The sequence below is a fragment of the Paenibacillus sp. VCA1 genome, from assembly GCF_031583795.1.
In the GTDB taxonomy this organism is placed as follows: Bacteria; Bacillota; Bacilli; order Paenibacillales; family Paenibacillaceae; genus Paenibacillus_AQ; species Paenibacillus_AQ albilobatus.
Genome location: NZ_JAVLSX010000004.1, coordinates 518471 through 571000 on the forward strand (window position 1 = coordinate 518471; position 52530 = coordinate 571000).

The 52530-nt window shown below is 51.5% G+C and carries 51 protein-coding genes (1 of these 51 running past the window's edge); 39 read left to right on the plus strand and 12 right to left on the minus strand.

The window, feature by feature from the left end; translation table 11 throughout:
- From RJP21_RS11605 to RJP21_RS11680, 16 genes are all read left to right on the plus strand, one after another.
- On the plus strand, positions 1 to 1336 hold the 3' portion of the coding sequence (locus RJP21_RS11605) for an MBOAT family O-acyltransferase (protein WP_310859398.1). Its footprint begins 71 nt before the window's first position; the window shows 1336 of its 1407 coding nt (coding positions 72–1407); its start codon lies beyond the left edge, outside the window; the stop codon is at positions 1334 to 1336.
- Between the two features lie 11 nt (positions 1337 to 1347).
- Positions 1348 to 2487, plus strand: coding sequence for a DHHW family protein (locus RJP21_RS11610; protein WP_310859399.1), 1140 nt, complete (start codon positions 1348 to 1350; stop codon positions 2485 to 2487).
- Positions 2488 to 2493: 6 nt separating this feature from the next.
- Positions 2494 to 2988: a DUF4358 domain-containing protein gene (locus RJP21_RS11615; protein ID WP_310859400.1), complete on the plus strand. Its 495-nt coding sequence runs from the start codon at positions 2494 to 2496 to the stop codon at positions 2986 to 2988.
- A 221-nt stretch (positions 2989 to 3209) separates the two neighbouring features.
- Entirely contained in the window at positions 3210 to 3983 is a 774-nt protein-coding gene (locus tag RJP21_RS11620) for an RNA polymerase sigma factor (protein WP_310859401.1), read from the plus strand.
- A 94-nt stretch (positions 3984 to 4077) separates the two neighbouring features.
- Entirely contained in the window at positions 4078 to 4893 is an 816-nt protein-coding gene (locus RJP21_RS11625; RefSeq protein ID WP_310859402.1) for a VOC family protein, read from the plus strand.
- Positions 4886 to 5701, plus strand: coding sequence for a VOC family protein (locus RJP21_RS11630; RefSeq protein ID WP_310859403.1), 816 nt, complete (start codon positions 4886 to 4888; stop codon positions 5699 to 5701). The genes RJP21_RS11625 and RJP21_RS11630 overlap by 8 nt, the downstream gene beginning before the upstream one ends.
- 3 nt (positions 5702 to 5704) lie before the next feature.
- Positions 5705 to 6490 (plus strand): VOC family protein, encoded by a 786-nt coding sequence (locus tag RJP21_RS11635; protein ID WP_310859404.1) that lies wholly within the window; start codon positions 5705 to 5707, stop codon positions 6488 to 6490.
- Positions 6487 to 7968, plus strand: coding sequence for an effector binding domain-containing protein (locus tag RJP21_RS11640; protein ID WP_310859405.1), 1482 nt, complete (start codon positions 6487 to 6489; stop codon positions 7966 to 7968). The genes RJP21_RS11635 and RJP21_RS11640 overlap by 4 nt, the downstream gene beginning before the upstream one ends.
- 27 nt (positions 7969 to 7995) lie before the next feature.
- Positions 7996 to 8400 (plus strand): VOC family protein, encoded by a 405-nt coding sequence (locus tag RJP21_RS11645; protein WP_310859406.1) that lies wholly within the window; start codon positions 7996 to 7998, stop codon positions 8398 to 8400.
- Positions 8401 to 8690: 290 nt separating this feature from the next.
- Positions 8691 to 9098: a DoxX family protein gene (locus RJP21_RS11650; RefSeq protein WP_310859407.1), complete on the plus strand. Its 408-nt coding sequence runs from the start codon at positions 8691 to 8693 to the stop codon at positions 9096 to 9098.
- Between the two features lie 22 nt (positions 9099 to 9120).
- Positions 9121 to 9975: a VOC family protein gene (locus RJP21_RS11655; RefSeq protein ID WP_310859408.1), complete on the plus strand. Its 855-nt coding sequence runs from the start codon at positions 9121 to 9123 to the stop codon at positions 9973 to 9975.
- A gap of 316 nt (positions 9976 to 10291) precedes the next feature.
- On the plus strand, positions 10292 to 11092 hold the full coding sequence (locus tag RJP21_RS11660) for a Nif3-like dinuclear metal center hexameric protein (protein WP_310859409.1): 801 nt from the start codon (positions 10292 to 10294) through the stop codon (positions 11090 to 11092).
- Between the two features lie 40 nt (positions 11093 to 11132).
- Positions 11133 to 11807, plus strand: a complete 675-nt coding sequence (locus RJP21_RS11665) for a GntR family transcriptional regulator (protein ID WP_310859410.1) — start codon at positions 11133 to 11135, stop codon at positions 11805 to 11807.
- A gap of 33 nt (positions 11808 to 11840) precedes the next feature.
- Positions 11841 to 13916, plus strand: a complete 2076-nt coding sequence (locus tag RJP21_RS11670) for an alpha-glucuronidase family glycosyl hydrolase (RefSeq protein ID WP_310859411.1) — start codon at positions 11841 to 11843, stop codon at positions 13914 to 13916.
- Between the two features lie 306 nt (positions 13917 to 14222).
- Positions 14223 to 16298, plus strand: coding sequence for a serine hydrolase domain-containing protein (locus tag RJP21_RS11675; protein WP_310859412.1), 2076 nt, complete (start codon positions 14223 to 14225; stop codon positions 16296 to 16298).
- A 182-nt stretch (positions 16299 to 16480) separates the two neighbouring features.
- Positions 16481 to 17317 (plus strand): hypothetical protein, encoded by an 837-nt coding sequence (locus tag RJP21_RS11680; protein WP_310859413.1) that lies wholly within the window; start codon positions 16481 to 16483, stop codon positions 17315 to 17317.
- A gap of 253 nt (positions 17318 to 17570) precedes the next feature.
- Here RJP21_RS11680 and RJP21_RS11685 read toward each other — a convergent pair whose 3' ends face one another.
- Positions 17571 to 17963, minus strand: a complete 393-nt coding sequence (locus tag RJP21_RS11685) for a hypothetical protein (protein WP_310859414.1) — start codon at positions 17961 to 17963, stop codon at positions 17571 to 17573.
- 323 nt (positions 17964 to 18286) lie between these two features.
- Between RJP21_RS11685 and RJP21_RS11690 the strand changes: the two genes are divergently transcribed.
- The gene (locus tag RJP21_RS11690; protein WP_310859415.1) at positions 18287 to 19225 is read left to right on the plus strand and encodes an NAD(P)-dependent oxidoreductase; all 939 of its coding nucleotides are present in this window, start codon (positions 18287 to 18289) and stop codon (positions 19223 to 19225) included.
- A gap of 63 nt (positions 19226 to 19288) precedes the next feature.
- On the opposite strand, the gene RJP21_RS11695 is transcribed toward RJP21_RS11690, so the two are convergent.
- Positions 19289 to 19705: a MerR family transcriptional regulator gene (locus RJP21_RS11695; RefSeq protein WP_310859416.1), complete on the minus strand. Its 417-nt coding sequence runs from the start codon at positions 19703 to 19705 to the stop codon at positions 19289 to 19291.
- 227 nt (positions 19706 to 19932) lie between these two features.
- On the opposite strand from RJP21_RS11695, the gene pepF reads away from it, so the two are divergent.
- Positions 19933 to 21732 carry an oligoendopeptidase F gene (pepF, locus tag RJP21_RS11700; RefSeq protein WP_310859417.1) on the plus strand — a complete coding sequence of 600 codons (1800 nt, stop codon included), beginning with the start codon at positions 19933 to 19935 and terminating at the stop codon, positions 21730 to 21732.
- Positions 21733 to 21801: 69 nt separating this feature from the next.
- On the opposite strand, the gene RJP21_RS11705 is transcribed toward pepF, so the two are convergent.
- Positions 21802 to 22560 carry a YheC/YheD family protein gene (locus RJP21_RS11705; RefSeq protein WP_310859418.1) on the minus strand — a complete coding sequence of 253 codons (759 nt, stop codon included), beginning with the start codon at positions 22558 to 22560 and terminating at the stop codon, positions 21802 to 21804.
- Positions 22561 to 22788: 228 nt separating this feature from the next.
- Between RJP21_RS11705 and RJP21_RS11710 the strand changes: the two genes are divergently transcribed.
- The 9 genes from RJP21_RS11710 (at position 22789) to RJP21_RS11750 (ending at position 30669) form a co-directional block, all read left to right on the plus strand.
- Positions 22789 to 23874 carry a glycosyltransferase family 4 protein gene (locus RJP21_RS11710; RefSeq protein ID WP_310859419.1) on the plus strand — a complete coding sequence of 362 codons (1086 nt, stop codon included), beginning with the start codon at positions 22789 to 22791 and terminating at the stop codon, positions 23872 to 23874.
- A 299-nt stretch (positions 23875 to 24173) separates the two neighbouring features.
- Entirely contained in the window at positions 24174 to 24590 is a 417-nt protein-coding gene (locus tag RJP21_RS11715) for an ankyrin repeat domain-containing protein (RefSeq protein WP_310859420.1), read from the plus strand.
- An 88-nt stretch (positions 24591 to 24678) separates the two neighbouring features.
- Positions 24679 to 25092 (plus strand): GNAT family N-acetyltransferase, encoded by a 414-nt coding sequence (locus tag RJP21_RS11720; RefSeq protein ID WP_310859421.1) that lies wholly within the window; start codon positions 24679 to 24681, stop codon positions 25090 to 25092.
- A gap of 169 nt (positions 25093 to 25261) precedes the next feature.
- Positions 25262 to 25750 (plus strand): cysteine hydrolase family protein, encoded by a 489-nt coding sequence (locus RJP21_RS11725; protein WP_310859422.1) that lies wholly within the window; start codon positions 25262 to 25264, stop codon positions 25748 to 25750.
- 174 nt (positions 25751 to 25924) lie between these two features.
- A complete protein-coding gene (locus RJP21_RS11730; protein WP_310859423.1) occupies positions 25925 to 26506 on the plus strand; it encodes a TetR/AcrR family transcriptional regulator in 582 nt (193 codons plus the stop codon).
- A 109-nt stretch (positions 26507 to 26615) separates the two neighbouring features.
- Positions 26616 to 28046 carry an MFS transporter gene (locus RJP21_RS11735; RefSeq protein ID WP_310859424.1) on the plus strand — a complete coding sequence of 477 codons (1431 nt, stop codon included), beginning with the start codon at positions 26616 to 26618 and terminating at the stop codon, positions 28044 to 28046.
- 38 nt (positions 28047 to 28084) lie between these two features.
- Complete coding sequence (locus RJP21_RS11740; RefSeq protein ID WP_310859425.1) at positions 28085 to 28945, plus strand: NmrA family NAD(P)-binding protein; 861 nt, start codon at positions 28085 to 28087, stop codon at positions 28943 to 28945.
- A gap of 119 nt (positions 28946 to 29064) precedes the next feature.
- Positions 29065 to 29622: a YdhK family protein gene (locus tag RJP21_RS11745; RefSeq protein ID WP_310859426.1), complete on the plus strand. Its 558-nt coding sequence runs from the start codon at positions 29065 to 29067 to the stop codon at positions 29620 to 29622.
- A 558-nt stretch (positions 29623 to 30180) separates the two neighbouring features.
- Positions 30181 to 30669, plus strand: a complete 489-nt coding sequence (locus RJP21_RS11750) for a hypothetical protein (RefSeq protein ID WP_310859427.1) — start codon at positions 30181 to 30183, stop codon at positions 30667 to 30669.
- A gap of 81 nt (positions 30670 to 30750) precedes the next feature.
- Here RJP21_RS11750 and RJP21_RS11755 read toward each other — a convergent pair whose 3' ends face one another.
- Positions 30751 to 32160 carry an amino acid permease gene (locus RJP21_RS11755; protein WP_310859428.1) on the minus strand — a complete coding sequence of 470 codons (1410 nt, stop codon included), beginning with the start codon at positions 32158 to 32160 and terminating at the stop codon, positions 30751 to 30753.
- A gap of 218 nt (positions 32161 to 32378) precedes the next feature.
- On the opposite strand from RJP21_RS11755, the gene RJP21_RS11760 reads away from it, so the two are divergent.
- The 3 genes from RJP21_RS11760 to RJP21_RS11770 all read left to right on the plus strand — a co-directional run bounded on the left by RJP21_RS11760 (position 32379) and on the right by RJP21_RS11770 (position 33534).
- Entirely contained in the window at positions 32379 to 32666 is a 288-nt protein-coding gene (locus RJP21_RS11760; RefSeq protein WP_160044938.1) for a GNAT family N-acetyltransferase, read from the plus strand.
- Between the two features lie 22 nt (positions 32667 to 32688).
- Positions 32689 to 32913 (plus strand): NAD-dependent epimerase/dehydratase family protein, encoded by a 225-nt coding sequence (locus tag RJP21_RS11765; protein WP_310859429.1) that lies wholly within the window; start codon positions 32689 to 32691, stop codon positions 32911 to 32913.
- Positions 32914 to 33282: 369 nt separating this feature from the next.
- Complete coding sequence (locus tag RJP21_RS11770; RefSeq protein ID WP_310859430.1) at positions 33283 to 33534, plus strand: hypothetical protein; 252 nt, start codon at positions 33283 to 33285, stop codon at positions 33532 to 33534.
- Between the two features lie 184 nt (positions 33535 to 33718).
- Here RJP21_RS11770 and pqqE read toward each other — a convergent pair whose 3' ends face one another.
- Genes pqqE through pqqA form a run of 5 tightly spaced genes read right to left on the minus strand, consistent with a single transcriptional unit; the run spans position 33719 to position 36958 of the window.
- A complete protein-coding gene (pqqE, locus tag RJP21_RS11775; RefSeq protein WP_310859431.1) occupies positions 33719 to 34873 on the minus strand; it encodes a pyrroloquinoline quinone biosynthesis protein PqqE in 1155 nt (384 codons plus the stop codon).
- A complete protein-coding gene (gene pqqD / locus RJP21_RS11780) occupies positions 34864 to 35142 on the minus strand; it encodes a pyrroloquinoline quinone biosynthesis peptide chaperone PqqD (protein WP_310859432.1) in 279 nt (92 codons plus the stop codon). Before pqqD ends, pqqE begins: the two co-directional genes overlap by 10 nt.
- A complete protein-coding gene (gene pqqC / locus RJP21_RS11785) occupies positions 35139 to 35849 on the minus strand; it encodes a pyrroloquinoline-quinone synthase PqqC (protein ID WP_310859433.1) in 711 nt (236 codons plus the stop codon). The genes pqqD and pqqC overlap by 4 nt, the downstream gene beginning before the upstream one ends.
- A 2-nt stretch (positions 35850 to 35851) precedes the next feature.
- The gene (gene pqqB, locus RJP21_RS11790) at positions 35852 to 36769 is read right to left on the minus strand and encodes a pyrroloquinoline quinone biosynthesis protein PqqB (protein WP_310859434.1); all 918 of its coding nucleotides are present in this window, start codon (positions 36767 to 36769) and stop codon (positions 35852 to 35854) included.
- Positions 36770 to 36823: 54 nt separating this feature from the next.
- Positions 36824 to 36958 carry a pyrroloquinoline quinone precursor peptide PqqA gene (gene pqqA / locus RJP21_RS31265; protein ID WP_397386206.1) on the minus strand — a complete coding sequence of 45 codons (135 nt, stop codon included), beginning with the start codon at positions 36956 to 36958 and terminating at the stop codon, positions 36824 to 36826.
- Positions 36959 to 37132: 174 nt separating this feature from the next.
- Here pqqA and RJP21_RS11795 point away from each other — a divergent pair, with 174 nt between their 5' ends.
- Positions 37133 to 37582: a WGxxGxxG family protein gene (locus RJP21_RS11795; protein WP_310859435.1), complete on the plus strand. Its 450-nt coding sequence runs from the start codon at positions 37133 to 37135 to the stop codon at positions 37580 to 37582.
- Between the two features lie 86 nt (positions 37583 to 37668).
- On the opposite strand, the gene RJP21_RS11800 is transcribed toward RJP21_RS11795, so the two are convergent.
- Positions 37669 to 38793 (minus strand): carboxypeptidase-like regulatory domain-containing protein, encoded by a 1125-nt coding sequence (locus RJP21_RS11800; RefSeq protein ID WP_310859436.1) that lies wholly within the window; start codon positions 38791 to 38793, stop codon positions 37669 to 37671.
- An 82-nt stretch (positions 38794 to 38875) separates the two neighbouring features.
- Positions 38876 to 40612, minus strand: coding sequence for a pyrroloquinoline quinone-dependent dehydrogenase (locus RJP21_RS11805; RefSeq protein ID WP_310859437.1), 1737 nt, complete (start codon positions 40610 to 40612; stop codon positions 38876 to 38878).
- 202 nt (positions 40613 to 40814) lie between these two features.
- Here RJP21_RS11805 and RJP21_RS11810 point away from each other — a divergent pair, with 202 nt between their 5' ends.
- From RJP21_RS11810 to RJP21_RS11840, 7 genes are all read left to right on the plus strand, one after another.
- The gene (locus RJP21_RS11810) at positions 40815 to 41153 is read left to right on the plus strand and encodes a TFIIB-type zinc ribbon-containing protein (RefSeq protein WP_310859438.1); all 339 of its coding nucleotides are present in this window, start codon (positions 40815 to 40817) and stop codon (positions 41151 to 41153) included.
- A gap of 219 nt (positions 41154 to 41372) precedes the next feature.
- Positions 41373 to 42500, plus strand: a complete 1128-nt coding sequence (locus tag RJP21_RS11815; RefSeq protein WP_310859439.1) for a glycoside hydrolase family 88 protein — start codon at positions 41373 to 41375, stop codon at positions 42498 to 42500.
- Positions 42501 to 42598: 98 nt separating this feature from the next.
- Positions 42599 to 44323, plus strand: a complete 1725-nt coding sequence (locus RJP21_RS11820) for a sensor histidine kinase (protein ID WP_310859440.1) — start codon at positions 42599 to 42601, stop codon at positions 44321 to 44323.
- Positions 44323 to 45918, plus strand: a complete 1596-nt coding sequence (locus tag RJP21_RS11825; RefSeq protein ID WP_310859441.1) for a response regulator transcription factor — start codon at positions 44323 to 44325, stop codon at positions 45916 to 45918. Before RJP21_RS11820 ends, RJP21_RS11825 begins: the two co-directional genes overlap by 1 nt.
- A gap of 220 nt (positions 45919 to 46138) precedes the next feature.
- Positions 46139 to 47050, plus strand: coding sequence for a carbohydrate ABC transporter permease (locus RJP21_RS11830; RefSeq protein ID WP_236575881.1), 912 nt, complete (start codon positions 46139 to 46141; stop codon positions 47048 to 47050).
- Between the two features lie 14 nt (positions 47051 to 47064).
- The gene (locus RJP21_RS11835; RefSeq protein ID WP_310859442.1) at positions 47065 to 47901 is read left to right on the plus strand and encodes a carbohydrate ABC transporter permease; all 837 of its coding nucleotides are present in this window, start codon (positions 47065 to 47067) and stop codon (positions 47899 to 47901) included.
- A gap of 135 nt (positions 47902 to 48036) precedes the next feature.
- A complete protein-coding gene (locus RJP21_RS11840) occupies positions 48037 to 49404 on the plus strand; it encodes an ABC transporter substrate-binding protein (RefSeq protein WP_310859443.1) in 1368 nt (455 codons plus the stop codon).
- 79 nt (positions 49405 to 49483) lie between these two features.
- Here the strand turns inward: RJP21_RS11840 and RJP21_RS11845 are convergent, their stop codons facing one another.
- A complete protein-coding gene (locus RJP21_RS11845; protein WP_310859444.1) occupies positions 49484 to 50812 on the minus strand; it encodes an NCS2 family permease in 1329 nt (442 codons plus the stop codon).
- A 283-nt stretch (positions 50813 to 51095) separates the two neighbouring features.
- Between RJP21_RS11845 and RJP21_RS11850 the strand changes: the two genes are divergently transcribed.
- Entirely contained in the window at positions 51096 to 52178 is a 1083-nt protein-coding gene (locus RJP21_RS11850) for a peptidylprolyl isomerase (protein ID WP_310859445.1), read from the plus strand.
- Positions 52179 to 52530 lie beyond the last annotated feature (352 nt).

Consider the following 52530-nt stretch of genomic DNA (forward strand, 5'->3'; position numbering starts at 1 on the left):
AAGGAAGCTGCGAAACGTCATCCTCCTTGTCGCTAGTTTGATATTTTATGCATGGGGCGAACCCGTATACATTTTGATCATGGTATTTTCGACGGTGTTTGATTACTTTAATGGTCTTTTGATCGATAAGTATAGACACCGAAAGGGAATCGCCAGGGCTGTCTTCCTAGGTTCGATGACGGGAAGCTTAGGCATTCTCGGGTTCTTCAAATATGCCGGATTTCTCGTGGACAACATCAACCAGCTGTTTCATTTGCATCTGCAAACGGCCGATCTGCCGCTGCCTGTAGGTATCTCCTTTTACACGTTCCAAACGATGTCGTATGTCGTTGACGTATATCTGAACAAGGTACCGGTACAGCGCAACATCGTTTCCTTCGGGGCTTACGTGACGATGTTTCCGCAGCTTGTGGCGGGTCCGATCGTCAAATACGGCGATATCGCGGGGCAGCTGGAGTCACGAAGAGTTACGTTTGAACGTTTTGGCGAAGGCGCGGAGCTGTTCATGAGAGGCCTGGCCAAAAAAGTGCTGCTGGCCAACAATATCGGGATGCTGTGGACAAGCGTCAAAGCGGAGCCGTTCGCCGAGCTTTCCGTCCTGTCCGCTTGGCTTGGCATCATTGCGTTTACCCTGCAGATTTATTTCGATTTCAGCGGGTATTCCGACATGGCTCGCGGCCTCGGCAAAATGTTCGGGTTCGATTTTATGGAAAACTTCCGTTATCCGTATATATCCGGGAGCGTGACGGAATTTTGGCGCAGATGGCATATATCGCTTGGCGCCTGGTTTCGGGAATATGTGTATATTCCGCTTGGCGGCAACCGGCAGGGGATGGCGAAGCAGCTTCGGAATGTGCTGGTCGTGTGGTTTTTGACCGGCTTATGGCATGGCGCCAGCTGGAATTTTATCGTCTGGGGATTGTATTTCGGTTTTTTCGTGATGATCGAAAAGCTGTTCCTGCTGCGGTGGCTTGAGCGCTTTCCCGCATGGATCCGCCATGTCTACACGCTTCTGATCGTCATCCTTGGCTGGGTGTTGTTCGAAATGGAGCATTTGGCTTCCGCCTGGCGTTTCATCGGCGTGATGTTCGGTGTTTACGGGAATGGATTTGCCGATCGGCAGGCTTCTTACGATCTTTCAGCAAATGCCGTATTGCTGGTCGTATTGGCGTTTTGCGCGACCCCTCTTCCGGGCAAGGTGTTGTCCTACGTGAAAAATAGATGGAAAATTGCCGGCGCCGTTGCCGTTCCGCTTCTATACGTTCTGTTCATGTTCCTGTCAACGGCCTATTTGGTCAATGAAACGTACAATCCGTTTTTATACTTTCGATTTTAAAGGAGGCGGACATGAACGGTTACGACAAACTTAACAAAACATTACCGGCTTTGCTGCTGCTATTTTTTACTGGCTTGATTGCCATTTTCAATATAGCGTCCCCGGATCGGGCCTTTTCGGAATCCGAGAACCGGATGCTTGTGCAGCTGCCGCATTTTTCGCTGAATGCACTGCTATCGGGGACGTTTACTTCCGACTTCGAAAAATACGTGTCCGACCAATTTGCTTTCAGGGACCTGTGGATCGGCGCGAAAACCGATACGGACCGCTTGCTGGGGAAAAAGGAAAGCAACGGCGTTTATCTTGGAAAAGACGGGTACTTGATTCAGAAGTTCGAACCGCCGGCGGAGGGAGATTTGGAGGCCAAGATGGAAGCCATCCATGCGTTTGACGACGCCACACCAGGCCTTCGCAAATACGCCATGATCGTTCCTACGGCAGCGGCCGTGCTTCAAGACAAGCTGCCGAAATACGCCGAAACCGGCACCGAAGAGGCTTATTTGGGGCAAATCCGGCAGAAGCTGCCTTCCGATATCCGCTTTGTCGATGTATTCCCCGCTTTATACGCCGAAAGGGAGCAGCCTATTTTTTATAAAACCGACCATCACTGGACGACCAAAGGCGCTTATGCAGCTTATCTGGAGCTCTGCAAGCAAATGGGACTAGAGCCGCAGCACGAAGAAGAGTTTCAGATCCGGCAAATCACCGGCGAATTTTACGGATCGCTGTATTCAAAGAGCGGCTTCAGGCATCTGCGTCCCGACGGCATTCGGCTGTACCTGCCCAAAGAGCAAGAAAAGTACACCGTAACGTATTTTGGCGAAGGGCGGACCTCGGATTCGCTGTATGCGATGGATCAGCTTCAGAAAAAAGACAAATATGCGGTGTTTTTGAACGGGAATCACGCGTTGATCCGGATCCAATCGGCCCATCCGAACGGGAAAAAGCTGCTGGTCGTCAAGGATTCGTACGCGAACAGCTTCATTCCGTTTTTGCTGGGGCATTTCGGCGAAATCGACGTCGTGGACCTGCGGTATTACGAGGACGACTTGACGGCGTTCGTGAAAGAGCAGGGGATTCAAGACATGCTGCTGTTATACAACGTGAACACGTTTTTCGAAGACCCATCCATTTTAAATTTATCGGAGTGATCATATATGAGAACATCGTGGAAAAGAACAAGGGCTTTGCTTGCCTCTATTTTGGCTGTTGTCGCCGCCATCGCCCTGTTGTCCGGATGCGGTGGCAAGGCGGATAAAAACGATGCCGCACCTTCCATCGAAGAGCTCGGAACTAAAATCGAGCAGGCGGCGGATTTGAAGGAAATGAAACAAAGGGACGGGGAGAAGCTGCAGAAGCTCTACAAAATCGATCCCGACAACCTGGACGGCTTCATCCTTTACACGTCAACATCGAATGTACGGGCGGACGAATTGGCGGTCATCAAGCTGAAGGACGCCCGGCAGACGGAACAAGTCCAAAAGAATATCGAGCAGCGGATCGCCGCGCAAAAAATAAAATTCAAAGATTACCGCCCGGAGGAATATTTTCTGGTGGAAAACCATGTGCTGAAGTCCAAAGGACCGTTCGTCTTCTTTGCCGTTTCCAAAGAGGCGAAGCAAATGGAACAGGCGTTTGACGGCGCGTTTTGATGGAAGATGCTGGTGGACATCATGCAAATAGCGCGTGCTTAGACGTTACAGCCTTTGATCTCCTGATTAGGGAAGATCAAGGGCGTTTTTTATTTGTAGCACCCGAGGCCGAGCGTTTGCACCCTCCTTTTTGAGGAAATGTATGGAAAATGGGAACAAATGTGTGGTAAAATCAAATCAATTTGAGAGAATGCTGCGTTTTTTATGGAGTTCATTATGAAATGATGGAGCCAAATGAGATGACGACACCCCTTTATTCTTCCTATTCAAGCGACCTCGCTCAACGTTTGACCGAGCTAAGACCCGATTTGCTGCGGTATTGCCGATCCTTGACAGGAATGGAGTGGGAAGCCGAGGACCTTGTGCAGGAGACGATGATCCGCGTCCTGAACCGCCATGGGAAAGCACCGCAGATTACTGCGAGTAAGGCCTACGTGTTCCGGATCGCCCGGAATCTTTGGATCGACTGCTGCCGCCTTCACCGGCGGCAAACATCCGTATCCTTCGAGGAACTCGAGCCCGCCGATGCGCCGGCCGCTCCCGCCGACTCGGACCCCTTGATTACGCGCGAGATGCTGGAAGAGCTGATGTATCGCTTGACCCCCAAACCGTTTGTCATCGTTTTGTTGTGCGACGTATTCGGCATGACCGCCAAAGAAGCGGGGTTCTGCATCAACATGGCGGAAGGATCGGTCCAGGTCGCCCTTTCAAGGGCGCGAAAGCGGCTGCGCCTTCTGGCGCTTCGCGAGCCGGAGAGAACCGCTGCCGGCGCCTATCCGATGCAACAAAGCCGGGAAGGGGCAACCGCCAAGCTGCTCGCCTCCGTTACCGATGCGTTCCGCCGCCATGATCCCAGGCTGATCTACGACGCTTATTTGCGCCTTTTTGAAAACGGTTGCCGGATCGAGGAAATCCGTTCCCGGGATGGGCGATACTTCTTTACGTTACATGACCCCGACGGCAATCTGCTGCTCATCGGCGAATCTTTTTTTTGAAATGTTTTTTATGAACGTGTATGGTTCAAATCCATTTAATCGTTATTACAACGAAACAGGCTAATTACGGTCGAGAGGAGAGAGGAGGTAATCCATGCCACCCGGGATGACAACGATACGGCACATCGATAGGGTGCTATTGCCGGTTCCGGACGTCAGGCTGGCGGCGGAGTGGTACGCGAGCGAAATCGAATTCCAAATCGCAAGGCGGGGCAGCAAAGAGATCGATCTCAAGATCCATGATGGCGAAACATGGCTGACGCTGACGGAGCCGGAGGAACGGGAACCGTTCCGGCCGCAGTTGCATCTGGATGCGGAGGGACATGTTCCATGCTTCAACTTGTATACGCATTGGGTTGATCTTCACGGGGAGTGGCTCAAGTCCAGGGGAATTCGCATAACGGATACGATGCGCACGCCATACATGAACGTTTGCGAAATGGCCGATCCTTTCGGCAATGTGGTCGGCATTTGCCATGAAAAGGAACATTCGCTTTTTTACACGCCCAGCCCCCGTCCGCTCCCGCCGATGTTCCATCGCATTCTTGCAGTGTTTCTCCCCGTTAAGGATCTTGAAGCTTCCATCCGTTGGTATTCCGACGTCCTGGGCTTTCAGCTGCATAACCATTGGGGACAAGGAGCCGATCTGAAGATCGGCGAAGGAGAAACGATCGTCACGATGATTTGCATGGACGAAGGGAAACATCGCCAAGCGCTGCAAGCCATGAACGGCAGAGCCATTTATTCGCTGCAGTCGTCCGATATCCGCGAAGCTTACCGGCAATTATGCGGAAAGGGTGTAGCAGCCGGCCTGTGCCGTGACCAGGATGGCATCCAATTGTTTTATGTTACATCCCCCGAAGGGTTAACGATCCGTATTTCGGAAAAGGAGATGATTTCAGTTGGTTAATCACGAAAACGTTTCTCATACGGCTGCCGATATTCCGCTCGTGAATCGGGTCGCCAGCGTGTTTGTGCACGTGACGGATTTGCGCCGATCGGCAGAATGGTACAGCCGCTTGCTGGGTCTGCCGATGATGGAGGAACGCTTGAACGGCGGTCCCGTCTATTGGTTTGATTTTCAAGGCACGCATATGATTCTAGATTCGGATGCGGTGAACCGGGAAAATCCGGATTGGAACGAAGGGATGATGCCTCGCATCATGTTCGAAGCGAAGAATATCGACGATGCCTTCCGGTATGTCCGGGAGAAGGGCGGACAACCGATTTGTGAGCCGGAAAGGCACGGATCGATGGCATTTTTCAACTTCCGGGATCCGGAGGGGAACACGCATATGGCTTGCTGGGTTGATCAGAGGGATGCCGATCAGGCATTTAAGGGGCAAAGTCCGATCCAGCCGCGCATCGGCGGCGTTTTTGTCGATGTGAAAAATATGCGGGAGGCCGCCCGCTGGTATTCCGATCTTCTGGGCGTGCCGTATGACGATGCCGCTGCGGAGCAAAGGATTTATTCCGTTCCTGCGGCATCCGGTGCCGCGCTGCTGCTTGACCATAACCGTTATTTGAACCAGGAATCGTTTACGGAAGTGCTTTATTTCGAAACCGGCGATTTTGACGCCGCACGGACCTTTGCCCGGAATCAAGGATTTCAGTTTGCAGGCGAACCCTGCTATTTCCCTGATCTGAGCGAATTCGCCCTACTTGATCCGGACGGCAATCGTATTGTCGTCGCGCAAATGAATGAAGGAGGACTGTAACCTATGCCCAGACAAATCAGCAGTTCTTTAACCGTATTATCCGTGTCCGATTTGGCTCGCTCAAGGCAATATTACCGGGAGGTTCTCGGCTTCGACGTGACGGATTGGTGGGCCGAGCGGGACGGTTTAACCGGACTGGCCCTCAAGCTTCATCAGGCCCCGGATCCATCCGCCGTACATCCGAACCCGCCCGAACCGGGGGCGGAGCTCGGAATCGATGTTTCCGCATATGTCGACACTTGGGCCGCGCTGGACAGCCTTTACGAAGAATTCAAGTCCAAGGGCGCGACCATCGCCAAAGAGCCTGTCGTTTATCCGGACGGCGGACCATGGAAGGAATTTGTGATCGCCGATCCGGACGGGTATCATTTGGCGTTCGGAGGGATTGACGGCAGCCGCGCCCACTGCAGCATCGAACCCCATGTCCAAGCGGCATTTTTGTGGGTACGGGACTTAAACCGCGCGGTGGAACGTTATTCGAAGCTGATGGGGCTGGAGGTCAGGGAACGGGACCGTTTCGATCACCTGCACGTGTTTCATATGGATAACGGGGCGGATCTTATTTTGGATTCCAACGGGATGGAGGGCGTACCGATTCCCGAGCGGGGGCCGGTCCTCTTTCAACTGGGCACCTATAATATCGATAAAGCCGCAAAAGAAGCGGAGGAAATCGGCTTCGAAATCGTTTATGGCATTCAACGCCTTCCACAGGTTTCGTTTTTTAACATTCGGGATGAGGACGGGAACATCGTGATGGTTTGCCAGCAGCATGCGGGGGTGACGCCGTGAACGTGGAAATTGTAGAAAGGCCGGCAATAAAAGCCGCGGTTCTGCGGATTCCAAGAGACGGAAACCTGGTTCGCGAAGCTTGGGCCAAAGTAACCGCTTGGCTCGACGGACATCCGGCGGTGGCGGAGCGGGAGCACGGTTACGTCTTCATCCCGGAGTGGCAGTGGGCGACGGAAGTGACGACGTTGTGGGTAGGCATGGCGGTGCATCATTTCGACGGGCTGCCTGCCGAGCTTGAGGCGATCACCATCCCGGCCAAGCGGTTTGCAAAAATGACCGTCCAGGGGGACCGCACCCAAATGGAGGCGGCTTACGACGCCCTTTTCAAATGGTTTGCGGAAGGGACCTATGCAAGGGATACGCGTGAAGGCTCCTTCGGATTTGAAATGAACCGTCTCAATCCGATGAACCCGTTTGACATTCCGGCGGACGAGATCGACAGCTTCGATTTCGACATTTTCGCGCCGATTTTGAGCGAATCGAAGCTTCTCGTCCCGGACCGATATCCCGGAATCATGAACGTCGAGGTCCGCAAGGGTAGGGATCGCCGGATCGTCGGAGCGGAGACGTTCATCGACCAAAAAACGACAAAAGCGGAGCGGGCCATTCCGGCGTTTTGGGAAAGCGTCATGCCGCGGCTGCGGGAGATTGCGGATGTTAAACAGCCTTTGGCAACGATCGGATTGTACAGGTACGACCCTCCATTTGGACCTCATCAGGATTTTCGTTATGTTGCCGGGGTGGAGGTCGAGGCGCAGTCGAAGGCTCCGCTGCCGGAAGGGATGACGGAAGTGACGGTCCCGGAAAACGACTTCGTCGTCGTTACCTATCGCGGGAAAGCAAGCGGGCTCGGTCAGGTTTGGGATTATTTCCACGGTTTTTGGTTTCCGCAGCAGGCGGAATACGATGCCGTGGACGATTTCGAATTCGAGCGGCATGACGAACGTTATCTTGGCGCGGATGACGAACGTTCCTTATTTGAGATGCATTTTCCGGTCCGCCGGCGGGCGAAGGATAAACGTCTTACGGACAAAATCGTCGTGGATGAAAAGGGAGGGCATGTCCTCCAAGATCTGCGGGGGGAAAGGGTCCGGATGGCAAGCTTTCAGAACGCCGATCTTCACGGCATCGACATGCGGAGCAGCCGCCTGAGGCATGTGAACTTCGTAGGGTCCGAATTGGAGCATATCTATTTTGCCGGCGTTCATGTCGACGAAATTCAGATGGGCGGAACGGTATTCGAGCATATTCGGCGGCCGGAGGCCATCCAAAGCCGATTGGATGAGGAGCCCGGCACCGATGGGTGGGTTAACGTGGAACCGGTCGTTTTCAGGGACAGCGATCTCAGCACGGCCAGGTTCGAAGGGTGCAACCTAAGTGATGTTAACATTAACAACTGCCGCCTTGACGGGATGACCATCGACGGGATTCCCGTGACGGCTCTTTTGGAGCATTATTTGAAGTCTGGCGCTAAATAAACGCGATGTGAAAGGGGCGAATGTATATTGGGAATTCAACAGATCGGCAGCGTTTTTATTCCGGTAAGCCGACTGGAGCGGTCTATCGCTTTTTACTCCGAAGGACTCGGACTGCTTTGTCGGGGAATTGAAGATTGGGGCGAGGGGAAACGCGGGGCGACACTATTTTTTAATCCGCACCCCGAGCATGCGGCCCTGCTGACTTTAGCCGAAACCGGCGAGCCGATCGCCGTATCGACTAGAAATCTTTTTAATTTTAAATGCAGCGACGCCAGGGGGCTTCATGTCATGTTGCAAACCCAGGGATACCGGGTTTCGGAACTAGAAACATGGGATTCTCCATGGAATAGACATGTCATGTTTGACGTTTTCGATCCAGACGGTCATTTGCTCAATCTCATCGAAATGATTCCGATCGAAGTTTTTAAATGAGGGACTTATGCCACCATTCAGTGTACAAATCGGACGATCGGCGTTTCGTAATGAAGTTGCAAAACGTCGAGCCGAATATATGCTGTAAAAATGAATGCCATGGGCGACATCCGAAGTTAACGGACTTCGGGATGTCGTCCTTTTTTTCCTTGAGTGTCCTTCGGTCATATATACTCGCAAACTACATTTGTTTCCTTGACATTGTTCGCTGATCAAAATATAATCACAAACATAAAGTAATTTACTTACAAAATTATTGTTTGAATTTCGATCAGGAGGATCCAGTAACCATGACAAGAAAACAGGATATCGGCGCATTGTTTTTGCGGGTATTTTTAGGCGCTGCCTTTTTTATTCACGGACTTGCCAAGTTTCAAGGGGGCATCGGCAATGCTGCGGGATTCTTTGAAAGCTTGGGCCTGCCCGGGTTTGCCGCGTATGTTGTGGCAACGATCGAGCTTGTGGGCGGACTTGCCGTCCTATTGGGACTTGGAACGCGGTTGGTCTCGTTTTTGTTTGCCGTCATTCTGGCCGGAGCCATTGTCAAGGTGAAATTTGCCGCAGGTTTTTTGGGAAACGATCAGATGCCGGGGTATGAAATTGATTTGGCTCTGCTGATCATGTCCGTTTATTTCGTCATCGCCGGCTCACCGCTGTTCGCGTTGGACCGTTTGTTTTTCCGCTCGAAAGCAAAATAAATCAACCCGGAGGTCTCCATTCATGACGACATTTCATAGCAAACCCAACATTTTTGTAGGCCACGTTCATTTAAAGGTTTCGGATTTGGCTCGATCGCTTGCTTTTTATCGGCATGTGATCGGATTTCGCGTGTTGGAGCAATCGGAACGGAAGGCGGTCATGACGGCGGATGGCAAAACCCCGATGTTGACGATCGAGCAGCCGGAACAAGTTATGCCGAAACAACCGCGCACGACGGGTTTATATCATTTTGCGATTCTGCTGCCGAAGCGTTCGGATTTGGCATGCGTACTGCAGCATTTTATTCAGCATAAGATCCCGCTCCAAGGGGCGTCCGACCATTTGGTCAGCGAAGCCCTCTATTTGGCGGATCCGGACGGAAACGGCATCGAAATTTATGCCGACCGACCGTCCTCGTCATGGGCTTGGGGGAACGGGGAAATCGTGATGGATACCGTTGCCCTGGATATTCGGAATCTATTGCAGGAAGGGGCCGGGCAGGAGTGGAAAGGGCTTCCCGAGGGTACGCTCATGGGGCATATCCATCTGCATGTCTCTTTCTTGCAAGATGCGGAAGCATTTTATATCCAGGGGTTGGGTTTTGAGGTCGTATGCCGGCTAAGCAACCAGGCGCTATTTATTTCGACAGGCCAATACCATCACCACATCGGATTCAACACATGGAACGGCGTAGGTGCCCCAGCGCCCGCGGAAAACAGCGTCGGGTTGACCTCCTTCGATATCGTTTATCCGACCGAGGCGGCAAGAACGGCTGCGGTACAACGGCTGAAGTCTATGGGAGTTTCCGTCCAAGAAGACCGGGGCGCATGGATAACGGAAGATCCGTCCAAGAACCGGATGAGGCTTGTCCTCTGAGCCGGGCATTCGCTTATGAGGCTGAAAAAATATGAACTTCTTTCAAACCCATCGTTAGGCAGGGGCCTGACGGTGGGTTTTTGCTTTTAGCCTAGCTTGGCAGCCATGTGCGGTACGGGATCAGACTCATTCGAACAACGCTTCGCTGAAGGACATCAAAAATATGTTTGCCAAAAAATAAAAGGATTGAATTCATGGAAAAGGTCCTTTACAATAAAACCCAATAAACTACCATACTAGTTATACTAGTATCCTAATGAAACTATCGGAGGAAAGTTGCACTCAATAACTACGTACGAATCAAGGAGGGGAAAACTTGGACATCACCGTACAGGACGTGATTGATCAACTTCCTGCGGCAGCGGGACGGCTTGAGCCTACGGTCGACCGCATCGTTGCAGGCAGCGGGCAAGCGGCCGTCCGCGGCATCGCCGTATCGTTCGTCGCTTCCTGCGAAGCCATTCGGGAAGCGGCGTCGCTGGGAGCCAATTTGTTCATTTCCCATGAAGGCGTATTTTACCGCCATCAGGAAGGCGGGAAGGGGGCGGATGGCCACAGCCGGGTAAAACAGGTGAAGGAGAGTTTCATCGAATCGGCAGGCATGACCATCTACCGTTATCATGATCATCCGCACCGGGTCAGCCCCGACCTGATCACCCGGGGGCTGCTGCGCGCACTGGATTGGGAGCGGTATGAGCACAAATACGTTGAGGCCGCGGCTGTGGTGACCCTGCCTGAAGCGCGTCGGGGCTGCGATATCGCCTTCCATGTCAAAAGCAGTCTTCATCTACCGTACCTACGCGCGGCAGGCAGCCTGGAATCCGCCTGTCAAACCATCGGTATCGCCGTAGGATACCGGGGAGGCAGTGAGATCGCCGTTCCTCTGTACGAGAAGGAACATGTCGATCTCCTGCTTGCAGGGGAAGGCCCCGAGTGGGAAACGCCCGAATACGTCCGGGACGCAGCCGCCCAAGGATGCGGCCGTTCGCTCCTTTTGCTCGGGCATGCAGCCAGCGAAGCGCCGGGGATGAAGCTGCTTTCGGAGATGATCGGAGAACGGTTTCCGGGCATACCGGTCCATTTCATCAACACCCCGACGCCGCTGCAAATCATGTAAAATAGGAATAAATGAAGCGATTGCAGAAAGAGGTTACCGTATGTCAACTGAGCAAAAGATTAAGGGATCGACCCGCGCGTATTCCTATAACTTGCTAAAGGAAAGGATTCTTCATCTGGAGCTTGAGCCTGGAACGAAAATTTCGGAAAAAGAGATCGCGGACGAGCTGAACGTCAGCCGGACGCCCGTCCGGGAAGCGTTCATGAAGCTGGCGGAGGAGGAATTGCTCGATATTATTCCGCAAAGCGGCACCGTCGTCTCCCGGATCAACCTGAAGCATGTCGAGGAAGGACGTTTTATCCGGGAAAAAATCGAGAAGGAAATCGTGGCGCTGGCATGCGAACAATTCGGGGAACAATACCGCTTTCGCATGGAAGCCAACATCGTGATGCAGGATGTCTGCGCTTCGCAAAACAATTATTACAAGCTGTTTGAGCTGGATGAGGAATTCCATCAAATTTTGTTTGAAGCGACGGGAAAAGAGCGGACCTGGAAAATGCTCCAGCAGTTGAATATCCATTTTAACCGGCTCCGGCTGCTTCGACTGTCGAAAGATTCCAATTGGGGCAACATCATTGAGCAGCATAAAGAAATTTACCGTTTGATCGTAGGGAAAGAGATGGAGCAGGCCATGCAAATGATGGAGAATCATCTGCGGCTGGTCGTGATCGAGCAGGATATGTTGAAGGAAAAGTACCCGCATTACTTTGTCTAAAGGGAAGAGAGAAGCGAAAGGGGAACGAACATCATGCTTGCAATAAACAACGAACTTCCTTATTCGGCCGCCGACCGATGCTGGCTGAGGTACGCAAGGAATGAATCCCTGCAAGAAATAAGGTGTTTGAAAAGGGTGGCGGTCTACGGTACGTCGGAACAGTTCGCTACTGCGGTGCGGGAGCTTGCTTTCGGCCTTGCGGAAATGACCGGGACGACGCCGGAAATGACCGACGATCCGGATGGCGTGGAAACGAACGTGATCCGGTTGGTCCAATTCGATGAGGCTTTGCCGCAGCGGCTGCAGGAGCTTGTGCCCCGACAAGCGCTGAATGAAGAAGGGTATGCGATTCAGACGATCGCCGAAAACGGGGGAGAATCGATCGTCATATCCGCAAAATCCGGAAAAGGCGTGCTATACGGCACATTCCATTTGCTGAGGCTCTTGCAAACCGGCGATTTGGGCGGCAGCCTGAACATCCTCGAAAATCCGCGCAACGGGCTGCGCATGATGAACCACTGGGACAACATGGACGGCTCGATCGAGCGCGGATACGCCGGCGGATCGATCTTTTTCAAGGATAACGAATTTATTCGGGACCGGGCGCGGATCAAGGATTATGCGCGGCTCATGGCTTCCATCGGAATAAACGGCGTGGCTATCAACAACGTTAATGTCCACCATACCGAAACGCTGCTGATCACGCCCCGTTTTTTGCCGGATGTGTCGGCGGTGGCCGAAATCTTCCGCGGTTACGGAATTGCTTTGTTCCTCAGCATCAATTATGCCAGCCCGATCCAACTGGGGGCGCTGGATACGGCCGATCCCCTCGATCCCGACGTGCGGGCATGGTGGAAGGAAAAAGCCCGCGAAATTTACGGATTTATCCCCGATTTCGGCGGTTTTGTCGTGAAGGCCGATTCGGAACACCGGCCCGGTCCTTTTACCTACAACCGGACGCATGCGGACGGATCGAACATGCTCGCGGAAGCGCTCGAACCTTACGGCGGCATCGTAGTTTGGAGATGTTTCGTCTATAACTGCCTTCAGGATTGGAGAGACCGTACGACCGATCGGGCCCGCGCCGCTTATGATCACTTCAAACCGCTGGACGGCCAATTCAAGAAAAACGTCGTGTTGCAGATCAAAAACGGGCCGATGGATTTTCAGGTCAGGGAGCCGGTCTCCCCGCTTCTCGGCGCGATGCCGGAGACCAACCAAATGGCGGAGTTCCAAATTACGCAGGAATACACGGGTCAGCAAAAACATCTTGCGTATCTCGTCCCGCAGTGGAAGGAGGTGCTCGATTTCGATACGTTCACGCGGGGCGAAGGATCGGAAGTGAAGAAGGTCGTCGCTGGGGAAACGCATCCTTATGCACACTCCGGAATGGCCGCGGTCATTAACGTGGGAGACGATCCGAACTGGACCGGGCATACGCTGGCGCAGGCGAATCTTTACGGCTTCGGGCGGTTGGCGTGGAATCCGGATTTGACGGAAGAGGCGATCACGGCGGAGTGGATCCGGCTCACTTTCGGCACGGATGAAACGGTCTGCCGAGCGCTCCGGTCCATGTTAAAGGACTCCTGGCGCATCTATGAAAGCTATACGTCGCCGCTTGGGATCGGATGGATGGTGAACCCCGGGCATCATTACGGCCCGAACGTCGACGGCTACGAGTACTCCGTGTGGGGAACGTACCATTATGCCGATAGCCGGGGAATGGGCGTCAATCGTACCTTGAAAAACGGAACCGGGTATACATCTCAATATGCCAAAGAAAACATGGAGCGTTACGAGTCGCTGGAGTCCTGCCCGGACGAGCTGCTGCTCTTCTTCCACCACGTTCCATACACCCATGTGCTTCATTCCGGCAAAACGGTCATCCAGCATATTTACGACAGCCATTTTGAAGGGGTGGAAGGTGTGGAGGCATTCATCGGACTCTGGCGCGAACTGGAAAGGTACATCGATGCGGAGCGCTATGAAGCGGTGTTGGAACGGCTTCGGATCCAGCTTGCGCATGCCAAGGAATGGAGAGACGTTGTCAACTCGTACTTTTACCGCAAATCCGGCATTGAGGATCAGTACGACCGTCGGATTTATTAAGCTGGTCGACGACTCTATTTTAGGCAGGAGGAGAAGGCTGTGATTGAAACGACGATGGAATCGGGACTTCGGAGCAGAATCGTCATGCCGTTTAACGCTGAATAGCGTTTTGCTCTCGGAAAAATCAGGATGCAGGAACCGCGTTTGGCTGAACGCGGCGCCCTGCATTTTTCTTTTGAGCCGAGGAGCTAGATCCGACATAAAATAGACAACTCTTATTTTTCTCGTTTTTTTGTGGAAAGTTGAACCATTTTTTCCGGTGAAACGTACTAGTTTATGAGATTCGTATCAAAAGGAGGCTCTTTCATGGGGAAAAAAAGGTTCATCTGGCTGCTCGCCGCCGCAATTGCGCTGACTCCGCTCGTTCCGACAGCGGCGCTGGCCGCCAAAAGCAAGGCCGTTGTATCGGTTCAGGGCTTGGAGAAATTCGCTGCCGAAAAAGCGGCGCTGCTCACCGAAAAATACGGGACGACCAGCGTCCAATATGCACTCATTGACGGCGGCAATCTATTGGCTTCGGGGCAAACTGGCCTCAACGACAAGGCTGGGAAAATACCATTGACCAAGGATACGTTGTACGGCATCGGCTCCACGAGCAAAATGTTTACGACGGCGGCCGTAATGAAGCTTGTCGATGAGGGGAAAATCGATCTGGATGCCCCGCTTGTGCAGTACATAACGGATTTCAAAATGAAAGACGAACGGTATAAGCAGATCACGCCGCGCATGCTGCTGAATCATTCCTCAGGTTTGCAGGGCTCCAGCTTGGGCAATTCCTTTCTGTTCAATGACCAGGACACGTATACGCATGATACGCTGCTGAAACAGTTATCCGTGCAGCGGCTAAAAGCGGATCCGGGGGCCTTTTCGGTTTACTGCAACGACGGGTTTACGCTGGCCGAAATTCTTGTCGAAAGAGTCAGCGGCATGACATTTACTGCATTCATCCGTCAAAATTTTACCGAGCCGTTGTCCATGAACCATACGATAACTTCGCAGGATGTCATGGAACCCGGCAAATTTGCCGGGCTTTATTACCCGGGATTCGATACGCAGCTTCCGAATGAAACGGTCAACGTGATCGGCACGGGCGGCATCTATTCCACGGCGGAGGATTTGGCGCGGTTCTCGCAAATTTTCACGGGACAGCAAAAGGGCATCCTCACCGACAAGTCGGTTCAAGCCATGCAGCAGGAGGAATACAAAAGGGGATTGTGGCCGAAAGACGCCGACAATTCCGTCGATTTCGGGCTTGGCTGGGACAGCGTAAGGCTGTACCCGTTTAACGATTATGGCATCAAGGCACTGACCAAAGGCGGGGACACCATCTTGTACCATGCCTCGCTGGTTGTGCTGCCGGAGCAGAATATGGCCGCCGCCGTGTTGTCCTCAGGCGGAAGCAGTTCGACGAACCAGATGATGGCTACCGAGCTGCTGCTTCAAGCGCTAAAAGAGAAAGGGACGATCAAGGAAATCAAGCCGGAAAAATCGTTCGGCAAGCCGGTCAAAGCGGATATGCCGGGCGATGTTAAGAAATACGCGGGGTATTACGGTTACCTCAACCAACAAATCAAAATCGCCATTCAAAACGGGGAGCTTACGCTTTCGGTGCCGAACACGCCTGGTCTTCCGGAGCAAAAATTCATATATACGGCGGACGGCACCTTCGTGAATCCTGAAGGCACTGCGAAGCTTGCGTTTGTTACGGAGAAAAACGGACGCACCTATCTATGGGACAGGGAATACACCAGCATCCCGGGATTAGGGCAAGTGGCCGTGTCCACTTATATGGCGGAGAAGCTTGAGGATCACCCGATTGCGAAGGATGCGGAAAAAGCTTGGGCGAAAAGAGAAGGTCAGGAATTCTATCCGATCAACGAAAAATTCAGTTCGCTCATGTACATGCTAAAGCCGACGGTTAAAATCACTCGCTCTAACGACCTGAAAGGATATTTCGGAGCAAATCAAATTTCCGGTCCGGACACAGCGGCTAGCCAGGTGCAGATTCCGGCCATGGGCGGCCGGGATACGGCCGAATATCATTTCTTTAAAGAAAACGGCAGCGAATATCTGGAAGCGGCCGGAAGTTTGTATGTCAGCGGGGACAAGATAAAAGCGCTCTATAAAGGGAAGCAGTCCACGGTAACGATTCAGCCCGACGGTTATGCCAGATGGTTTACCGTTCCGGAGGGAGCAGCCGGCAAAACCATGAGCGTCAACATGCCGGAACAAGGTTCCTTTGCGGTATATGACGAAACGGGGACCTGCGTGAACTTCACGGTCATCAGCGGCAAGAGCGATGCCGTTCTGCCGAAAAACGGAGTGGTCGTATTTGCCGGAGAAGCGGGCTCGACGTTTAACATTGCGTTGAAAGAGCAATAATTTATAAAATTTCGTTCTTTGAACGGCGGGATCCCGGACGACTCCGGGATTCCCGCCTTTTTCGCTTCATACGTCATTGTGTTGATGCGCTTCTTAATCCGGTGCGTTTGAAACATCCGCTTCCCTCGAGCGTATGTTACAATGACGAAGGTTCGGCCGTTATGAGGGGAGGAACAATAGTTTTGGCAACAGTGTTGGCATCAGTACATAAAAACAACGGCAGAGGTTCGCGAGAGCCGCAGGACAGAAACAAAAACAAGCGTAAATCGCCAAAGGAGAGCTTGGCTAGCCGGTTTTGGTTTGGATTTTTAAAAACGGTTGGATTCATTGTGCTTCTTGGCGCGATTTTGCTTTATTGGAATTCGGCCAGGTTAACGTCGATCATATTAAATTCCCGTCCGGTCGAGAAACTGACCGCCGATACGACGGGGATGGTCAGGCTTGAAGGGACGGCCGAGGGCGAGGCTGCGTATACGGATGAAGGCAGGCTTCGCAAACGTTACGCGCTGCTTCAGAAGGAAATGTTCAACTGGCAATGCAGTAGAGGAGGATGCTCGTACAAGCTGAATAAAGACGAAAAGCCCTCGGTTTGGGGTACGCTGAAGATCAACGGGGTATCCGTTCAATCCGACGAGTTCCGCTTTTATGCCGACTGGCTGCCTTTGGATAATACGACGGTTCCCTTCGAGCAAGTATCCAAAATTTATGATGAAGGTTCTTCCCGGCCGCTTCTCATCGAAAAACCCAAATCAACCGCATACGGGTACTACGCCGTCTCGCCGGGCGACCGGGTGACGGTCATCGGCCAGGCTCAAAACGGCCGTTTGGAGCCTTTTAACCTGCCGGGCGAAGACGAGCGGCGCGTCATCTTGATCGGATCGAGCGTTGACCGGATGGTCTCATACGAACGGAAAAACCAAACCCTCTATTTGATTTTGGGCGCGGTTGTCGCGCTCATGCTGCTGCCTGTAGTCGTCGGGTGGATTCGAAAATTGTTCCGGAGGTTCGCGCGAACCTGAACTTAGGCCATGCCTGCAAAAGATAAAGGACTTTCTCCAGCGGAACATGCGGAAAACGCTCCGGTTGGGAGAAAGTCCTTTTTTGAGGATATAAGAACGTATAAGTTTCGAAGTGATTGCTTCCTTAATATCTCAAGAAAAATTTCCGCTAAGCGCGGTCTGTCTTCTGTGAAAGCACGTCGATAGACGTTTTCTTATTTTCCTGAAAGATATCGTTTAAGGTACGCGAGCTTCTTTCCTTATGTACCTGTCGTCAACCGAAGGAAGTCAAGACGCTCTGTTCGACGATTTCCCTGAGCTCGGCCTTGTGGGCGGCATACTGCTCGGGCGTAATGCTTCCGCTCTGAAGGCGGTCATCCAACTGCTTGGCTAGCTGCGAGACTTGAAGATCGATGACATCATTGATATCTCCGCCTTGTTCGGCCGCGATATCATGCAAGGATTTGCCTTCGTACAAAGATTCATACAGTTCTTCGTCGGATGATTGGTTGAGTGCTTCAAGCAGATCGTCTTTTTCTGAATTGCCTGTAGAAAAAGACCATTTTAGTGCCGGGCATGCGCTTGTGATGGAGCCGCTTAACGCGGTGCTTCCGAAAGACATAATCACTACCATCGTTCCGACAATCATCACTCGCTTTATGTTCATGGTTAAAATCCTCTTTTCCTGTTTTTTGGTGCGTGTCGTAGTCGTTAGGTTATGGGTGTGAGAGTTTCAGCCTAATGTCATTGTAAACGAGAAACCTGAGGATAACCTTAATTGTTCTTTAAGATTAAATTAAGTTCACTCCCGAAGTATCGAAAAAATCCCGTTTCCGCTTCATCCAGCACTTTTTGTGCCTGCTCACTCAGCATTCCAGCTATGAGCAACCGGATCAGTTGTTGCTTGCTCTTATATCCGTCAGAAACGGTGGCCAACATTGGAGTTGACTTTGACACTATGTCAACGTTTTAAGATGGGAGGGAAAGGAGATGAGTCATATAATGACGGATAAGACGCAAAGGGGAAACTCGGAAAGTGATGAAGGAAAAAGAGACAACGACAAGCATCCTCCCGTGACCGTTATCGGCCTCGGCCCGATGGGACGAGCACTGGCCGGAGCTTTTCTGAAGGCAGGCCATCCGACGATCGTCTGGAACCGATCGCCCGGCAAAGCCGAGGCGCTTGCCGCTCAAGGGGCAGTCCTGGCGAATACCGCCGCCGAAGCCGCTGCGGCAAGTCGGCTGACGATCGTGTGCGTCCGGGATTATGACGCCGTGCACGAAATCGTCGAACCGATCGGCGAAAGCTTAAGTGGACGGGCATTGGTGAATCTGACATCCGATTCGCCGATTCGCGCACGCCAAACGGCCGAATGGGCGGCCGGGCACGGAATTGATTACCTTGACGGAGCGATCATGACGCCAATTACTACGATCGGACAGAATTCGGCCACCGTATTGTACAGCGGAGCCAAGGCGGTCTTTGAAGCTAATCGTTTAATCTTGTCAAGGATCGGCGGTGCTTCCGTATATCTCAGCGAAGACGCGGGCCGGGCTGCCGCATACGATGTATCGCTTTTGGATATTTTCTGGACGGCGATGAGCGGTTACATTCATGCGCTCGCTTTGGCAAAAGCTGAAAACATCTCAGGGAAAGAGCTGCTGCCTTTCGCACAAGGCATTAGCGGCATTCTTCCGAATATCATGGCCGCACTGGCCGAGCAAGCGGATCAAGGGCAATATCCGGGAGACAGCTCCAACCTGCTTTCGGCAGCCGCAGGATTGCAGCATATCATTGATACGGCGCTTGCTCACGGCATCGATACCAGCGTACTGATCGCGGCTAACCATATCGCAAGGCGAGCGATCGACGCAGGCTACGGAATGGAAGGATTTGCCCGTTTGACCGAAGAGCTTCGGAAAAAATAGGTATGACCATATCGGAAAAGTCCGGCCCATAAGAGGGGCCGGACTTTTCCGTATCAAATCCGCTCATGTAGATGCGCCTCTTTGTTCCATTGAACCGCCCGTTTTGGCCATGATTGCCTGCCGGATTTTCATTTGTTCTATGCGTTGATCTAACCGCTTCTGTACTGCGGAAAGGGATTGGATTTGATTGGCGATTTCGGCCCGTTTTTCCTCATAGGCTTCAAGCATTTCCACGCAGAACCCATCGTTGTCGGTATAAGCATCGTAATCATCATGGCACTTCAATATTTCAAGAATTTCCTTCGTCGACATGCCGAGCTTCAAATAAATTTGGATCGTATTGATCCGTTTGATGTCGGCCTCGTCGAATTCCCGATAATCGTTTTCCAAACGTTTGGCGGAAAGCAGATTTTTCTTTTCATAATACCGAATTGATCGGGCGCTTACGCCGGTTGCTTTGGAAATTTGGCTTATTTTCACTGGAATTGCCCCTTCCATAAGGAGAATCTGAGGCTAATTATATCGTACACTTCCCTTGATGACTACGATATCTTTCTCTTTCAAGTGTCCGTGATTCTTCCAGCCTTTAAGGGAAATTTTTCGCAGGCGGAAATATGCAGGTAATGACATAGAAATGTATGATACAATGGGATTTATTGGAGCTATTAAACATTGGTCAATTCATGGAAAGGGAGAGGTGCACACGTATGTCGAAAATTTTATCCCGCGCGGAAGTGGCAGTAGAAACTACATGGAATTTGAACGATATTTTTCCGACCAAAGAGGCTTGGGAAAATGAAATGCAGGCGGTGGAACAGGATATCTCCTCCGTTGCAAAATTTGAAGGAAAGCTCGGCGAAGGAGCGGATACGCTGCTGGACTGTCTTCTTGCCCAGGAAGAACTTCAGGGCAGAGTCAGCCGGACCTCGGCTTATGCGCATCTGCTTCTCTCCGGAGACAGCATCGACCCCGAAAACCAGATCAATGCCGCCAAGGCGCGTGATTTGTCTTCGCTGGTGGTCACGGCCCTGTCATTTATCAAATCCGAAATTATCGCACTCCCTGACGGAATGATCGAAGAGTACATAAAAGAACAACCAGCGCTCCGGGATTTCGAACGCAGCCTCAAGCTGCTGTTGCAAACCAAACCGCACAGATTGACGCCGGAAACGGAAAAGGTACTTGCATCGCTGGGCGAGGTTTTAGGAGCGCCATACCGCATCTATGAACGCAGCAAGCTGGCAGACATGACGTTCCCTGCAGCCAAAGACGGTCAAGGGCAGGAAGTGCCGGTATCGTTTGCGCTTTATGAAAACAAGTACGTCGAATCGCCGGACACCGTTTTGCGCCGCAATTCGTTTCAAGTTTTTAGCGAAACGCTGCATAAATACCGCAATACGTTTGCGGAGACGTACGGCACCGAAGTGAAACGGCAGGTGATCGAATCGCGCCTGCGCGGATATGACTCCGTGACAGACATGCTGCTGACGCCGCAGCAGGTGACGAAAGAAATGTACAACAATGTGCTGGACATTTTGCAGCAGGAGCTTGCGCCTCATATGCGGAAATATGCCGCTCTAAAGAAGCGGGTGCTTCAATTGGACGAAATGACGTTCGCCGATTTGAAGGCGCCGCTCGACCCGGAATTCAGCCCGGCCATTTCCTTCCAAGAGGCGGGGGAATTGATCAAGGAAGCATTGTCGATTCTAGGTCCGGAATACGGGGAAATCGTTTCGGCCGCATTCCGCGACCGTTGGGTGGATTACGCGGATAACGCAGGAAAAAGAACGGGGGCATTTTGCAGCTCCATACCGGGAGTCCATTCTTATATTCTGATCAGCTGGGCGGACAGTATGAGAGGCGCGTTTACAATGGCCCATGAAGTGGGGCACGCCGGCCATCTGATGCTGGCGGGCAAATACCAGCGGATAACGAACTATAGACCTTCCCTGTATTTTATCGAAGCTCCGTCGACGATGAATGAGCTCCTGCTTGCGGATCATCTCTTGACACGTTCCGACGATCCGAGAATGCGCCGTTGGGTAATTTCCCAGCTTCTCGGCACGTATTACCACAACTTTGTCACCCATTTGCTCGAAGGAGAACTTCAGCGCCGGGTCTACGATCTTGCTTCGCAAAACGTCCCGATTACGGCCGTGAAATTATGCGAACTGAAGGGAGACATTTTGGCTTCGTTCTGGGGAGAGGATGTCATGATCGACGACCATGCCAAGTTGACCTGGATGCGTCAGCCGCATTACTACATGAGCTTGTACCCTTATACGTATGCGGCGGGACTTACCGCTTCTACCGCGGTAGCCAAGCTGATCCGGGAAGAAGGGCAGCCTGCGGTGGATCGTTGGCTCGAAGCGTTGAAGGCCGGCGGCTCCATGAGCCCGCTCGATTTGATGAAGCTCGCAGGGGTGGATATGTCGAAACCGGAACCGATCCGAAACGCCGCGGCTTATGTCGGATCGCTGATTGATGAGCTCGAGCGTTTGTTTTAAACATGACTGACAGCTGCTGAAGTGATTGGAAAAAGATGAAGGCGGGAACCCGGGGTTCCCGCCTTCAATCTAGAGCTTCCCGGAAGCCCTTCTGTAACGCATGACTTTCCTATACATCGACTTATCCTTTAATTTGTTGAATATAAAAGGATCCGGATTCGTGTTCACTTCGATAATCCATGGCGTCCAAGAATCGTCGAATCCAACATCCAATCCGATTTGCCTGATCCCGGGGTATTTTTTGTGGAGGTGTTTTGCCGTGGATACGCCAAGTTTGGTCAAGCGATGTATGACTTTATTCATATCACTGCCGGAGAGATGGGCGGTAAGTAAAGGTTTGACATCCATGGGCGTGCCCCCGCTGTGATAATTCGTCACGATTTTTCCGGGATGCGCCACTCTGCCAATGAGACCGGTCGTTTCCCATTCCCTTTTGGGGCTTAGCTGTACCATGACCCGTATATCAAAACGCCTTTTATTATACTTCAACAAATGAATGCCTTTTTGAATGAGATAACTTTTCTTCCCCGTTACATTCCGAATCGAGTTGTGCAAGCTTTCATAGTCCCCAAAGGTTCTTTCCGTCGTCCCCGTTTGGTATTTGTACGCACCGGAATTCAGGCGCTGCACGCGCATAACCCCTTTGCCGTAAGTCCCGACCTCGGGTTTCGCGTAGACCATTTTGTAAAGCTCCAGCATTTTCTTCAGTGTAGGTTTACTGAATCTGCGAGTATCCGGAATAAACGGTTTCACCTCATTGCTTGTCAGGAGTGCCTTTGTTTTCGTCCATTTACTCAATAAAAATCTGCGCGGCTTTCTTTCGCTCATACCCATCGATCCCTCCAAATCCAACGTATGCAGCTTGATTTCGCATTGTATGCTGTATTCGCCTTGCCCGAACAGGGAATTCGTACAAATCATGCACAAATAGACTATAGGTATAACGATCCGTAAAAAAGGCCGGCAACAAGTGAATGGGACTGTACCTGTCTTAAATGATTGAATACTTATAGTTAGTGTTAGAGCAGTATTTGTGGCAAAAAGGGAGAGGGAAACATGAATATATTGATTGTCGCACCGGAGCGAATACCCGTTCCCGGCAATGGGTCGGTAGAGATTTGCATACTTGCCATTGCCAAGCAGCTGGCCCAAAATCATAAGGTAACCGTCGTCAGCAGAGCTTCAAAGGGGCTTCCGGCTCAAAGCAACGCAGGCGGAGTCAATATCGTCAGGGTTCGATCAGGCAGTTCAAAGGTTTATCTTGCTTCGGTTCTTCGCTTTATTCAAGGGAAGGATTATGACGTCATCCAGGTTGACAATCGTCCCCAATACATGGCATCTATCCAAAAGGCATTCCCAACCATGAAGGTCACGTTGTTTCTGCATTCGCTCACGTTTGTTCCGCCGACCAAGCATGTCGCCAAACTGTTAGGGTATGCCGATCTGATCATTGCAAACAGCATTTCGCTGAAACAAAAATTAACAAACCGTTTTCCCGATGTGGCCCCAAAAATTCGGGTCGTTGAGCTTGGCGTCGATACGAATCGGTTCCGCCCCGTAACCGAGGCCGATCGTTCCCAATACAGGAAAAAGTTCGGCATAGGCGATAGGTATACCGTTCTGTTTGTCGGTCGCATCATTCCGCAAAAAGGGGTACACGTATTGCTGAAAGCGGCAGGCCTTGCCAGGAAAGAAGTTCCTCTTCAAGTGGTCGTTGCCGGGCGTTGGAGCGTTTCATACATGAGGCATCTCAGGGCTTGGGCATCCAAGTCAAGCGTGCCTGTAAGATGGATCGGCCAACAAAAACATTCGGAAATTCATAAGGTATATCAGATCGCGGACTGTTTGGTATGCCCCTCCCAAAAACATGAAGCTTTTGGACTCGTGAATGTCGAAGCTATGGCCTCCGGATTGCCTGTGATCGCTTCAAATATCGGAGGAATTTCCGAAGCTGTGATCCATGAGCGCAACGGTTTTTTGGTGGATGAATACTCGCGTCCCGAAAGATTTGCGGAATATTTGATCCGACTCGGGAAAAACAAGGAACTTGGGCGTAAAATGGGAGCCAACGGAAGAATCGGCGTCATGCAGAACTTCACTTGGCAGCAAACGGCCGACAAGCTCGCTTCGCTATATCAATGATAGAAAGGCTGAAGGGTTGGCGCCCGATGAGCGACTTAACATCCAATTTTAATAGAAGGATTATTGACATTGGAGTCATTATTTGATGCTGGAGCGGGATGACTTCGCGAAGCGTTAAAAGGGAAGATTCATCCCCGACGGTTGGCAAAAGAATACGTTTGCAAGTATCATTGCAAGGAGGCGGCGGAACAAGCCGAACAGCATTTTTCCGCCGTTTTCCGAAACCGTTCGTTTCCCGAACATATCGATGAATTTAGGATCAGCCAAAATCTGACGGAGGATGGCAGCTTCAGCGGATTATGCAATCGGAGCCGGTTCTGATTCACGGTGCGGACGAATACGAGTTTTCGGTTTTGCACGCGGCAGTGATGACGGACAACGAAGTCATGGTGGAATTTTTAATAAAACATGGGGCTGATGTCCATGCAAAAAATGACGAGGGCATAACGCCGCTGCATATCGTTTTGTATCCTGAAATCGCTTCTCTGCTCATTCGGCATGGGGCGGATGTCAATGCCGCAGAGGATGACGGGAGCACGCCGATTCACGCGCAGGCGTCCGACGGGGAGGAAAGGCTGGATGTCGTCGAAGTGCTCCTGCAGCACGGGGCGGATCCATCGCGCCTGAACAAAGATGGTCAAACCCCGCTCGACATCGCCAAAAGCCGCGAGGAAAACGAGATGATCGAGCTGCTAACCTCGGTTTCGGAACGGTAAAGATTTGCTCGCTGTTATGAGCGGCTGGGGTTGCCATTGTATTATGTGTTATGATGTGCCAATAGACCTCGAGAAAGGATGTTTCGCGGTGGATAAGCATTTTCAAATCGGTTACGAGCCTCCCGAAGCGGAGGAATACGTCAACCTTCGGATTAAGTCGGGCCTCAGCGGCAAGGATATCGAAGCTTCCCGCAGGGGGCTGCCCAATTCCTTGTTCGTCGTTACGATCAGGATGGAAGGGGAATTGATCGGCATGGGCAGGGTCATCGGCGACGGCGGCTGCATGTTCCATGTCGTGGATATTGCCGTGTCCCCTGAACATCAAGGCCAAGGGCTGGGTAAACGAATCATGTCGGAAATTACGGCCTATTTGGACCTACATGCCACGAAAGGGGCTTACGTCAGCTTAATGGCCGATGTGCCGGCCGATCGGCTGTATCGGCAGTACGGCTTCGAATACGGCGCCCCGGCATCCGTAGGCATGTACAAAAAATACAATTGACGGGAGCTGTTTTACTGGCCGAGAAATAATGGCTATAAAAAAACACTCCCGACCGCAGCAGGAGAGCGTATGGTACGATGATAACAAATCGGATTCGGAGATATTTTACTGTTTCACATTTTTGTGGGATCAATTACTTTAAAGTAACATTTTGGAAGGAGCGGCCGCAATGAAGGTCGGCTTTTTAATTATCGATATGCAGACGATCCACCTTGAGAATTTGGATAACAAAATTATTAACCGGGCTTGCGAATATATCAACTATGTTTCGGATGTGCTTCGCCGGAACGGTCATGTTGTCGTACATGTCCAAGACATTGAAGGCATGGACGAATCCAATAAGGATTTATTTCGAACCATTCCGGAAATCCGGGTTGACGCTAAGGACTTGATTCTAACCAAAGAACACTCGAGCGCATTTTGGAAGACGGATTTGGAACGAACGTTATCGGATCAAAACGTAGAGCTGATCATCATTTCCGGATTCGCCGCAGAACAGTGCGTATTGTTTACTTACAACGGAGCCGTTGAAAGAGGGTTTAAACCGGTTATGTTGCAAAATGGAATTTTAAGCAATTCCCCTGATGTGATCACAACGACCTATCGGGACAGGAATGTGATTTCTTACCCCGTCGTTGAATATTTAATCCATAAATAAAATCGGGAAAATAAACGGCCTCCAATTCATTATTGACTGAACGATCCGGAAATGATAATATTCAGTTCACGAAGGAAAGGAGGCTTTGAGCTGATTGTTTTAGACTGAACAGTCCGATAAGTTTGATCGACTTGCTGATTGCATGAAGAGATATAGAAAAGAGGTATCATTTACATGGCAAGAAACAAGGAATTCGATACGACCCTTGTCCTGCATAAAGCGATGGAAGTGTTTGGACATTACGGGTACGAAGGCACATCATTGCAAACCTTGCTTGACGGACTGGGGATCGCCCGCCAAAGTTTGTACGACACTTACGGTACGAAAAAAGATTTGTTCATCAAAGCGGTCAGACATTACGTTAACGAAAAGTCATCCGGGGTCGTAGCCCATTTGGAAGGTGGGGAGTCCGTAAAAAAAGCGATCGCCGAAATTTTTCGAACGATCGTGTCCGTGCTTCAGGATGAAGAGCGGCGCAGGGAATGTATGATTTTGCACAGCGCCATCGACCAAATCCCCCATGACCCGGACATTGCGGCGCTGTTTGAGCAAGACCGGTCACGTTTGGAAAAAGCGTTCCATGAAGCGCTGGTCCGCGCTCAAAATCAAGGGGAGATTAGCGTTGGCAAGGACCTGCACATGCTGGCGCGGTATTTGTACCATGCAAGATATGCGATGACGCAAGCGGCTAAACTAATGAACGATCCCAAGGAATTGGAGGAGATCGCCGCGGTTACGCTTTCGGTGCTGGATTGATGAAGCGTTGTTTGACGCTTCCCCTCATTCGGCTATTTCGGATCGATTGGTCAAAAAATCTAAATAAATCGGACTGTTTGGTCTATAATTGATAAAAGGGAGAGTTTGCATGAATACAAGCAGGCATAAAGGTTTGGCGCTTATGATTCTCGCCGTATCCCAACTGATGTTGGCGTTGGATTACACGATTGTTTTTGTGGCATTGCCTTCGCTCGGAGCGGATTTAGGGTTTTCTGCCAATCATTTGCAGTGGGTCGTCAGCGCCTATTCGCTCGTGTACGGCGGATTTTTGTTGTTGGGAGGAAGATTGTCCGACATGTTGGGGCGGAGGCGGATGTTTATGATCGCCATTGCGCTCTTTGGCGTTGGTTCGCTCATCGGCGGTTTGGCGAGCTCCCAAGTGTTGCTCATTGTTGCCAGAGGGTTGCAGGGACTCGGCGGGGCGCTTCTGTCACCGTCAACGCTGTCGCTGATCATGTCCAATTTTGACGAAGGTGCGGAGCGTAACCGGGCGATGAGCATTTGGGCGGCGATGGGAGGCGTGGGCCTGTCCCTCGGATTGCTGCTCGGCGGAATATTGACCAGCTATCTCGGCTGGGAGTTCACTTTTTTTGTTAATGTTCCGGTTTCCCTCATCGCCTTGATCCTTGCGCCATCCGTTCTGGTGGAAAGCAAAGCCGGACCCGGACATAAACATTTTGACGCACTCGGAACGATATCCGTCACCGGAGGAATGATCCTCCTCGTCTATTACTTGATCCAATCTCCGATTGAAGGCTGGCTGAGCATGGGGACGCTGCCGTTTGGACTGATCAGCGCAGCATTGTTCATCGGGTTTGCCGTCATTGAACGTTTCGCGAAAGAACCGTTGGTTCCATTCCGATTATTCCGCAACCGCAATCTTTCCGGAGCGGCGTTAACCGCGGCCTTGTTCTCGGCTTCCTTCGGTACGCTGTATTACTTTCTTACCTTATACACGCAGGATGTATTGCACTATTCGGCCATTCAGTCCGGTTTAAGCTTCTTGCCGCTCACGATCAGCGCTCTTTTGGGTTCGAGACTCATCAACAAGATGCTGGGTGCGGCAGGCACGGCGGGTACGATTGCCATCGGCATGGCTTTGGGCGGCATAGGCTTTATTCTGCTTACGCAACTTTCCGACAAGGGCACCGTGTGGGGAATGATTCCCGGCACCGTCATTATCGGCTTAGGGCAAGCGCTTGTGTTTACGACCATGTTCATTGCGGGCGGCACCGGTATTGAACCACGAGACCAAGGGGTGTCGTCGGCCATCGTTTCGACAGGCCAGCAAATCGGCAGTTCGGTAGGGTTGGCCATCATTATGGCCATCATTTCTGCGAGCCTGGGATCAGACATCAAGCTGGAAACTTCAAAGCCGTTCGACTTGAATCATGCAGTGCATATTGCATTTACCGTTGCCTTGGTAATAACGTTGCTGGGCATATTGGTTGCTTTCATGACGCTTAAACAGAAAAAACGAACATCCGAGGTCGATAGACAAGGAATATCTTCCCGTTAACATTTTGGACCAATCAATCTAAAAAAGGAGCAAGCAATATGAATCAAAACGGAAAAATATTAATCACTGGGGCAAGCGGAAAAACAGGGAGCCGGATAGCCAAACGGCTTACGGATTTGGGTTATGCGATTCGAACGGCCGGCCGGGGCAAGTCGTTGCCAAACGGCGCCAATGAACACGCGATCTTTGATTGGTTCGACGAATCCACGCATGAGGCTGCTTTGAAGGACGTTGATAAGCTTTATTTGGTAGGTCCGATTGCCGTGATGGATCCTTCGGAAATCGTGATGCCGTTTTTGGAGAGAGCGCTCAAGACAGGCGTTCGCAGAATTGTGTTTCTCGGCAGCGCATCGATCCCCGAAGAGGGTCCGGTTTTTGGCAAGATCCATCGAGCTATACGTGAACTGGCGCCGGAATGGGCGGTGCTTCGGCCGTCCTATTTTATGCAAAATTTCGTGGACAGTCACGGCGCGCAAATTTTGAACGATGGGACCATCGTAACGGCAACCGGATCGGGTAGGGTCGGTTTTGTAGATGCCGACGATATTGCTGAAGTCGGTGTTAGGGCGCTGACCGACAAGCAGCCTCACAATGCGGATCATATCATTACGGGGCCCGATTCTTTGACTTACGCCGAAGCGGGAGAAATCATCGGCGCGTCGGCCGGCCGGACGATCCATCACGTCAACGTGCCAACCCAAGAACTGGCGAATCGTTTCATAGCATTCGGGATGCCTCAGGATTACGCCCGTTTTCTTGCAGGGATGGATGAGGATATCAGACTTTATGGCAAGGAGGATTTGGTGACCGACACCGTGGAACGAATCACCGGACGCCCGCCGAAATCCCTGAAAAAGTTTGCCGAAGAACATGCCGCGTATTGGAAAACCGCCAAATGATCAAGCAGTTCAATGAACATTTCGCTCACCACACCTATGAACCGGGTAATATTGGGTAAAAATGATAAAAGTCCCGGGTTTCCCGGTATCGATTCAATACGAAAAGGTGTGTGACAACGATGAATAAAGTCTTCGCTTTTTTGGGCATCGCGGCCATGCTCGTTTTAAGCGGCTGCGACCATGCCGAAAAGGCCGCGGAAAGCGCCCCAACGGAAATGGATATGATGAGCATGCATCATTCCGATTCCGGAGAAATTCCGAAAGGGTTAAAAGAAGCCATGAGTCCAACCTATCATGTGGGAGAAGACGTGGTTATCCACGCCAAGCATATGTCCGGCATGAACGGAGCGACCGGCAAAGTTGTGGGGGCCTATGATACGATAGCCTACTCTGTAACGTATACCCCGACGAACGGCGGTAAACCGGTAAAGAACCATAAGTGGGTCATCCAGGAGGAGATCAAGGACGCCGGCAGCAAACCTTTGGAGCAAGGTGCGAAGGTAATTCTTGAGGCCGATCATATGGAAGGCATGAAGGGGGCGCAGGCTACAATCGATACGGCCAATCGGACGACGGTTTATATGGTGGATTACACGCCTGCGAAGGGCGGAGCCCCGGTGAAAAATCATAAGTGGGTTGTGGAAAGGGAACTTTCCGAAAGATTATATAAAAGCTGAGCACCCGGGCCGGCCGGTCTGCGGGAAACAGCGGGAAGATCCTGTCTCTGAAGAGACGGGATTTTTTCTATACTCAGAAGGTCTTTGCTTCTTGAGGCGATGATGGGGAGGCGGGTTGGAGTATCTATTCAGTTTTGACCGGCACTATTCATTTCGTTTTGAATCATATTATACTTGAAAAGACAGCGCTGCGGCTGCTGGATTCAAGATGGACGAATGCCGAATAAGTGCAAGTTGGCCAAAGGGACTTTTCGCCAGCTAATGCCGGGAGCGGCAAAATACATAGGGCAATCGCAACCATAGAGCAAAACAACCACGATAGTCTGTGAACTACGGTCAGTTTTCACTATTTATGGAAGGAGATGAGGTAAATCAACACTCAGGAGTATGCGAAGTATTTGCTTGGTCTAATGGATGAGGAAGCGGACGGCGAAGAAATTGAGGACGTCGCGTTTTATGGCTATTTTCAGATGTACATGCCAAGCGGGAAAGGGGAGGAAGCCACCTTTTTACCGCTTGAAAACGCGGCCGAGTATTTACGGCGGATCACCCCGATCTATGATATGCTCGATCCGGACGATTTTAGCGAAAGACACAGTGCCGGGTTATTTTTACGGGAAAACCGTACATGTAGCCGAAGACGTGCTTAAAAATTATGGCGAACATTTGATTCGCGGGCTCAAGCATCTGCTGAAGGAACACGCGGATCTTGATGGCGCGGAAGAAGCCGCGTCCTATTTGGACGGAATCGAAGAGGTTGTTGTTCTTGCCCCAAGGGAGATCGAGGAATACCGCTCGCATGATCGGTATGATCCTATTGTTTATGAGGCGCTTTCCGACCTCGTGTCCGAACATACCGATTACGATGATCCCGTTCAGATCTTACATGAAGCCTACTATTCGATCGACTGCGACTATTGGATTTCCTACTACCTGCAGTCGCATCGATACGGCCTGGAGGGGGACCCGCTTGCACCTTATTTTGAGTTGTACAGGCTTGGTTATTCGGCAGTTTTCTCCGGTCAGAAGCTGTTCATTGGTTCTTAATTGAGAGATCGATATTAATATACTCATACAAAGGCGCCCATCGAAGGATGGACGCCTTATCCGCTATCAGCAGCACATGGCTTATACGGTCTTGCTGTTGGTTTTCCGATTCCGGAGCAGAAGCGGGTAAAAAAGAATGCCGCTGCCGATGAGCGCGAGTCCAAGCAGGAACGTCTTCAGGTTCGCGGTTCCCGCCACGATGACCCATGCCGAATAAATGAAAGCCAGCATCCCGATGATCCCTTCGGATACCCTTTCCTTGCGTAAAGAGTAGGTTTCGCCCGTCCAAATCAGCTTAAGATGATACACTGATGCGATCAAATAGGGAACCAAATAAGCAAGCGTAGCGATATAAATGATAAAATCGAATGCTGCCGAGATGGAGCCCGACACCGTAGACAGAAGCAACAACTGTCCAAGCGCGTTCGAAATCCAAAGCGATGCTTTCGGCATGCCCATGTCGTTTTCTTTGGCGAACGGCCGAAGAAACACGCCTTGTTTGGCCGCTTGAAACGGCACCTCGGCGCTAAGCAGCACCCAGCCGATCGTGGAGCCGAGCAAGCTGATCAGTCCAAGGCCGGCCAGAAGCTTGCCGTAGACCGGGCCGATCGCGGCGGAAATGCCGTCCACCAGCGGGTTCTGGGAAGCCGCCAATTGATCCTGCGTCAGCAGGCCCATCGTCAGGACGCTGATTCCGACATAGAGAACGATGGAAATCAGCAGGCCGGCGATCGTCGCCCGGCGAATATCCTGCTTCCGGCGGGCGCGCGCCGCGAAAACCATGGCCGATTCCACGCCGATGAAAGCCCACAGGGTTGCGACGGCCGCCGCGTTCACCTGGGAGAGCAAACCGATTGTTTGGCCGCTGTCATTCGTGCGCGGAGCCAAAAACGGACCGATGTTGCTGTTCTGGAAAGTGAATAATGCGATCACGATAAAAAGGACAAACCCGACCACTTTGGTCGCCGTGGCAATAAAATTCAGCCGTCCCGCGCCTTTGATGCCTTTCATGCAAATGGCATGCGTGCCCCACAGCAGCAGCGAACAGACGAGGAATGTCAGCGCGTTGCCGGCTTTTAACGTGAATCCGCCGACGGACAGCCATACCTTGCCGCTTGTCAGCACGGGAAAAAAGGTGGACAAATAACTCGCAAACGTCGTGATCACGGCTACAAAGCCGGCGATATTGCCGACCCAGTAGCCCCAGGTCGACATAAATCCTGCGAGAAGGGAACCAAGCGATCCTTCGCGGAACAGCTCCTTCGCATAAATTTGGGGGCCGCCGGTAAGCTCGGGCTTGCGGAGCGCCAGACTACCGAAAACTAGCGCGAGCATCAGAACGCCGAGCCCCGTCGCGGCCCATGCCAGAAGAACACCGGCCGGGCTTGCCGCTTCCGACAGGGAACGGGGAAGCATAAAGATGCCTGAACCGACCATGTTGCCGACCACAAGGGCGGTCAGGATCCAGAAGCCTAATTTGTGTCTGGTCATGATGTTAAACTCCTTTAGCATTGATGATGGAAATTTAAGTCGCATATAAAAAAACACTGACAGGTACTAATAATACACTTTCTTCTGGTAAAGCACCAGAGTAAATTTTAGGCGAACCGATTTTTTTCCTGCGAAGTACTCCCGAATGTTTCGCTGTATCGGGGAACGGGGAAAAATACAAGAGTATGTTGATAAATGGAATAAGGAGGGTGAACCCCATGCGAGAGATACGGGAAGCGGACCACGGATACGTCATGGTCGAAGATGGGCGGGAAGTTGCGGAAATCACGTTTCAGCCGATCGATGAACGGACGGTTATGATTGACCATACCTTTGTCTCGGAAGAGCTTCGGGGGCAGAGGGTCGGCGATCAGCTCGTGAAGGCCGTAGTGGATTGGGCCAGGAAGGAAGGCAAACGGATCGTTCCTGCTTGTTCATTTGCTTTGGTACAATTTAAACGGCATAAGGACTACAAGGATGTGTGGCATCAGGAAGAAAAAGCTTGATCAATCAAAGGGGGGGCAAGGCATGCGGCGAAAAATTCTGATCACCGGAGCAGCCGGCCGGATCGGAAGCTGCCTGGCTGAAGGGTTGAAGTCATCAAACCGGTACGACGTGATCGCGACCGACGTCAATGCGGACCCGGGCGGCGGAATCATCAAGCTGGACGTGACGGATGCGCCGGCCGTGGAAGCTGCGCTTCAGGGCGTGGATACGGTGCTTCATTTTGGCTGGGCAAAGGATGAAGCATGACATCGGCGAATTCCAGGGAGGGCCAAACGTCCGCATGGCGGAGCGTCGTGTCGAAACATCGGGCGGCGATCGCCTGGATTGAACAAAATGCGCTCTTAAAGACAATCTTCTTGGTTTTGAAGCATAATCGTTTTTGTCCCCGACATATAATCGATCTAGGTAAGCAAAGACGGTTTATGTCCGCAAACATTTGTCGGCAAGGGTCGATGCATGCCGGCATGCATCCGGCACCCGGAAAGAAGCCGATAGAAGGAAAAAAGACAAGGTGTTCGGCATGGCTGGGCAAGCTTGTTTCCACAATCATCATAGACACGGCAAATTCAGCTTCAGCCTCGATGTAAGGCTAGTCCATCAATGGAGGTATGGGGAATGGGGAAAATTCACTTGAAATCTTCCGTAAAAGGTGCCATAACGGGAGCTTCGATGGCCGGCGGATGGTTGCTGGCGGACCTGCTGCTTCCGGAGCCGTGGGGGGACGTCGTGTTGTTCGCGGCGATGGCGGTTCTGAATATAGGTATCGGTTGGAAAATCGGCAAGATGTTTGAAAAGCAGGAGGCCGAAAGTGGAGTGACCGAAGCGGTAGAAGCAAAGGCGGCGGCCGGCCTTGAATCCCAATCCTAGGATTGGGAGCGATGGCCTCATTTTGAAATTTACCATTCGATTTGCCCGGAAATAGGCAAAAGATAAGGAGCCGATGATGAGTCACCGGCTCCTTATCTTTTGTATAAATTACTTTTTCATCGTGACAGTTCCGTAGAATGACCTCGGTACGATCTTTATCAAAATGATGCCCACGTTTGCCCGATCAAGGCTGTTCAAGTGACGTTTTTCCGTTTAGAATCGGTCTGCCGCGATAGGAAAAGAAGGGGACAAGCAGATCAGCCCCGGAATCCGTTCGTTTATGGTCTTCAGTGTTCGTATCGTTTATAGAGGAAATGATTCCGGTAATGATTCCATGGTGAGGGGATCGGCTGCATACAGGATCGGCTTGCTGCGAATCGCCTGTCAATAGAAAGGCCTGGCAGCGGCATCCCCCGAAATCCCGGAAACGGTGCTCGCAGCTCCGGCATGGCTCTGCCATCCAGTCAAACCCGCGGAATGCATTGAAGGATGGGGATTCCTCCCAAATCCATTTTAAGCTTTTTTCTTTCACGGACTCGAATTTCATCGTTTTGATATCGGATGCCGCCGTGCAGGGCAGCACCCTTCCATCAGGCGTTACGGTCATCGAGATGCTGCCCCATCCGCCCATGCAAGGTTTCGGGAAATCTTCATAATAATCCGGAATGACCCAAATCAGTTCGATTTGCCGGCCGTAACGCGCCTTGGCGCGCGCATATGCCTCCTCGGCGGCGGCCAGCTGCGCTTTCGTAGGGAGGAGGTGCTGACGGTTCAAAAGAGCCCAACCGTAGTATTGGGCATTGGCCAGCTCCAAACGTTCAGCTCCCCATGACACGCAAAGCCCGATCATTTCCTCCACTGCATGTATATTTTGCCTGTACAATACGACATTCATATGTAAAGGCAAATCTGCCTCCCGGATCCATGCCGCGGTTCTTTTTTTGTATTCATGGGCAAAAGATCCCGCGATCGCATCGCCGAGTTCGGCCGTTGGCGCTTGAACGCTAAGTTGGATGCTATCGATGCCCGCATGCGCGAGCTGCCGAATGCGTTTTTCCGTGACTCCCACGCCACTGGTGATCAAATTGACATAAAGGCCCAGTTCGCGGGCCCGCTTAATGATCCGATCCACGTCCGGCCTCAATAGCGGTTCCCCGCCCGTGAGGTGGACCTGCACGATCCCCAGGTCTGCTGCTTCTTCCAATATGTTGATCCAGTCCCGGGTCGTAAGCTCGCGTTCCCTTTTTTGAAGTTCGATCGGATTCGAACAGTAAACGCAATGAAGGGGGCAGCGATGCGTAAGTTCAGCCGTAAGGGCGTAGGGGATGTTTATTTCCACGGTTCCACCCACCCTCTATCCGCCGCCTGCGCCAGAAAATCGAGAACATCCGCTTCCAGATCGGACTGATTGTATTTCGACTCCAGTTCCTCGATAATCTGGCCAACCGTCCGTTCGCCGTTGCACAGCCATAGGATCGCACCCGCCGTGGGATTCAGGCGTACGACGCGTTCCGGAAGAAGCAGCAAATCGGTTTGCCTTGCTTTATCGAATTTCAGCCGGGCCGGGTTTCGCAGCCTGAATTGCTCCGACAGTTCCAAGCGCATCATCGTTCGTTCTCCGCATCCGGATAAGCCAAACTTAACGCATCCAAAATGGCCCATAATACATCGCACTTAAAATGAAGCGCAGCGATGGCTTTATCCTGGTCCCGGCGATCCCTGCATTCGCGCAATACGAGTTCGAGCCCGTGATCCGCGTCGCGGGGGGCCTGGTGCAGCCTTGCTTTAAAATACTCCAGCCCTTCCGGCCGAATCCATGGATAGAGCCGTTCAAACACGGCGATCCGGTGCGAAATGAGAATGGGCGCAAACAGCTCCGTCAACGAAGACGCAACGGCTTCGAGCCACGGTTTGTGGCGGCAGAAGTTGACGTAGGCATCCACCGCGAAGCGGACGGCCGGGAGCACATGGCGCTCGTCGAGCATTTCCTCCCTCGGAATGCCGACGGCTTCGCCGAGACGGATCCAGGCTTCGATTCCGCCCTCATGTTCCGCCGTTCCGTCATGGTCCATAATGCGCTGAATCCATTGGCGACGATCTTCCTTGTTCGGCAGTTTCGACAGGATGATCGCGTCCTTGACGGGAATATTTTTTTGGTAATAAAACCGGTTCGCTACCCAAGCCCGAAGCTGTTCCGGACTCAGCTTACCTTCATGCATGCGGATATGATAAGGATGTTTATCATGGTATCGTAGCTCCCCGACTTCCTTCAGCCTCATCGTTAATTCTTCATTGGACAGTAAATAGTTGCTCACGTTCAGACCTCCAATTCCAAACCGTCGTAACCAACCTCGATTCCGAGCGCCTTCAGGCAGCGGTTTTCCGAAGAATCTTCGTGAAGTATCGGGTTGGTGTTGTTGATGTGCACGTAAATTTTGCGGCCTGCCGATAGGTTGGCGAGGCGTTCAAGGCTTCCGCCCGGACCGGCGATCGGAAGATGTCCCATGTCACTCGCCTTCAATTCGGAGATGCCCAACGTGTTAAGCTCATCCGATTGCCAAAAGGTTCCGTCCATCAAAATGCAGTCGGCATTCTCCGAATGCCGGTCCAGTTCATCCGTCCATGATTCCACTCCGGGCGCGTATACAACGCTGCCACCCGTCCGTTGGTCCTCGATGCGGTATCCGATCACCCAAGGGGAGAGAGCGCCGGGTTCTTTTTTATCCGGGTCGGCTGCATACCTGGGAGGTTTTCCGCCCAAATAAAACGGGTGTATGATTAGTCTCCCCCCAAAAAGTGGAAAAGATTCGTTCAGCTTCACTTCAGACCATGTGAACGCCGCATAAGGCCCAAGCATTTGACGGATCGGGAAGGGGCCTTCAAGAGCTCGCAAAACAGGGGACGCCGCATACACCTCTATTTCTGCGGATTCCCTTAAATGCAGCAGCCCGATCGTATGGTCAAGCTCCGCATCCGTAAGCAGCACGGCGAAGATCGGAGTGCCGCGCACTTTGCCATCGGGCTGAAGTTCGCCGTGGGAAACGATTTGGGCATGAATGTCCGGAGTGGCGTTGAAAAGAACCCACGCCTTGCCGTCGTCGCTGACGGCTAGTGAGTTATGCGTGCGGGCGCGGTAAAAGCGATGATCCCCCCGCACGCCACGGCAATTCGGGCAGTTGCAGTTCCATTGCGGAAAACCTCCTCCCGCCGCGGATCCCAGCACCTTCACAAACATGTTCCTTCCTCCCCAAAAAACAGATGCCGGATTTCTCCGGCATGTTCTCGATTTTTACTTTTGATACGCATATGCGGTTACCTCGGCACATACCTCAATGACCTCAAACTCCGGCTTAACCCACATTTCGCTCACCCCCTGGAGGATCATGCTCTCCAATTTCATGAAGAGAAGAGACTGTAGCATCATTGTTTATATCCTATGTTTCGTTTTGACATTGTATAACAATAACCAACCGTTCCGCGCCTGAGGTGTCCCAGGTCAGAATCGGCTGCAGGCGGGCTTATCATTGCATAAGAACGAAGGCGATGCGGCACAATAACGCAAGGCATAAAATCCACATTTGCAAAAGGTAGGTACCTTATGAAAAGACATATCAAAAGCGGCTTCATGGCCGCAGTCCTGTCTTTGATGCTGACGGTTCCGGCCTATGCCCATACGACGACGGAGGACGGCGGCAACGGCGGGATGGGCAACGGAATGGGAACCGTGGGAACAAAAGCGTACGATGGTTCCCGTTACAGAATCAACGAAGTCGGGACTACATCGAATTATGATGTCAGCGTTTATGGAACAGGAACCGGCAGCCAATACTGGAATACGAATAACCAAATGATCGATACAGGCAGAATTCAAACCAATAATTACACCGGATACGGCATGAATACGCTGAATGGCAACACGGATAACAGATTGCGCGCCGCTTCAACCCCAACGGACCGGGGCGGCTGGAACTGGGGATGGCTTGGTCTGCTCGGTTTGATCGGACTTGCGGGAATGTGGGGCCGAAACCCGGGGCGAGAGCGCAGATAATTTTGCAGGCGAACCAGATGAAAAATGAATTTGAATTTTGCTCTATACAGCTGAAGCCCTGACCTATGTCAGGGCTTTATCGATGTTTACATCATCGGCGTTATATTCTTCGGATCTTCTTCGGCAGGCTGAAAGTAATGCGGGGGAAGCGAATCTCCCGTAGTTAGGCTGCCCTCCACGAATTTTGAAGCCGTCGTTTCGAAAAATGCCGGTTTCTGCTCCCATATTTTTTTCGAAACCGTAATGACAAAACGTCCTTGCTTGTCCGGAATCGTAGCGGTATACGGAACCTCTTTCGGGAGGTTTAATCCGACCAGAACCCCGGTGTACATGGCTCCCGCAGACGTTACGCTGACCAGGCTCGGGGGTTTGTCGTCGATGACCGTGCCTTTTTTGGGCAACATGATATCGATCTCAACGCTCGTCTGTTCAGGCATTCTGAAAACTCTGCCTTTCGGAAGCGTGTATCGTTTCGTCCCGACCGTAACCGATAAATGGGTATCTTCGTCCTCAGGCCAATAATATATGGAATAGTTGCCGTTCCGGTCGGTCGGCGTGGACTTTCCGAACCCTTCGCCTTTGTCCCGGTCAAACCAGACGACGGCATTTTCGACCGGTTTGCCGACCGCATCCTTCACGACGCCTCCCATACGATATTTATCGACTTGAAAATAGGATACGACGTCGCCTTTGCCGGGGATGACTTGCCCGTGAACGTGAACCTGCGAGTCGTCTTGGGGAGCATCTTCGACATTGGTAATCCGAATCGGATAATAAACGCTGACCGTTGCGGAAGCCGATTGAAGCGACTTTGTCATATCTTTCGTAAGCCGTTTCCCGGAAACGGTTGCTTGATCGAGCGAGCTTACGTTGACTTTGATGTCGGACAGCAGGCTTTGATCGAGGGTGATCTTGAACGAGCCGTCCTTACCGGTCATGACATGAGTTGCCGTGTTGCTTGGATGCAGCATGCCGTTCGCCACCGGCCGATCATCGATCAGCAGCTTCCCTTTTACGGAAGTCATGTGGGACCCGTCGGCTTTCCATTGCTTGATCGGGAACACAGGCTGATCGATTTCAAGCCGAACGTCGTGTTTCGTCTCCGGTGATGACGGTAGTGCTTCAGTGGCGTGCCGGGATGAGTGCCCGGCGCAGCCGGCAAGTGTTACGGCCAACAGGAGTGACATGGATATTCGATAGAGTTGTTTCATCGTTGGTGTTTGTGCCCCTTTCTTCATGGCAACGGGGTAACGCTGGAAACAGCTTTACCCCGTTAGATTCCTTGATAGGTTATTATTTTGACTGATGCGCGTTCGTGTCCTCCGCGGTACCTGCTTGACCTTGCGTTTTGTCTCCGCCCAGCCCGAACACGAAAACCTTCGGCGTCGTTCCGCCGGTGGTGAATGCCATATATTGTTTGTCATCCACGGTAAAAATCGCCGGAGCGGCTTGTACGCTATTGCCTGTCGTTTGGAAGGTCCAAATGACTTTTCCCGATTTAATGTCAAGCGCGTTTATTTTTCCGTCCAACTCGCCATAGAACGCGAGCCCGGTTGCCGTGCTGGTAAAACCTCCGCGCATCGGGTCTTTGGTTTTGATCTGGTATGCCTTTTTGCCGGTATTTACGTCCATCGCGGTGATCGTTCCGTAAGGAACGTCGTTGGACGGCGCCAGCTCCGATGTGCCGAATGCGGCAGCTCCCGGCGCATTAGGTGTCGAAGCTTCGTCCTGGCTTTTTGCCGATTTGATGACGGCGCCTTGTTCGATCCCCGGGATCAGCACGTAATTGGTTTTTGGATCGTACGTTTCGGGGGCGTAGTTTTCACCGCCAAGCACGCCCGGATAAACGGTCACGCCTTCGGGCGTCGGTTTCGGATGAGCGATCTTTGCGAAAGGAATGCCGTCCCAGATCACTTTCCCGGTTTTCGCATCCCAAGCATACCATTGTCCGGATTTCCCGCCTTGTACGACAATCTTTTGTTTCTTTCCTTTGACGGTGGCATCCAGAATCATCGGAGAGGCGGCGGCATCGTAGTCCCAAAGGTCATGGCTGATTTCCTGCTTCGCCCAGATCAGTTTGCCCGTGGCGGCATTAACGGCTACGACCGAATCCGTATGGGGATTGGCGCCCGGTCTCGATTCGCCGTAAAAGTCAGGCGCGGGGTTGCCGACGGCAAAGTACATGATGCCCGTCTCTTCGTCGATGGCCGGAGGATTCCAGACCGCTCCGCCCCCTTGGAACTTGCTGTTTGCTAGCCAGCCTTGCCCTTTGGGAGGAACCGTCCAAAAAGGAGTATCCCACGCCGGCGTCAGATCGCTTGCTTTGTACGCGTTCACGAAGCCGCGGATGCCGTTGTCGCCGCCGCTGCTGCCGATATAAATATTCCCCTTATAATACACGGGGGCCGTCGTCTCGTAATAACCGTTCTCCAAGGTTACGCCTTTGACGGAGTCGGAGATCGGAACCATTTTGATGAGCTTGCCCGTTTTTTGGTCCAAAGAAACGATATGGTTGTCGACGGTGAGCATGAACACTTTGCCTTCGCCTACAGCGACTCCGCGGTTTGCGATGATCCCCGCCTTGCTGAAGTTCGCGGCCTGTTCCGCGGAGGGTTTCCAATGCCAGATCTGTCCGCCGGTGACGGCATCGAAGGCAAACACCTGATTTCCGGCTGTCGTAATGTAAACAACTCCGTCGACGACGACAGGGTAACATTGGTTTCCGTTTTTGACGTCCTTGTCCAATGCTTTGAGATCCGCGCTCCAAATAACGCCCAAATCTTTGACGTTCTCGGCGGTAACTTCCTTATAAGGTACATGGCGCGTATTTTTCAAATCAAAGCCGTACGTGCCGAAGTTTTTAAAAGAAGTCCCCGTTACTTTTGCCGGCGCAGCCGGCGGAGTGCTCTTGGACGGCGTCGTTGGCGCAGGCTCGGAAGGGGTGGTTTTGTTCGTACTGGTACCGCAGCCGCTTATCACAACACTTGCGCTTAAAATGGCAATACCGATCTTGAAGTAAGTTGTTTTCATCGGAGCAATCTCCTTTTGTGTTATTCAGATACTTTTTATGGTACTATTTCCATCCATGCCAAAAAAAATTCCGGACGTTGCCGTCATGTATTTGGCGATTCACTTCTGCGGAAACTCGTGAATGACGCGGCCCGAAAAAGAGAAACCGTTTCGGCTCAAAGCCGTATGAACCGTAAAGAGGAATCCCAAGGAGGAATTTGCAATGAAATGTCCGATTTGTGAAGATTCGCGCATGAAGGAAGTAGAGAAGAACGGCATCCTGATCGATATATGCCCAACCTGTAAAGGGGTGTGGCTGGACCGGGGGGAACTGGACAAGCTGATGGCGAACGTCCGGGAAGAACGCCCCCAATATAACGAATGGTATTATGGGGATTCCGGAGATCATCACGCGCCTAAAGAACACCGGCAGCCGTCCGGGCACCATGACCCGCCGCCAAAGCAGCACTACCCGGAGTATGACAAACACGGCCATTCCCCATATCCGTATAAGAAAAAGAAAAAAAGCGTATTGGACGTGTTTGGGGACTTGTTTGATTAAACAAGGATCATCATCCCGCTCCGACCATACGCCAGTCGATAAAATCCGAAAGCCCGGCATGATCTTGATGATCATCCGGGCTTTCGTCGTGAGGGGAGCGCCTCAAAAAAGTCAAAATTTTGCACGCCACAGATAAAATTTGCGCGCATGACGGCAACTCCGATTCGTTATGATGGTTCTAAAACCTGAAACAAAAATGGATAGGGGATGTGTCTTGAAATGTGGACCCAAGCGATAGAAGACGCCGTTGCCAAAACGTTAAGAAACATCGAGCGATTCGGGGATAAATTCCCGCATGTGAGCCTGAACGGAACCTATGGGCTGAACGATAACGATGATTGGACCGACGGATTCTGGTCCGGGATGTTGTGGCTCTGCTACGAATATTCCGGGAATGAACGTTTCCGTCAAGCAGCCGAAGCCACGGTCGCAAGTTTTCGCAAGCGCATGCAGGAGCATGTGGTGCTGGATCATCATGATATCGGATTTTTGTATTCGCTTTCCTCAAAAGCGCAATGGATCGTAAGCCGGGACGAATCGGCCCGGCAATTGACGCTGCAAGCCGCGGATGCGCTGATGAAACGGTGGCGCGAGCCCGGCGGCTACATCCAGGCTTGGGGCCGGAAAGACGACGCCAAGGAAGCGGGACGGATCATTATCGACTGCCTGCTGAACCTTCCGCTCCTGTACTGGGCGAGCGAACAGACGGGCGATCCGGTCTACCGGAATGCGGCGGCCGTGCAGGCGGAGAAGTCCAGGCGTTATCTTGTCCGGGGAGATGACAGTTCCTACCATACGTTCTTTTTTAACCCGGAAACCGGCGAACCTATCGGGGGAGCGACCCACCAAGGTTATTCGAACGGTTCGACCTGGACCCGCGGGCAGGCTTGGGGCGTGTACGGTTTTGCATTATCTTACCGGTATACGAAAAACCCGCTGTTTCTGGAATCCTCGAAGCGTCTTGCCCGGTATTTCCTGGAGCATTTGCCTGAAGACCACGTCGCTTATTGGGATTTTAATGCCCCCGTCCATGCCGACACCTACCGGGACAGCTCGGCTTCCGCGATCGTGGCGGCGGGTTTGCTGGAACTGATCTCCCATTTGGATGAACAGGACCCGGATCGTTCCTATTTTCAGGACATGCTCCTGAAATCCATGACGAGCCTGGTGGAGCGGTATGCCACGATCGGCGAAGAAGATGCGGAAGGACTGTTGAAGCACGGATCGTATTACGTCCATGGAGGAATATCGCCTGATGATTACATGATTTGGGGCGACTACTTCTATTTGGAAGCCTTGATGCGGATGGAAAAAGGTCTGACCGGATACTGGTATGAACGCGAATGAGCGCAATGCCGATAAAATGAATGACAACATGGCCGTAAGCGCGATACGATACGGGTAGCATAATCATCTCAGAAGCATGAAAGAGGAGAAAGTCACCCATGTTCAAGCTGAACTATTACCGCAGGATCCAATTGTCATTCCTTTTGTTTATTATCGTTCCGATCATTACCGTGTCGGTGATTTCTTTTGTCCTGATCAAGGAAACGATGGTGGAGAAGCTGCAATTGACCAACGAGAACTTTTTGAACGTCATGGTCGACGAAATCGGAAAAACGATTGACGATGCGACGTTCGCATCCCATTTTATCGTGAATGATACGAGCTTCAAAAAATATTTGAAAAACTTCGCGGATACGGACCGTCTGCGCAGCTATGACGATTACACCAACTTTACGGAGATCAAAGGCGTGTTTTCCTTAATTACGTCGAAGCCGTTGAACAACAATACCCGGATGTATCTGGTAAACCGAAAACGCTTTATTATCCCCTCAAGCGAGGACGACACGACGGGAGTCAACGACCGCCTGGACGAATTGTATGCCAAAATCAATTTCAACCAGCCGGAAACCCTGCAGTGGCTCGGCATGGACAGAAACGACTCGGGCAAAGACGGAACCTACTACATCGCCAGAGTCATTTTTGACAGCCACGAGAAGCAGTATTTATCTGTGCTGATTATCGGGATTAACCAGGCGTATTTTGAAAAATTGTTGAAACCGGTCGGGTTTGGCAAGGTCGCTTTATTGGACGCAAAAGGAAACCTCATTGCCGGAAGCGAGGAGCTTTCCGCTCCCGATCCGAACGTTCCCGCATCGTCCTTACGTACGGAAGTGACGCTGGACAAAACGGACTGGACCCTGGTGTACGAGGCGAACAAAGAGGCGTTTACCGGGAAAATATCGCGGACGTTTTACGCGGGAATCGGCGGCGTCATTTTGTTCTTCATCATCTTTTCGATTTCTTCGATGTATATCGCCAAAAGGCTCCACAGGCCGATCCAGAAGCTGCAGCGCGTCGTCCGCCAGTTCGGGATGGGGAATTTGGACGTCAGGCTGGAGGTAAAAGGGCGGAACGATATCGCCGAGCTGAGCCAAACGTTAAACACGATGCTGGATCAGCTTCAACGCCTGGTCCACGATATCGAGCGGGAACAGGAGCAGAAGCGGGTAATGGAGCTGGAAGCGCTGTTTATGCAAATTCGCCCCCATTTTTTGATCAATACGCTTAATTCGATCAAATGCAGCTTGATTCTGCAGAAGGACCGGCTGCACAGCGGAATTATCGATTCTTTAATGAGTTTGCTCCGGGCTTACATGAAATTTAACGAACCGACGTCCTTGCGGGATGAGTGCGAATTGATGCGGCATTATATCGATATTATGAAAATCCGGAACGACATTCCCGTTAGGCTCGAGGTTGAGCTGGATCCGGAAATCGCTTCGTGGACCATGCCCAAGCTGATGCTCCAGCCTTTGATCGAAAATGCCATCGTGCACGGGCTGGTGGATCATCCGGACGCCCAAATAACGATTCGCGCCACAAAAAGCCGCGGCTTCATAACCATCGAAATCGAGGATAACGGGGACGGCATCGAAGAAAAACGTCGGCTGATGCTGAATGAACGGCTGCAAAGCTGCGATTCCGGCCCGGATGACCCGTATGACAGGGTCGGCCTGATCAACGTCGCCCAAAGGCTGCGTTTGTCTTTCGGTTCCGAGGCCACGATTGCGCTCATGCCGAATACGGAACGGGGTATCACCGCCGTGCTTCACATTCCGGACCACGAAATCCGCTCATTACTTCCAGGAAGGGATGCGAGCTAATGCTTAAAGTGATGTTGATTGATGATGACGTTCCGATGCTGAAGGTGCTGAAGCAAATGATCGATTGGGATGAGCTTCGGCTGCGCATCGTCGGGTCGACCTACTCCAGCGCCAAAGCGCTGCATCTATTTCAAGAGACTTGGCCGGATATCGTCGTGACGGACATCGGCCTGCCGCAAAAAAACGGGATCGAGCTTGCGGAAGCTTTTCGCCATATGAAGCCCGACATCCGTGTCATCTTTTTAACCTGCCATGAGGATTTTCATTATGCCCAGCAGGCGGTGAAGCTGAATGCGGACGATTATCTGCTTAAAGACCAGCTGACGGCCGAGCAGCTCGAACAGAGCCTGCAAAAGTCGATCCGCTCTCTTCATTCCAAAGTGACGCCCTTGTATCAGAAAACGTCCAATTATAGCAGCGATTTGTTCAAACAAGGGTTGCTGCAGCGCATTTTGGACGGAGTGGATCCGCAAACGACGCGGGAATATGCCGCAGGGCTCGGGATTTCATGGGAATACCCCTGGTTCATGATGGGGATAGTGCATTTGCATTACTCGTCTTATGAACAGCTGTACGTTCAGAGCAACGTCTCGTTAATTTCCTACGCCATTTACAATATTGCCGTCGAGCTTGCCGCTTCTTACGAGGGGATCACGCCGTTTTTGGAGCAGGATCACCTGATCGTTATGTACAATTTCCGGCAAAATTTAGCCGGCAATGCATATTCCCATTTTCAAGCGTTTCTGCGGGAGCTGCGTTCCGGGGCGGAACGGTTTTTGAAATTGCGGCTGAACGTTTCCGCCGTGACGGATAAAATCGGACTGGCCGACCTTGGCTCCTGTTATCATCAAATGATCCGGCATAAACACGAGTTTTACGCGAACGGGGAATTTACGGCAACGGATATGGGATTCCTTCATAGGCAATTGTTTTTTCCTCTGCCGCAGCGAATTTTGGATGGATACAAATCGGATCTGGAAAGGGCGGTCTTGGGGAACGATATGCGGAGCATCCGCGAGCTCATGGCAAACTTGGCACAATTGGCCCAAGAGAAACGGTTCGAACCCGACGATTTCGTACGCGAGATTACGATGCTCCTGCGCGGCATTGATATGATGTTCTCGGAAAAAAAGTCGGATGAAACCCGATACGCGTACCTTGCCGACGCCAGAACTCTGGAAGATGTCATGGAGCTTGCCGAAAGACAACTCGCCTTTATCGCCCAGCACAAGCAAAAGGGAGCGTCCGCGGCGATTCGCGAGCCGAAATTGCAAATGATCCAGCAATTCATCGACCAGCATCTGGCAGACAATATTACTTCGATTGACATGGCGCGGTACTTGTATTTGAATTCAAGCTACTTTTCCCGGTATTTCAAGCGGCTGACCGGCATCAACTTTACGGATTACGTCCACCAATACAAGATGGGCATCGCGGCGAAAATGATGAAAAGCTCCGGGCAAACCCTGGAATCCCTCGCGATGGGTCTTGGATACTCGGATCGAACCTATTTTTCCAAAGTATTCAAGAAATACATAGGGATGACGCCCAGCGAGTACAAAACAAAACATGCCGTCGGAAAATATGCAAAATGAAGCCGCGATAAATCTCTGAAGATCACGAGAAGCGAGGATTTTGCAAAAATCCAAGGCCGGAATCGAATTGCAAAATCCTGGAGGCAAGAAGTCAAAATTTTACCCGTACCAGGTCAGAATCCATCCTTCGAAAAGGATGGATTTTTTTTAAGATAGACATGAGTTAAACGCTAGAACAAATCATGTTGAGGTGATACAAGTGGAAGCTGCCAAACCAATCTTGAAGACTGAAAAACCTCAAGATTCCCGAAAATTTTGGACTCCGAAACGGAAGGAAGCCCTCGTCGGCTGGTTATTCCTTGCGCCGGAGATCGTCGGAATGCTGCTGCTGAACGTGTTTGCGCTCGGATTCTCCCTTTATTTGAGCTTTACTTCCTGGAACCTTCTGTCAGGGATATCGGGCATCAAATTCGCCGGGCTTGAAAATTACGTTCATATGCTGCATGACCCGACGATTTTGAAAGCATTAAAAAACAATTTGATTTATACCGTGCTGACGGTTCCGGTTCCGATCGCGATCGCGCTCGTGCTGGCCGTTCTTATCCATAACAAGGTGTTTTGGAAGGACTATTTCAAGGTTGTGTTTTTTATCCCTTACATTTCGTCCATCATTGCCGTCGCGGCCGTATGGAGCGCGTTGTTCCACCCCTCCCTGGGACCGGTCAACCAGTTTCTGATGGACCTGGGCATCTCGAATCCTCCGAAATGGCTGGTGGATCCGAAAACGTCGCTGATCTCGATCGCCATCATCAGTTCCTGGGCCGGTCTCGGTTATACGATCATCATTTACATGGCCGGCCTCACCAACATATCCAACGAACTTTATGAGGCTGCGGAAATCGACGGCGCGACGGGGCTGACGAAGTTTTTCAAGATTACGGTTCCTTTGCTTCGCCCGACGACCTTTTTCCTGCTCATTACGATGCTCATCGGCTCCTTTAAAGTCTTCGATATCATTTCGTACCTGACCGAAGGCGGGCCGGATAATTCTTCGACGGTCATCGTGTTCCGGATCTATGAGGAAGGCTTTGTCAACTATAACATGGGGTATGCTTCGGCAATCTCCTGGCTGCTGTTTGCCATCATTGCGGTCATCACGGCGGCAACCTGGAAAATGAGAAAAGAAGAGTAGGGGGAAGGAAGACCATGCCGTTTCTACGCAGAAATATTTCCAAACTGATAACGACTTTGTTCATGGGGGCTTTATCCGTCTTATTCCTGATTCCGTTCGTATGGATGGTTTCGTCGGCATTTAAATTCGAAAAGGATGTCATGCGTTTTCCGATCGACTGGATTCCTAAATCGATCAATGTGGTGTACAATTTCAAAGCGGTCTGGATGGGGAAGGTGCCGTTTTTACATATTTATTTCAATTCCATCAAGGTTGCCGTCATCGTAACGATCATTACGCTGCTCGTGTCGACCATGGCCGCGTATTCGTTCACAAAGCTGAAATTCCGCGGGAGAAACCTGGTGTTTACGGCGCTGCTGGCCTTTATGATCATTCCGGACCAAGCCACGCTCATTCCGCGTTTTATGCTCATCCGCTGGATGGGATTGTATGACACGCATATTGCGCTTATCCTGATGAGCATGTTTTCGATTTATTTCACGTTCTTGCTCCGCCAATTTATGACGGGGATCAGCGATGAATACATTGAAGCCGCAAAAATCGATGGGGCGGGTCACCTAAGGACATTCGCTTCGATTATCGTTCCGCTTTGCCAGCCGGTGCTGGCGACCGTCGCCATTATTAAATTCATTTGGTCCTGGAACGATTATCAGAATCCGCTCATCTTTTTGCAAACGAAAAACTTGTATACGATCCCGCTCGGCATGACCTTGTTCCGGGACGATTACACGACGAACGATGCCATTATGATGATGGCTTCGCTCTCTGCGATCATACCGCTCTTAATCGTATTCGTCATTTTGCAGAAACAAGTAATCAACGGCATTGCCTTGGGCGGCGTTAAAGGGTGAATGATTTTGAGGCCGGGATGCCAAAAAGTCAAAAAAATGATCGATATACCTCAAAATTATGCACTTGCATGCCGCGGCCAGTCATTATACTGATGTTGCAAGGCTGAGGAACTTCCATATTTAGGGGGCAGAAAAATGAGAAGGAAAAGCAAACGGAATCTTATAGCTTCATTTTGCCTGTTGTTGGCAGCGTTTACCGCGCTGAGCGGCTGCGGCGGCAACTCCAATTCGGCCGACGGCGGGAAATCGTCGGGCGGTCAGGTCACGATCAAATATTACAACTGGGATAATGCCGATCAGGAAGCCGCCACGGACGCGATGCTCAAAGAATTCGAGGCGCAAAACCCGAATATTAAGGTCGAGCACGTCGTGCTTGTTCCCGGCAATTCCGTCGAGATGCTGAAAAAGCTTGATTTCCTGATTTCGTCCGGCGAAGCGGTTGACGTCGTCAACGTGCCAAGCTCGGGTTCCGTCATCGAAAGAGCGGCCAGAGGGGCGCTTGCTCCGTTGAACGAATTCTATCAAAAAGAAGGAGTCAAACCGGAAGACGAGTATTACGTGAATCCGAAGGTCGGCGACAAATATTACGGGATGCAGATGACGGCGGGGTACCAGTTCGTGCTGCTGAATAAAAACGCTTTGGACGAAGCGGGCCTGCCCGTGCCGACCTACGGCTGGACTTGGGACGATTTCCGCGAATACGCGAAAAAGCTGACGAAAGGCGAAGGTGTGGACAAGCGTTACGGGACGTATTTCCACACTTGGGAGCTGTACATGAACGCACCGGCGCAAACCGTCATGAAGGATCCGTTCCGCTACGACGACGGAACCACCATTCTGTCGGATCCGACGTACAAATACTTCTTCCAGCTGCGTAAAGACATGGAAACGGTCGATAAGTCGGCCAAGCCTTATGCCGATACGCTTGCGGCCAAGCTGAACTACCGGAGCGAATTTTTCAGCGGCGATGCGGCGATGCTGCTTTCGGGAAGTTTCATGATCCCGGATCCGGGGAACGTGGAGCAGTACCCGCATGATTTCAAGACGGCGTTTGCGCCGGTACCGCTTCCTCCGCAAAACGCTTTGCCTAAAGATTATGAAGGCGGCAAATATTTCGTAGGCGGCGGCCAGCTCGCGATGGGCGCGACGTCCAAACATAAAGAGGAAGCCTATAAGCTGATGCGCTTTATGACAACGACGGACTCCGAATCGAGAATGGAATTCTCCGGCTGGAAGAAGTCCGACCCTAATAAATTGCTCGACCGTCTGGTCGGCAAAAACAAGGACATGTATGACGTGGAATCGCTCAAAAACAGTCTGTTTGGTCCGGACATCAAATATTTGGATGCTTCGCCAATCGTAACGACGAGCTCCTCCGACCTGACAAAGGTCATTGACGACGGATTCAGCAAATTCATGCTGAGCAACGAATCGATCGACGCCGTCCAAAAATGGATGGTAGACGAAGCGACCAAAATCATTAACGAAAAAGAAGCAAAATAATCATTAAAGTCACGCCAGAAACCAAAAAGCCCGCGCCGAACGCCAAAACGTTCGGTGCGGGCTTTCTTCGTCGCCGGGCTTACATCGCCTGCAGCACGAAATAGATGACGAAAAGAAGCGAAATGATGTAGAAAAGGGGTTTCACTTCACGTGCTTTGCCGACCGCGACATGGAACAGCGCATAGCTGATAAAGCCGATCGCGATCCCGTCCACGATACTGTGTAGGAGCGGAATAAAGGCAATGACAAAAAACGCGGGAAAACCTTCTTCCAGCCGTTTAAAGGAAATGTTGCGAACGGCCGGCATCATCAAGCCGCCGATAAAAATGAGAATCGGCGCAACCGCCTGATCCGGCACAAGCGTGATGACCGGCAATGCGATGAGCGAAACCAAAAACAGCGATCCCGTTACGATCGGCGTCCAGCCGGTTTTTCCGCCCGCGGAGATGCCCGCAGCGGCTTCGACCGTGGACACCGTCGGACTCGTGCCGAAGATGCCGCTTAAAAAGACGGTAAACGACGTCGCTTGGATGGCGCGCTTGAAACGTTCGGACTTGCCACTCATATTGAGCTGGGCGTTAATGAGTCCGACATTTTCGAACACGATGACCAGCGTAAGCGAAAAAACCGCGACAACCAACGTGGCGACCGGCGCGCCTTTCACCGACAAATGGCCGAACACGTCTCCGAAAGACGCCCAGGAGGAGCCCCCGACGTTTGCAGACGTGTGAGGCGCCGCTCCGAACAGATAGGCCAGCACCGTTCCCCCGATGATCGCCAGCAGCAAATTGCCCGGCACGTTGCGCATGTACAGGATGCAAGTCAGCACCAGCGTCAAAAGCGTGACCAGAACGCCCGGATCGGCAAACGACTGCACCGCAATCACCGAAGAAGGATCGGCTGCGATCACGCCGCCTTTTTGCAGCCCGATCAGGACGAGCATGAGGCCGATGCCGACCGAGATGGCTTCCTGCAGCGAGGCGGGAATGGCCTTCCGCAGCTTTTCGATGAGCGGAGTCATGCTGATCGCCAAAAAACATACGCCGGACATCATGCCGACGGCCAGCGCCTGCTGCCACGTCAACCCCATGCCTTGCACGATCGTGTACGTAAACATGGCGTTGATCCCCATGCCGGGCGCGATGATCAAAGGCGCTTTGCCCCAGATGCCCATGATGAAGCAGCCTGCCGCCGACGCCAGAATGGTGGCAATGATGCCTGCTTCTTGCGGAATGCCGGCATCCGCCAATATGGATGAATTGACAATGATAATGTAGACGATCGCAATAAAAGATACGGCTCCCGCTAACAGCTCCCGCCGCCAAGCGCTCGGGGCGAGGCGGGAAGACGGATTAGGTGAAGTTTTCTCCTCTGCATGCGACGATGCCTGTTTTTCTTGGTGGACCAACCGAATACCTGCTTTCCATTGTAGCCCCTCACCCAACCCTTTCAATGGTATTGAAAGATAGACGGCAGAAAACCGTCATGTGGATGATTGTACCACAATTATCAATCCATGAAGTAAAGAAAATGAAACAAAAGTAAATAACTCTAAATTGTAAGCGTTTTCCACCCGGAACTATAATGGATTTGCGAAGCATATATAACATGATTTGGATATTTCTGACCATTTTATACAGATCCGTCGTTTTCATTTGTTAGAAAATCTAATGACGAGGGGGCCTATGGGGATGACGAAACGTAAAATAAGCAGATCGAATGTGTGGATCATCGCCGGCATGGCGGTCATGGCGATCATGTTATTCATTTTCGTTCAAAGGCCTGTTTTCTCCAAAACCGATTCCGCAAACGATCCGATCGCGACGGTCAACGGCGAACCCGTCCAAATCAACGAATTTCAAAGAGCCGTGCAAGCGAATAAAGCCCGCGTGATCGACTATTTTTACGAAAAATATGGCGCTGTTCAATCGGCTTCGTTTTGGAACGCGTCCTATGGCGGGGAAGTTCCGATCGAACGATTAAAAAAGAAGGCGCTTGAGGAAAGCGTGAACTTGAAAATCCAACAGATCATCGCCAAAGAGCAAGGGGTGCTGACGGATATCCGTTACAGCGTTTTTTTGCAAAACCTCTCAGATGAAAACGAAAGAAGAAAAAAGGCCATCGAGAAAAAAGAGGTCGTCTTCGGGCCCGCCCAATATACGGAGGACGCTTATTTCGAATATGTGATGACCAATGCAATATTATCCGTCAAAAAACGTTTCATGGAACATGACTGGAAACCCGACGAACATCAGCTGAAGCAGTTTTACGAAACGAAAAAAAGCGAGTTGTACGAAGCGCCTGCAGCCGTGAACGTGCGGCTATTATCGATATCGTTTCCTAAAGCGGACTCGGATGAAAATGAGATGCTGAAGGCCCAGGCGAAGCAAAAAATCGAAGCTGCTTCATCGAAAATATTAGGCGGCATGTCCTTCGAGCAAGCGGCAAAGGAAATCGGTCCGGACGGACAGGTAACCGAACAGTCCTATTCTTTGGATCGCTTTAGGCATAACGCTGCAAGTCCGGTTGCTCAAGCGGCTTCGATGCTTCAGGCAGGAGAAATCAGCGGAATCATCGAAGAAAACGGCCGTTTTTTTCTGGTCCAATGTTTGGAGAACGTCAAGGCCGGCTCCCGCTACTTGTCTTTTGATACCGTGAAGGACCAAGCATTAAAAGACTACATCGATGACCGATATGCCGAATACGTTCGTCAACGGGTGTCAGAGGCAAAGGTCGTCGTAAACGATCAACTGTACAAGCCATTTCAAATGTAAAGCCGATCAGGCATTACATAAATAAAAATGGAAGGGAATGTTGCTCATTGAACCGACAGGGATTCAAAAAAACAATCGGCATGATTCTGATTTTCACCATGTTATGTTCATTGGTGATCGCTTTGCCGCCTGAGGCGAAGGCTGTCGGAACGACTTATTACGTGGATAGTATAGGAGTTGAGACTCCCACGGCTAAAGCCGCAAGCTGACACCTTTGGTATCATTGGGATTCTTGGGTGGTAGTCGGTCGTGCATTTCTGCTAACCGTAGTTCCCCCAAGTTCAGGGCTGTCTCATCAGCCCGTCCTAAGACAGTGCATATAGCATCTTAGGCTGACAGACTGTTACCATCT

Coding starts and splice junctions, on each gene's coding strand:
- RJP21_RS11610 (WP_310859399.1), top strand. CDS start 1,348: ATGAACGGTTACGACAAACTTAACAAAACATTACCGGCTTTGCTGCTG.
- RJP21_RS11615 (WP_310859400.1), top strand. CDS start 2,494: ATGAGAACATCGTGGAAAAGAACAAGGGCTTTGCTTGCCTCTATTTTG.
- RJP21_RS11620 (WP_310859401.1), top strand. CDS start 3,210: ATGATGGAGCCAAATGAGATGACGACACCCCTTTATTCTTCCTATTCA.
- RJP21_RS11625 (WP_310859402.1), top strand. CDS start 4,078: ATGCCACCCGGGATGACAACGATACGGCACATCGATAGGGTGCTATTG.
- RJP21_RS11635 (WP_310859404.1), top strand. CDS start 5,705: ATGCCCAGACAAATCAGCAGTTCTTTAACCGTATTATCCGTGTCCGAT.
- RJP21_RS11650 (WP_310859407.1), top strand. CDS start 8,691: ATGACAAGAAAACAGGATATCGGCGCATTGTTTTTGCGGGTATTTTTA.
- RJP21_RS11655 (WP_310859408.1), top strand. CDS start 9,121: ATGACGACATTTCATAGCAAACCCAACATTTTTGTAGGCCACGTTCAT.
- RJP21_RS11665 (WP_310859410.1), top strand. CDS start 11,133: ATGTCAACTGAGCAAAAGATTAAGGGATCGACCCGCGCGTATTCCTAT.
- RJP21_RS11670 (WP_310859411.1), top strand. CDS start 11,841: ATGCTTGCAATAAACAACGAACTTCCTTATTCGGCCGCCGACCGATGC.
- RJP21_RS11675 (WP_310859412.1), top strand. CDS start 14,223: ATGGGGAAAAAAAGGTTCATCTGGCTGCTCGCCGCCGCAATTGCGCTG.
- RJP21_RS11685 (WP_310859414.1), bottom strand. CDS start 17,963: ATGAACATAAAGCGAGTGATGATTGTCGGAACGATGGTAGTGATTATG.
- RJP21_RS11690 (WP_310859415.1), top strand. CDS start 18,287: ATGAGTCATATAATGACGGATAAGACGCAAAGGGGAAACTCGGAAAGT.
- pepF (WP_310859417.1), top strand. CDS start 19,933: ATGTCGAAAATTTTATCCCGCGCGGAAGTGGCAGTAGAAACTACATGG.
- RJP21_RS11705 (WP_310859418.1), bottom strand. CDS start 22,560: ATGAGCGAAAGAAAGCCGCGCAGATTTTTATTGAGTAAATGGACGAAA.
- RJP21_RS11710 (WP_310859419.1), top strand. CDS start 22,789: ATGAATATATTGATTGTCGCACCGGAGCGAATACCCGTTCCCGGCAAT.
- RJP21_RS11715 (WP_310859420.1), top strand. CDS start 24,174: ATGCAATCGGAGCCGGTTCTGATTCACGGTGCGGACGAATACGAGTTT.
- RJP21_RS11725 (WP_310859422.1), top strand. CDS start 25,262: ATGAAGGTCGGCTTTTTAATTATCGATATGCAGACGATCCACCTTGAG.
- RJP21_RS11730 (WP_310859423.1), top strand. CDS start 25,925: ATGGCAAGAAACAAGGAATTCGATACGACCCTTGTCCTGCATAAAGCG.
- RJP21_RS11735 (WP_310859424.1), top strand. CDS start 26,616: ATGAATACAAGCAGGCATAAAGGTTTGGCGCTTATGATTCTCGCCGTA.
- RJP21_RS11740 (WP_310859425.1), top strand. CDS start 28,085: ATGAATCAAAACGGAAAAATATTAATCACTGGGGCAAGCGGAAAAACA.
- RJP21_RS11745 (WP_310859426.1), top strand. CDS start 29,065: ATGAATAAAGTCTTCGCTTTTTTGGGCATCGCGGCCATGCTCGTTTTA.
- RJP21_RS11750 (WP_310859427.1), top strand. CDS start 30,181: ATGATATGCTCGATCCGGACGATTTTAGCGAAAGACACAGTGCCGGGT.
- RJP21_RS11755 (WP_310859428.1), bottom strand. CDS start 32,160: ATGACCAGACACAAATTAGGCTTCTGGATCCTGACCGCCCTTGTGGTC.
- RJP21_RS11760 (WP_160044938.1), top strand. CDS start 32,379: ATGCGAGAGATACGGGAAGCGGACCACGGATACGTCATGGTCGAAGAT.
- RJP21_RS11765 (WP_310859429.1), top strand. CDS start 32,689: ATGCGGCGAAAAATTCTGATCACCGGAGCAGCCGGCCGGATCGGAAGC.
- RJP21_RS11770 (WP_310859430.1), top strand. CDS start 33,283: ATGGGGAAAATTCACTTGAAATCTTCCGTAAAAGGTGCCATAACGGGA.
- pqqD (WP_310859432.1), bottom strand. CDS start 35,142: ATGATGCGCTTGGAACTGTCGGAGCAATTCAGGCTGCGAAACCCGGCC.
- pqqB (WP_310859434.1), bottom strand. CDS start 36,769: ATGTTTGTGAAGGTGCTGGGATCCGCGGCGGGAGGAGGTTTTCCGCAA.
- pqqA (WP_397386206.1), bottom strand. CDS start 36,958: ATGATGCTACAGTCTCTTCTCTTCATGAAATTGGAGAGCATGATCCTC.
- RJP21_RS11795 (WP_310859435.1), top strand. CDS start 37,133: ATGAAAAGACATATCAAAAGCGGCTTCATGGCCGCAGTCCTGTCTTTG.
- RJP21_RS11800 (WP_310859436.1), bottom strand. CDS start 38,793: ATGAAACAACTCTATCGAATATCCATGTCACTCCTGTTGGCCGTAACA.
- RJP21_RS11805 (WP_310859437.1), bottom strand. CDS start 40,612: ATGAAAACAACTTACTTCAAGATCGGTATTGCCATTTTAAGCGCAAGT.
- RJP21_RS11810 (WP_310859438.1), top strand. CDS start 40,815: ATGAAATGTCCGATTTGTGAAGATTCGCGCATGAAGGAAGTAGAGAAG.
- RJP21_RS11815 (WP_310859439.1), top strand. CDS start 41,373: ATGTGGACCCAAGCGATAGAAGACGCCGTTGCCAAAACGTTAAGAAAC.
- RJP21_RS11820 (WP_310859440.1), top strand. CDS start 42,599: ATGTTCAAGCTGAACTATTACCGCAGGATCCAATTGTCATTCCTTTTG.
- RJP21_RS11825 (WP_310859441.1), top strand. CDS start 44,323: ATGCTTAAAGTGATGTTGATTGATGATGACGTTCCGATGCTGAAGGTG.
- RJP21_RS11835 (WP_310859442.1), top strand. CDS start 47,065: ATGCCGTTTCTACGCAGAAATATTTCCAAACTGATAACGACTTTGTTC.
- RJP21_RS11840 (WP_310859443.1), top strand. CDS start 48,037: ATGAGAAGGAAAAGCAAACGGAATCTTATAGCTTCATTTTGCCTGTTG.
- RJP21_RS11850 (WP_310859445.1), top strand. CDS start 51,096: ATGACGAAACGTAAAATAAGCAGATCGAATGTGTGGATCATCGCCGGC.